The organism is Pseudovibrio sp. W74, assembly GCF_001623085.1.
Taxonomy (GTDB): Bacteria; Pseudomonadota; Alphaproteobacteria; order Rhizobiales; family Stappiaceae; genus Pseudovibrio.
Window position 1 is genome coordinate 1 of sequence record NZ_LMCJ01000006.1, and the last position, 57291, is coordinate 57291.

Genomic DNA, 57291 nt, shown 5'->3' on the forward strand with positions numbered 1-57291 from the left:
TCTCCTGAAAAAGGCTCTGCAATCAGAAGATCGCAGAGCCAGTTGGTGGCCTCGGTTATTCGAGATTATCCGAAGACGAAGTTGCCTTTCACCGTGGCTGCAACACGCTTGATTGCCAGCGCAACCCGTTTAGAACCTCGCATCGTCAACATGCCTTCAATGAAGTTGTCGCCATGCTCAGAAGAAATGAGTACATCGGCTTGCTGACGGTCATAATAAGTTGCTGCCATCGCCAGATCACCAGCCAACCATTCACCAACAGACATGGTATTGGTTTCCACCACATCCTTACCCCAGAGCTTTGGTGTAGACACTGAGTTCACGTTGCCGAAGATGTATCGTTTCTGATCATCTTTCAGGAGGTCAATTGCTGCCCAATCCGTTGGGTTCATGACAAAAGAGGTTGCAACGTAATCCGCTAATGCGACCTGCAAAATAGCAAGCCGCAAACGATCAATCCGGGTGGCATTGGGTAGGCCAGCAGCAGCAACAAACGCCACAGCCTCAGTCAAAAGCCCCTTCAGGTTTTCACCCTGCCCATCTCCAGCAAGGATCTGCTTTTCCTCTTCCAGATCCAGACCATAACGAAGCTCGGAGTCGATTTCCGTTTGCAGGAAATCGGAATCTGCCAGAGCTTCCTCTGTGATGTTGGTATGATGCGCAATCTTCTTGACTTCAGAGGTCGCCTTGTCCCAGCCAAAACTGGACTCTGGCATTGCGGCCCCTTCAGCAACCATCGCCGCTTTATTATCTTGCACTGTCTGCTTACGGTACTTCACCAGATCAGAACTGGTTTTGCCCTTGGTCAGCAGATCCCGGATAAGCAAGCGACGCCGAGGTATGCGGACCGGATCACGTTCTTCTTCATGGTAGATCAAACCACCAGCCGAGCCTGCAGCAGTGGTGATCGCATTGGAGACATCAATGAGAAGGTGTCCTTTAGCTCCGGCGCTTTTGAAGTTCTTAATCTGCTCATCTTCTGCCACAAATGCCTGACCAAGTGTCATCGCCGGAGCTGGTCCACCGCCGCCAATCCCATCAGCCACCTGCTGTGAGATTTCCAGTGTCTGGCTCTTGATGCCTTCCAGCGAGTTTTTCAGCTCAGTGACCGAGTTGTTCAAAGCCGTCTGCTCAGTCAAAAGCTTGTCGGCCTTGTCTTTGGTTTCCTGAGAAACCTCACCAGAGCGCTTCGCTTGCTTCAAAGCCTCTTCCGCCGTGCCCTTAACGTTATCAGTCACCTCATCCAGCTGCTGACTAACTTTTTTCAGCAGGTCTTCTGTCGTCATGTTGTCATTGCGTACCGACCCGACAACAGCATCAGGGCGAGCAAGAGCAAGTGCCGCCAAGCAAATGGCGGGCATGAGTGATTTCGTTCTCATGAATGTTCTCCGATTTACATGGAATCCAATTTATCGAGGAGGCTTTGCACTCCTGCTCGAACGGCAGCGCCAGACTTGCCGGATGGAGCAGCGCCAGACGTGCTCCCTTTCAAAGCCGCACAAAGTGAGCGACGTTTTGATTTTGGTACGTTGAGACGCGCAAGGAGGATATCAAGCTCCTTCTGCGCAGCATTTGGTGAGGGCTTATCGGAAGCTTGGCTTGGAGCCTGCTCAATCTCATCACTGGGAAGAAGCGCATCTGCAAACCCTTGTTCAACAGCACTCTCACCATTGATCCAGGTCTCTTTGTCGAGCTGGTTGCTCAGCTCTTTTTCCGAGATCTTGGTGCGTGCGTGATAGATGCTGACTGCCGCATCATCAAACGGCTTTAGCCAATCGGCGACCTCAAGGAACGCATGGCGATCACCGCATGCACAAACCCATGTGTTATGGATCATCAAGAAAGCCGCTCGCCCGATCTGGATTTCATCTGCCGCCATTGCAATGACAGAAGCTGCCGATGCAGCTAACCCCAACACCTTCACCGTTACCTTGGCCTTGTGCTCGCGCAGCAGATTGTAAATCGCCAACCCTTCGAAGAAATCGCCGCCCGGAGAGTTGATCGAGACGACCACATCCTTCTCACCAATGTTGCGCAGCACCGCTGAAATTCGCTTGGCAGTCACCCCATCATACATCCAGCTCTCGCCAATAGGATCGAGGATGGAAATGGTGTTTTCGCCGTCCTCACCAGCTGCTGCTTTGATATCGGGATTCCAGCGCTGCTGTACACTTTCAGCAATCGCGCTTTGAAGACCTTTCCCAGCCAACACCGGGACATTTGGCAAATTGCGGATGCTCATTTGTCTTCCTTTCCAAGCAAGTCAACCAGTCCCATAGAGGTTTGAACCACCAGTTCATCATTGTTACCGCCGCGCCGTGGCAGATTGAGCTTGTCGCGTCCCTCATCGCCAGACATGAAGCCGCCCATACGCATTTTGAGGAGGAAATCGCCTTTGGCTTTGCTGTCCATTTGCAACATGGCTTCGCGGTTATATTCCACGTACCAACGTCCGCGTTTTTCAACGGGAATGAGGTCTTTCAGGATACGAGCCTCGTTTTTGATAAGTAGCGGATTGATGCCAAGCGAGAGCCAGGACAACATCACCGCCTCAACACCACTGCCCCACATGGTCTGGCCATCAGATGAATGGCCGATCACAATCGGCGGAACCCCAAACCATCTGCAAACATCTTCAACGCCAAAGCGCCGGGTTTCCAAAAGCTGCGCATCCTCAGGGTTCATCTGGAGCTGTTTGTAAGAAAGCCCAGCTTCAAGCGTCAGGATTTTACCTGCCTTGCGAGAACCTGAGAATTTGGTGAGGATCACCTGAAGTTGACCGCGCTGCGTCTCGTTGAGGCTCTGGTCTGAACTCAGAACACCAGCGGCCATCATCGCATTAGAAAATACGCTACCCGCTGTTTCATCAGCAGCCAAAGCCGCCCCAATTGAATTCGCCCCGTACTTGATGGCTGACATGCCCAAACCATCACCAGCCCCAAACCCGCGCAGATGGAACACCTTATCAGCGGGCAACGTGCTGTGTTTGCCCCGGTCATAGACACTGTATTCCAGCTTGCCATCCCGATTGCGTTTGGGTGTGACATTGAGCAGAGGGCGCAGCCCAACCAGTCTTGATCCCACAAAGAGCTTTTCCGCACATGCATTGCCGCGCAAAGTTGCATGCGCTGTCATACCCTCCCAGAACTCAACCCCAGTTTGCTCAGGGTTGGGACTTTTACATAGGATCTCGGACAGATCCTCTTCAATCTTCACCCTGCTGTTTCCATCACCCTTTTCATAAAGAGCAAGAGGCAGTGTTGAGATCACCTGCGAAGTCTTGCGAACACAATCCCAAACAGCAGAAAACGCCAGAGCAGAGGACGCATTCACGGTTTTGCCAGCCGCAGAAGAGTGCCCGCCCCCAGTCCATGCATCTCCCCCATTGAGGTTGATCCATCCAGACTCGCCTGCTCGTAGCTCCTGCTTAATGCCGCGAGCTGCCGCCTTTAAAAATCTGATCATATAACCATCACCGGATTGCTGAGGAAATCATCCAGGCCATTGCCTTCTGCTTCTGGATGGCGGCTCATAAGATCGAACGCGTTGAACGCTGCTGTGAGCGGGTCAATCTTCATGGAACCGGAGGCTTGCTTGGTCACGTAGTCAGCATTGCCGCGTTTCTCGGTTTTGGCGTTAGAAACACACCAAGCCATCAACCGCGAGCCACCATGAACCAGAGATTTGTCTGCTAGCTTTCGCGCCATGCCTTTGGTTACGCCTGAGAGTTTGTAGCCTTGAGGTACACCAACAAGCTGCTCTTGTTTGACCTCCCGCTCCATCAGCTCATCAACAATTGCAGCCACTCCGACTGGGTCTAGTCCAATGGCATGTTCTTTCGGAAACAGACCACGATCCAGAACTTGCTCAATGTAGTCAGCAACAATCGGAATATCGTCTTCGATGTTCTCACAGATGAACAAGTCGCCATCCTTCTCGAAGTCTCTAAGCGCCGTCGCAATCTGCTTGCGTTTGTCTAAGGCACTCTCATGGCAACATGCACAGGTCCAAAGCAGCCATCTGCTTTTCTCGGTCTCGCTCTCTTTTTCGCGCCCGATAAAACAAAGCCCTAGAAGGTCATCCAGACCGCCGCCATCAACGCCAGCAGTCACAACCTCACATCGATCTAAAAACTCATCAAAATCACGGATGACAGTGAACTCAGCAGCCTGCCAATGATCAGCCCCAGCCCACCGATCCCGTCGCAGGTTCATGCCAATCGGCACATTCAAGTGCTTGGCAAGGAAGCTTTGCTTGTCCTCTTCACCCGTTCCATCCATGGCTTCGCGAAGTTTGGATTCCAGCCAGCTCTTACGAACGGAACGCCCGAGATTGGGATTGGTGATGTAATAGTTTTCCGGCTTCAGATAATCCTTGCTTTTGAGCATTGCTTTGGGGAACTCGTAGAGAACTCCAAGCCGCTCAGGATCGTGAATTTTCCCGTCACGTACATCGCGGTAGTATTCAAGCTTACTCTTCCAGACCCCTGCTGGCGGCTCATCAGAATGCGTGGTCAGATAAACAACAAATCCTTCAGGACGAGCAATCAATCCGCCAGTGGCCTCCTGCAGCATGGCCGCTGCCTTTGGCTTCTTGCCAAACAACCACAGCTCATCAACCAGAACGAAACCAGCTTTTTTGCCAGAAAGCGTGTCACTGTCAGCAGCCACAATCTTGAGATTTGAGTTTGTGGTCTCATGCCTGATTGTTCGCTGGTGCGAGATCACCTTGAGGATGCTTTTGAGTTCCGGATCGTAGGAGACCATCGCCGCAGCAGGATCAAAGCAGTTGTTGGCGACCTCAATTGTAGGAGCCAACAGCAACAGCTCATTGAGGTGACGCCAGTTGCGAATGAGCGCCGTCACCATGATCCCGGCTGCAATAGTGGACTTGGCATTTTTCTTTGAGATCAGGAGAAGGAACTCACTGATCAAACGCTGCCCTTCTTCCGCGTCATAAGCTCCAAAGATCGCTCCAACAAAATCAAACACCCATTGGTCACAGCACTCACCAAATGTCGGCATGCCCGGAACATCAACCACCTTGAGCGACTTGAAGACGTTCAAAGCTGCTTCGGCTTCTGCTGAGAACAACGGATCAAAGGGAATGAGAGATTTCCCTTGAACAATCCGTTGTTCCCAATCCACGCAGGCTGTTGACCAGTGCTGAACTTTCAAGACAGTTCTTTCTTAGTTGATCAGCTGGGGAGCTTGGGGAGGTGCAAACTTCCCGTCATAGGTTTCTGCCGTTTTTTTGCGCTCTTCTTTTTTGCCGAGCGCTTTTTCAGATGCAGCAGGAACACTCTTTCCGCGGTTAGCAATCGCATCAGCCAGCTTGTCACGATCAGAGCGCTCTAGGCGTGCGAAGATTTCTTTGATCGCTGACACCTTCCCGGCTTCAGCCATGTCCATGAGCTTGTCCAGCAGCTTGGCTTCCACTCTCGCCCGAGCATCATCCTTGACCTTGAGCTGACGAAAATAATTCTTGCGCAAAGTGGGAGCTGTGATCCCTAAAGCTGCAGCAATTTCATCCTGAGTTTTTCCAAAGGCGAGTAACTGTATGACAAGTCTACGCTTTTCGTCGCTCACCACATGAGGTGGACGCCCTCGTTTTCCAAATCCCTCAGGGATTGGATCGCCTAGCAGGTCAAATTCGAAGTCGGCCAAAAAAAAATCTCTCAGTTATAATGGGGCGGGTAAGGGCCATTCAGCCCCCGGACTTTCACCCCACCCCCTATTTTCCGTTAAAAATCAATGACTTGGCGGATCGCTCGCCAAAACCTTCGCAATCGCCTCAGGAGGATCAGCAGCTCGACCGCCACTCAATCAAGTCGATTTCCCTAGTCTAATCAATGGCTTGGTAACGCATCTGCCGCGCCTTCGCAGTCTTCCGATTGTGGCACCACGTGCAAAGGCACTGGATGTTGCCCGGATCGAGGTCAGCGCCGCCATCCTTGCGCTCGACGATGTGGTCAGCGATGAGCTTGTGTTGCCGCTTCGAGAAGTCCTTGCCGCACATCTCGCAGACATAGCCGCGCAGCTGCTTGATGTACTTGGCGAGAGCCTTCCATTCAGCCGTGAGGTAGAACGGATCGACCGCCTTAGGCGCTTTGCGCAGCGTTGAGCCCAATGTGTTCAAGCGTGGTGTGATGGATTTGAGTGGCAAAGGAAGCAGCCTTCAAACAGAAAAAAGGCCCGCCTCTCAGCGAACCAGTTAACGCACTCCGCATGCGTGTTAAAATTCCATAGAAACACTTCGCGCCAACTCCGCCATCTGGCGTCTTATGTTGGCTGGGCCCCGCGTTCGGATCGCTCTGTTTGGTGTGGCGGCTTTGCCTGCCCAGGCTCCAAAGATGCACGGTAGTCATCCTGACACGCATCATGGTTAACTTAACGACACCTTGTCAACCGGAACTGTTGCTTTTGTGGTCCGGCCAAAGGCTTGTAGGTCCACCCTCAATGCTTCACCGTTCGGTTTAATATCCCGCACAACTCCTTTCAATGTTGCTCCTAATCCAGCAACAAGAAGGATATTGCTCCCGATACTAAAGAGCTGACCACTCACGCTCTTTCGCCCTATTTGCACCTCACAGGCCGTTTCGAGAATGCGGGTCATTTCCTCCAGAGGAACCAGATGAGGAGCCTGCAGCATTGAACTCGAAAGAATCTTTTCCACACCGTCACATGAGTGTATCTGGCCAGCTGACATCCCTGATTCCAAGTCCAACCCGACAAACAGATAACGAGGGAACATTGGTGTACTCACATCAATGCGCTTTTTGCTATTTCGCTGACGTCGAAAAAGAGGAATCTTTGGCAGATAGGCAATCGCACCTGTTGCCGACACGCTTGCCTGTGCTCGATCCTCACAGTTGGGATTGGTCTGCACAACCACCCAATCAAGAGGAGCTTGCTTGATGAGAGCACGAAGCAAGTAGTAATCGTGTTCTAACGCCCTGTTTCCTGCATTTGGAGCTTGCCTCATCCTCTAACCCCGCCAGCCTTTGACGCCACAAACAGCCAATCCCGTGTCTTTGTCCCGACAGGCATTTCAGCGCTGTGGGCGACTGGAGCTGACACAGCAGATCTCCCGGCATCAGGAGAGCTTGCCAAATAGAGCACATCGCGTTCCCTGCGAAATTCCTCATTCAATCTATGCAGTAGCATAGGCTTGCCCTCCATCATCAGCAGCCAGCGTTGCAACATCGCAACCGTAAACTTCTAAAAACACAGCGTCACATAGATCCATTCGCCGCTTGGCAAATGCATTAATCATCATTTGAACAGGATGGCGATCAGGCAGAGCCCGCTCAGTGCTGGCCTTCTCGCCATAGAGCACCTTCAAGGCTTCAACTCGCTGCGCTTTCAAGCGGGTTTCACGTGCCTGCACCTCAACGATCAATCCCTCAATCTCACGATCAGAGGGGTACCTGTGCTTGGCTTTCACGAAATCAAACAGGACAGAGATCCAGTCTCCGTTACAGGCCTCTAACGTCTGCTCCCTGCCATCAGCCAAGAGAATGCGCATCACCGCATCGGTGGGCAGGCTATAGCGTTCACCATCCTGACGTTTGCGTGCAGGCTTCACACCCATCACCGCTTTGCACGCAGCTATAGCAACCGCATAGTCAGGCCATCTGCGCCCGGATACCTCTCGTGCAATCTTCGTGGAAGCAAGCTCAAGCGTATCTGCCTCGAACCCGCCTAACTGTTTGCACAGCATATCAAAGTAGGGTTTCTTCTCATCACCGGGAACCATGGTGAACTTGCCTGAAAGCGGCTTGACAAAGAGCCGCATTACATCCGCATATCGGTCTTCAAGGGATTTTTCGCAAGGCTCTGTCATCTGGCATACTCCGCTTCAAGCTGAGCAATCGCCTCGCGGCAACTCTCCCGCTCAAGCTCCTCCCGCCGCGCCCGTTTCCGCGCTGCTTTATCGCCCAAACGCTGATATTTGCCGTAGATTTGCGAGACTTCCAGCCGCGCCTTATGTGCAGAAAACACCGCTCCGGTGAAGTAATTCAGCGAGTGGATCATACCGGGAGCCCGTCCAGCCACCTCGCGCACGGCAGTGGCCACATCCTGTTCCAGATCACAACCCCGAACAAACCAGCCAATGGCCGGATTAGTGCCGCCCCGCAGCGCTTCAACATCAAGCCCTACCGAGTTCAGCAAGGCAGCAACACCTCGCATAAACCGTCCAGCTGCCTCGCTATTCGGCAAGGTTCCAGCAGCAGGAGGCACAGAATTTGCTTCATCAGACCTACTCGCAGCCACTTCGTCATCAATATCAGAAGTTTTTAAAGACAAGTTATTATAGCTGCCCTTCTGGGCGGGCATCCCCTGCCCGTCTATGCTACGTCCTGCACACACATGCCCATCTTCGATATCAGCAACAAACAAGTCCATCTGCTCCGGTACCGGCATATCTTTATTGATGACCCTGTAGGTATACGAACAGCGCCCGCCGTCAGGACGTTTGCCCTCATTGCGCTGAAGCCAGCCTGATGCCATCAACCTGCTGATTGCCCGATACACCGTAGAGCGCGCCACACCAAGCAGCTCTGCAATCTTCACCTGAGAGCGATAGCAAATACCGTTTTTATCGGTAGAGGAGCAGAGTACGCCCAACACATCACGGTCACGCGGCATCAGGGTTTGATCCGCATAAACAGCCGCAGGCACAAACGAGATACGTGGGCGATCTGCTTGGTTTTCAGAGGCTAAAGTCGCAGTCATAACGTTCCTCCATCTTCAGGCTTGCAACATGGAAAATCACATCTGGCGAAATGAGTTGAAGTGGTCATACCCAGCCCTCCACGTTCATTTCAGGAGACTTGAGCAAGTACTCTTTTTGCATGAGCTTTGATCCCACGCCATCGTAGTGCCGCACTCCGATCCACCCTTCACGCCAAGCTTTCTTAAGATGCTTGATCACACTCGGCTTACTCAGGTTGCAACGCTCACCCAGGTCGTGAATTGTCACGGAAAACGGCTCTTTAATATCCGTCGCAAACAGGCTTATCGTATGCAGTACCAAGCAGGTACCGGAGTCCATGGGGTACACGGAGAACTCTCGCCGCCACTCTTCAATGTTCCGAAATTCACGCACTACAAGCCTCCATTGGCTCTAGGTGAGAAAAGAGCGGCCCTGCATCATCATCTGCCGCTGATTGGTGGGATTTCCGTTCTGCTGGACCCATCCAGTCTTGCTCGATGCGCTCCTGTGCAATCGCTGCATATTCTGGATTGAGCTCAATCAGGATCGCTTGCCGACCAAGCCGCAGCGCGACTAAGCCAGTCGTGCCAGCACCACCAAACGGGTCCAAAACAACACCATCCTTCGGACAACCCGCTTCAATGCACCGCCGCGCTAATTCAGGAGGATACGTCGCAAAATGAGCACCGGGGAATGGGCGCGTTGCCACATTCCAAACTTCAAGCGGAGCAGGCTCATAGTTGCGAAGATTGCGCCCATTCGCCTGCTGTTCCTGCTTGGTCATCTTGTCCCAGCGACCATCAAATCCGGCATGTCGTTGCCTGTGACCGCGCTGCTTATCCGATACAAGCTTGTTTCCTACGCTCTTGCGCTTCCCGGCAGAATTGGCCGTGTAGGAACCACCTCGGAATCCATTGGCATCCTCAACACCGACGCGTCCTTGCCGGACCGCAGCAGCATCGTAGAAGTAGCGTGGGGACTTCGTGACAAGCCAGATCTTCTCATGTGCCCCTGCTGGTCTGTCCCGTACGCTTTCCGGCATAGGATTAGGCTTTGCCCAAATGATCTCACCGCGGACCCACCACCCCGCATCTTGCAAGGCAATTGCGAGCCGGTTTGGCACCATGCAAAGGTCTTTGGGCTTCAAACTGCCTTGAATGGTTGAGAACGGTTTTTGGGTGAATGTCCGGTCGTCTTTTCCTGTTCGGATCCGCCCGTCTGCATCAGATTTGTGCCCTGCCGGACTGGTTGCGTAGCAGTCGCCGTAATTGATCCAGCAAGTACCTTCTGGTTTCAGCACCCGCCGAATTTCCTCGAACACCTCAACCATCTTATCGAGATGTTCTTTCAGCGTTGGCTCAAGCCCCAGCTGACCCTCAACGCCATAATCGCGTAGCCCCCAATAGGGCGGTGACGTGACGACGCAATCAACTGAGTTGTCAGCCATCTCACGCAAACGGTCGAGCACATCACCCAACCGGATTTCGCATGGCAGATCACCAATGCGGAGGGTTTCAGGCACGCTCATGCAGCAACCCTCCCGAAGGATTCCGCAGATCGACGCTTAGGCGAATGCGTGTTGCAATCAGCATCGCAAAAAGATGCAGAGAGCCTTGCCGGATGCGCCAACATAGCAAAGCTCTCTGCGCACACTGGCAACCCGAGGAAAGGAACAGCCAGCATGGATGATGATGAAACAATGGAAACGCCAATTGCCCAGCAGATCATCAAGCTTGTAGAGCCATTCGCAAAAGCAGATGAAAAAGCAATACAGCTGATGTCAAAAATCATTAACCTGAACGAAGAAATAGACGCGTTTAACGCAGTATCTGAAGAAGAGTGTCGGACCGTATTGGCATTCAACCAGATCGTTCGGCTTACAAAGGTTGAAACTGAGTATTTCGGATTATCCGTGTCTAATAGAAAAAATATATTATCGTCACCAAACAAGCATAAATACACAGATAAAGTAAAAGAGTTTTTCGATGTGAAGTTTATAGACCATGTAGAGTTACTAGAACTTAGAGCAAATATTGGGGTCAGCCTGCTCGAATACCTTAAACGAGTACCCCAACTTGATAACTGGAAGTGTCCAGAACCCGAAATCACCATAACAATAAAGCCACATCTGTAGTCTGAGGCTATGCAAAAGTGACAGGGAGGTATTGACAGTCCAAGCAGCTCTGGAGCCAGGTCTTGCCAAGTTCTTTTGGACTGAAAGCTACCCATCACTCCGCCTTCGCGTCATCTGAAATTGACGCTTTGTAGGAGGAGAGGTACTTCGCATATTCTTTCTGTGCGCCTTCAAACATGCCGACGATGCGGCGGTGTTCTGCCGGAGTGATTTCCCAATCAGCCGCCGCCTCTGAGGCAGCTTTAATAGCGTCACAGGCCGCTTGAACCATATCGAGGGCGCAAGCGGCTGGAGTTTTGCTGGTTTTCGCGTCTAATTTGGTGGCGATGTAACCCAGAGTTCGCAAATGTTCCAGCGTAAACACCGGATCACTGCCTATGGAGACCAGCTCTTCTTCCAGCTTCACCAAACTCATCAGAGTGATATTTCCAGCCTCGTTTACATCAGGCCATTTTTTGACAGTCGTCAGGCCCAGATCCAGAAAAGAAGCAGTACATTCCTGACCACCGAAAGCTTTGATGAGCTCTTTGGTTTGGCGGCAAATCCAGACCTTGCGCCCGTTGTCCGTTCTGGAAAAACTCATAGGTACCCAATCCCTTCCAGAAGCCCAATGACCCGATGAAGGTCAGGCAATAGATTGATAGGCGAGAACAAAGATTTGACAGCGATGGCGAGTTGAGCGCACCTGTTCGCAATCATTGAGTTCTCAGCAGCTAAACAAAAAGGAGAGCAGCTGGTCTATGCGTCAGCAAGCAACTACTCTCCATAGGCCGATGCCCAAGACGGTATTCGTGGTGAAAAGCATCAATCAGAAGGGTCATAAAACGACTTCCTCTGATCGGTGGTAGGTTGCGCTCTCTTCCAATTGAAGAGAGAACGAGGAACACGAAGGCCCTTCTCTTTCGCCAACTCATCCAAAACGTCAAACCACGACGCTGGGATGCCGCGAGCACAAGCAGCAAAAAGAGCTTTATCGCTTACACCAAGCTTTGATTTGAGCGTGGTACGACCAACTACATCAAATGTCTGTTTGATCCGCTTATTCATGTATATAAAATTCTACAATTTGTATCTTTTGTCAAGGATACAAATTGAGATTTCTACATCAGGTAGATTTATGCGAGATTACGAACATGGAAAAAGCTGCAAAACAATATGAAAGCATCGGAAATAGACTCAGGCTGATCCGTGACCACACCGGGCTCACACAGCAGGAATTTGCTGAGAAACACGGCTTCAACCGCGCTCGCTATAACCATTGGGAAACTGGCCTTAGGCGGATTTCTCTAGATTGTGCCTACAAGATACGCGAGACCTACGACATCACGTTGGATTATATCTATCTCGGCAGAGAAGCGGGACTACCTCAGTCATTCATTCAGACAATTTCGAAGCCAACGACCAAGAAGTGAGGGGCTACCCCCTCACCCAATACCTCTCACATGAGCTCGGACATGCGGCATAAATTTAAACATACGACCGCAGCTGCCTCATCTGACAAACCAACAGTCAGATCACAAAGATAGTCCAACGGCAGACCAAGCAGCACCGCGGTATTCAGCAACAATTCAAGTCTAACTTCCGAGAACATAACGCCCCCCAATATATTGCTTCAGACTTTGCCCCTTTATCCAGAGACGTATGCAGAGGAGCAATATTGGAGAATTAATCCAATATATTCTGATAGATAAACGATATAGATTTTCAAATTTGACACACCCACTCCCAAATTAAATATGCCCCAACCCTCGGAAAAGTCGTCACTTTCCTAGACACATCCCCATAATCCCCCACCCAAATTCTCATCACCAAAAACCAAAGGGCTCTCATAGAGCTCCCTGAACGGCGATTAGCTATCAATCTACATTTTGTATCTTTTTCAATTGACAATATACATTTTGTATCATTTAATCAATCTCCATCGGCTATTCGTTTTTGGAGATAGAGATGCCCAGTGCACAAGTCATTCAATTCCCTGCAACCAAACAGAGCCCAGCTCAAACGCCCACCAAATCCGTACAGGATGTTGGTGAAGACGCCCTTGCCCGCACAGGTGAAGCGCACGGGGACATTTGCATCTTTCGCTCTGACTTGCGTCTCATGCTGAATCAAGCCCCTAACGACCGCAAACAGATCTCGGCTCGCATCCTCGCCTTACGCGAGACCTTCAAAGAAGCCGAATTACAGCTCGTAAAGCTCCTGCAGGAAATACGGACCGCCACCCCGGCTGACGCCGTCTAAGCACAGATCATCGCCTCACCATCCCTCACCACTACGGAGAAAGAGAATGTCTGTTTCAAAACGCAAACTGGAAAAGCAACTCCGCAAACAGGACAAGCGTATCGCCGAACTGGAACGCATCAATAAAATGAGCCCAGCACAAACCAAACAGTTCGAAAATAAACTCAAGCAAATCTTCGAAGCTTCAAACAAAGAACTCCGCGCCAAATTTGAGAACATGAAACCAGCACAAGATACTAAAGCTGATAATCAGATCGAAAAGCCTTCTTCAGAGCACACTCAGGGGCCAAGCGCCGCCGTACAAGCCGTTCTCGGTAGCATAGAACCTTACCTAAAAGAGGCTCAATCTCCCGCACTTGGTATCGCCTTCGTTCTGACCAACGGCCAGCAAATACAACCCACCCACAACTCGCGGCGATACTAAGCCCCAATCACCCCGCTTGAGTTCGTCCCTTAGCAATCTCGCAAGAGGAACAGACCCATGAATAGCATTGATAATGACGTATTTAGTGATCGCTGCAACGTGCCCCTGTTCCTCTTGAGTGAGGCCGCAAAGCTCGCCGTTCTGGTGGCCTTCGCCATCACTCTACTGCTCCTCGCCCCTGCTCTTGATGAAACAGTGATCGAGGCAAAGCAGAGCATTCCATCTGATTTCATCAGCACCCAGCTTTCCTCATTCGACGCTGACAAGCCGCTCAAATAAGGACGCGCCATGCCTTTTCCGATCATCTTCACTGTGAATTGCTTTCGCATGTGGCAGCTTTACCTATTCGGCTCTGCGCCTGTGCTCTACGGACCATCCCTACAGCAGGAGAACGAGCAATGAAGTGCCCAACCTGCGTTGGTACTGGTCGCGATGACTACTTCCATCTTGCTTTAAGTGAGTGTGAGCGATGCGGCGGAACCGGCTCGCTCCCTATCGAGGACCTTAATCCAGGCGCCCTCAAATCAGCAACGCGAGCCTATTGGGACACGCTACCAGTGAGTAAGCAAAAGCCTTTCAACGAACTCACGCCCAACAACCAAGCAGATCTCGCTTGGCACGCTGCGAAAATCATTTTCGCCTACGACGCCCGCAACGAAGAGACAGGGAGCTAAGCATGCAAAAACTGGCACCTCAGGAAACTCTGTCAGCAGTCGAAACCATCAGAGAAACAGCCAGAACAGCTGGCTACTCCGTACCTGCATTCAAGCGGATTATTGAGGAGTTCATCTACCCAATTCGCTGGTCAGAACCGCAGATCAACTGGTCACAGGATGCGCGCTTCACAACCCATGAGTTCTACTCACAGCCACCATTGATGCTTTGCATGATTGTGAGACGCGACTGGCTCAACGGGAAAACCGATTGGATTGCATACTTCCAACACGCCAACGGAATCTACTCTTCGGATAGCAAAACTTACAAAACCTTTAAAGAAACCGAAGATGCCTGCAACCAATTCCATCGCAAACACATCTTGAAACTCTTCGATCTGGAGGCAGTTTGCAGCGATGCCTATGAGATGGTCGCGAATATGCTGGAAGCCAAGAGCGGTTCCAGTGAGAGCCTCCCACCCGAGGAGAAGGACAAGCTGGCAGCATTCCAGCACATCACCCACGCCCATTAGTATTGCCGAGGTTACTCCTCCCAAGCACGAATGCGTCGCCTCGGCAGTAGCGGCTCAGGAAAGGCGCACCTGAGCCGCTTCCCATCCTCCTCAACACTGGTCGTAACCTAACCTCAAAGAGGCACAGCAATGAGATTGGAAACAGAAGTCAACCCGATCCATATCGGCATCATGCTGACAACCAAGCCGGAAGCTTTAGCAGAGCTACTCACCGCCATTGCTGTTAACGCTCCCTCTGAGCTTGCTGAGCAAGTCAACGAGCATATACCAGAAGCCCTACGCGACCGCACATCCAACCTGCTTGAGAAACTACTCATCGCAATCTCAACCTGAAACCAATGAGGTGATAAATGTTAGATGGCAAAACCAATCCGTTGAACTTCCCGCCTCGCGGTTTAGGTAGAGTGGATGCCGCCAAGTACATTGGCATAAGCGCAAGTCTTTTCGATGAGCTGGTTGCAAAACGTTTGATGCCTGATCCTAAAATGATGAACACCAGAAAAGTCTGGGATATCCGAGAGCTGGACAGAGCTTTCGATGAGCTCCCGCATTCCAACCAATCAGCAACAACAAACAGCAACCTACCAAGCGACTTCGTGTAACCATGAGCACAACAAAGTTCAAAGGCGTTCATACCGAACGAGATCGACACGGAAAAATTCGCAGGTACTTTCGCAAAGATCGACAGTCACGCAGAATCCGCCTTAGAGAGGAGCCCGGAACACAAGCTTTTCTTGATGAGATCGCCCGCGCCCAGCTTGGGTTAACAAAGCCTGCACCGCTGGCAAAAGATAAGCCGAAGAAGACTATTCGAAAGGTAAAAGGAACATTCGGCTGGCTGGCAGAGGAGTATCTCAGTCGAGTAGGACCCACCTTTGCAAAGTCAACAGTAGACCAAAAACGCCGAGTGCTCACCGCTATTGGCGACGAAACGTGCTTGAGCGCCTCTGCGTCTGCTTTGCGAGATATGGACTATCGCGGACTAACCAAAGCACACGTCACTAAACTGCGCGATCAAAAAGCCGGTACTCCTGAAGCAGCAAACCACCGTGTGAAAGCTCTATCAGCCCTTTTCGAGTGGGCTTGCGGAGAAGCTGAACTTGCCGAAACCAACCCCGTCCATGGGGTCAAGAAGTTCAAGTCAAACACGACCGGCCACCATACTTGGACACAAGATGAGATGGACCAGTTTGCTGCTCACCATAACCCAGGTTCAAAAGCCCACCTGTGCTTCACAGTTTTACGCTACACCGGCTTGCGCATATCCGACGTTTCTCGGCTTGGACCAAAACATCTCTACACTGATCGCGAAACAGGCTTGCTTCACTTTAAGATTGCAACCAAAAAAAATGAGAACAACACCTCTAAGGTGATTGATATGCCGGTACTCCCACCACTAGCATTGGCTATCAAAGACCTCGATGAACAGGTAACGTTTGTCCAGACACAGTGGGGAAAACAGTACTCCATAAAAAGTCTTGGCAACCGCTTCAGCACTTGGTGCAATCAAGCAAATCTTCCTCATTGTTCAGCTCACGGAATCAGAAAAGCTGATGCCGTTCTGGCTGCAGAACAAGGCGCAACTGCTCATGAACTACTGAGCATGTTCGGCTGGGAAAAACTAAGCACCGCCGAAATCTATACGCGAAAAGCAAACGCAAAAAGACTGAGCCAAACAGGCTCTTCAAAACTGCTAAAAAAGTGAGGGAAACCAATTTGCTAAGTCTTTGTTTTTTAGTCCTTAGCCTTTCCCTCACCTACCACCTAACAATATGATTATTCAAATATAACCCGCTTCGGCAGAGGCCTCCATTTTTCTCCCTTTACATTGATAGCAAAAACCTTTTCGCCTTTGGGGCGCAGAAGAATTGCGCCTTGCGATCAGCCATGTCTCGCGTTTCAGAGCACTGGCGGCGCGTCTATTTTTACGTGGCCAACCTCCCGGTGATGGCTCGGTTTTCCTGTCAACTTGCTCCTGAAACTCAGATAACCCGTATAGATCTCTGACTGCCGCCCTTTCACACCCGGCAGTGAGCGCAGGTCCAATCCAGACCATGGAAAGTAGGGCGAACGGCGCAAATCTGCGAATAGGCCAACACGAGCACCAGGGCGCGTTGCAATGCCGCGGCGATGGAACCCATGCGTATCAGCAATCACCAGTGAGTTTGCCGGCACATCAAAGCAGACGGGTTCACCATATCTCATCCTCAAAATATCTTCCTCACTGGCTCGAAAAGAACCCGCTGCATGCATGCCATCTGGGTGCTGCACCGCATTCAAGCTCTGTTCAAACTCCCAGGCAGTCCGCTCCGGCGTATAACGATGAGACCCCGGCACGTAATGAAATGGCCCATCAGCGACATCAACATCGCGTAAAAACAACCACGCTTTCGATGTGGCGTGGAACGTATCCATATGAAAATCAGTCTGCGGGTCTTTCCTCGTTTTTTCCAAGTCCCACAAAACGGCATGTAAAAACACGATGGGGTCCGCATTGTAAGACGCCACATAGCGCATCGCATTTTGCAAATAAGGATCGCGAACCGCCCTGCTCAGACCGGGCAAGTCTTTCAGCACCGATGGTGGCAACCCAATGAACCGCGTCACCGTTTTCCCCTGCCGCATTTCACTTGCGGCAAACGCATTCGTGGCAATCTCATCCTGAACTTGCGCAAAAACATCCTTGGAGAGGAAATTCTCTTTCACTACGTATCCATTGCGATGAAAGAACGCCTTATCTTCCTCTGGCAAAAGGCGCACCATCTGACGACGGCGTAGTGCCGCCATTTTTTCCGCCCACGCCACACGCTTCAGATAAAACCCGCGCTCATTTAACCAGCGACTTCCGATAATCGGATTCTTCTTAAATGACTTTTGTCCCATCAAAGCATCAAGAGCCCAGATAGGACTTTTTAAAATTCGCAACACACGAGCCCCCACTCCGCTGACAAAACCGCCAGAACCTGTGCAATAACAAACACACCACGTATTCCTGTGTCCAATTGCCATTTAAACTCATCAAGCAAGCTATTGCAGCACTGATGATTTAAAGGGCAATTTTCGATGAGCGATACACTTGATCAACCGACTAAGCGCTCAGCTCCCAAACGCCGCAAAAAAAGGCGTTGCAAAGCCGAGTTTGCCTCCGAAAGCGACATGTGCACCCATTTCATCAACAAGCTTCCCGAAGAGTGGGTCCCCTACCCGGAATGGGGCAACTGGGATATTCTGCTTGTCAGGAAGAAAGATGGGTTTCAGGTTGGCATCGAGGCCAAGTTGCGCCTCAACGCAAAAGTCATCTCTCAATCTGCAGAAACCGCCTATCACTGCGACAAACCCGGGCCGGATTGCCGAGCAATCCTGATTCCAAAAGGCTCCAATCTCGACTTTCAACCGGTTTGCAACATCCTGTCTCTGCAGATCATTGAGATTGAAAGCGAAACCTCTAAAAGCCCAAGTACCGTCAGTTGGTATCGGCCCAAACTCCCCAATCCAGATCGCGCATCCCCGGCAGGAAACTTCAAAGAGTTTTATCCCTCCGAACGGCTGGAACTCCCTGAAATCATTCCTATTGTTGCAGCTGGCAAGCCCTCTCCTATCAAGCTGACACCGTGGAAAATCAAAGCCATCAAGCTTGATATTCTGCTGCAAAAGCATGGCGTGGTTACGCGCAAACTGTTCAAGGCCCTCAACCTCAGCACAACGCTCTTCCTTCATTCCGGCAATGGCTGGATGCTGAAGGGATCAGAACGGGGTGCATGGACACGTGGCCCCAACTTCCCCGATTTCAGAATAGGGTGCGAAGAGAACTATGACGAGTTGGAAAAGCGTTACAAAACATGGGTTAAGACCTTGCCGATGGAAGGCATCCTCGCACCGGAAACCGAAAAAGAACCTGCCTCATGAGCGAATGAGCAGCCCTTTGTTGTTGCATGCAGAACAAACACCCCGAAACAACAGAGTTTCACTTGACCTAAATAGCTGCTAGATTACCCTTAGGTAAACCAAGCATCTGGGAGGGAGCGATGGTTTTCAAAACGCAAGATGAGACGGGCACACTCAAAACATTCAGGGACGCAAAGCGATATTACTGGCTGATTGCTTATGCCAGCAGCAGCGTCACACTCATCACAGTCGCGCTTTATGCCTACACGCATGTCACAGCAACTCTGTTCATTCCCCTCGTTTACTTCTTCATCGTCATTCCCGGTCTGGACGCACTGATCGGCGAAGACCCGTATAATCCCGCTGATGATGTGTTGATCCAGATGGCGGAAGACCCTTATTACAGCCGGCTCGTGCACTGGCTGGTCCCATATTCATGGATCAACCTTTTTGCAGGCGTATGGCTTGTTGGCACCTATGACCTCCCTCTTTGGCTGATTGCTCTGTTTGCCTTTGGCAAAGGCTTGTTCGGCTCTGGCACCATCATGCTTGCCCATGAACTCGGCCACAAAACCAACAAGACAGATCAATTACTGGCCAAGTTTGCCCTCGCAGTCGTCGGCTACGGTCATTTTTGCATTGAGCACAATCGCGGCCACCACGTGTATGTGGCAACGCCGGAAGATCCCGCCAGCTCCCGCATGGGAGAAAGCATCTACGCCTTTGCTTGGCGCGAGATCCCAGGCGCGTTCGTCAGAGGCTGGCAAAACGAAAAGGAGCGCTTGCACAAGAAAGGCCTCAGCACCTTCTCGGTAAAGAACGATATTTTACAAGGCTATGCCATCACATTGATTGTATTTGCCATTTGCACTGCTCTGTTCGGCTGGAAGGTTCTGTTGTTGCTGGCTATTCAAAGCGTAGTCGCATGGTATGGCCTGACGCAGGCAAACTATGTGGAGCACTATGGACTTCTGCGCCAAAAGGACAAGAATGGCAAATACGAGCGCTGCCAGCCACGCCACTCATGGAACACAAACCACATCTTCTCAAACCTGAGCACATTCCACCTGCAGCGCCATTCAGACCACCACGCCAACCCGCTGCGCCCCTATCAAACCCTGCGAAATTTCCCGGACTTACCCAGCCTTCCAAGTGGATACCCCGGTTGCTTTGCATTGGCGGCCATCCCCTCACTGTGGTTCAAAACAATGGACCCAAAAGTTCTGGAATGGGCTGGCGGAGACATCAACAAGGTCAATCGCGTTGATGGGTATGAGCCTGTTGCATTCTCTGCGCCGAACATCTGTTGAAACACGCAGAATGCCGATGCATTTCATGGCAATCACACAGTCGCCCCGCTAAAACAGGATCAAGTTTTGAAGCGGGGTTAGACCGATGCAACATGGTGGCGATCTTTCAAAGGCAATTGCTGAGTTTGGCGGCGAGATCAGCGACTGGCTGGACCTTTCCACCGGCATCAATCCTGTTGCCTATCCAGCAGCAGAACACATCACGTTCCGCGGTCTGGCAGAGCTGCCAAGCGAAAGAGCCGAAGTCGCGCTGATTGAAGCTGCACGAAAGGCTTATCAGGTCGCACCGCACTCAGGCATCACTGCAACACCCGGCACTCAGGCAATAATCACCGCGCTTCCGCATTTATTGGGTGCCAGCTCTTCAATCGCAATCGTCAGCCCAACTTATGCTTCCCACGATGAAAGCTGGAGAGCTGCTGGTGCGACCGTCCAATGCATTTCCGCTCAAGAAGCCCATACCGCTGCGACTGATCACCTTTTGCTTGTGAACCCGAACAATCCGGATGGCCATCTTTTCTCAAAAACCGAACTTTTGGAACTTGCAGTTAAGAGGAAAGAAAGCGGCGGCTATCTGATCATCGACGAAGCCTACATGGATCTTTATCCAGAAACCTCGATCATTCCTGAGCTTTATGACCTTCCGATTCTGGTCCTGCGCAGCTTCGGCAAGTTCTTCGGCCTCGCAGGTTTGCGCCTAGGGTTTCTTGTTGGTCCCAAAGCAATCACGACGAAACTACAGAACCAGTTGGGCAGTTGGGCGGTGTCGGGCCCCGCATTGGATGTTGGCTGCGCCGCTCTGTCGGATCTGAACTGGCAAGACGAAATGCGGGCGTTTTTGAAAACGGAAATGGCCATTTTCAGGGCAACATTTCAGGAGCTAGGTACATCAGCCATGGGCCACACCAATCTCTATCTGTTGATTGACCACCCTTGTGCTCACCAGCTCCACACAGCACTGGCGAAAGAGAAAATCTGGACACGCGTGTTCGATTACAGCGAAAGCTGGTTGCGCCTTGGATTGCCTGCATCCAAATCCGCCCGGCAGCGGTTCATGCTAGCATTTAAGAGCGCAGTACAGACGGTCGAAAACCATGCTGCTCTTTGAAAACACGCTCTGGATCGTTCTGCTTGCCATTTGTCTTGATGCCGTGATTGGCGACCCGGACTGGCTGTGGTCCAGACTGCCACATCCAGTCACTCTGATTGGTAAGCTGATCTCCTATATGGATCACACCTACAACAAACCGGAATACCAACGCTCAGCTCGCAAAACCAATGGCATTCTAACGCTTGCCTTGTTGATCAGCACCGCTGGCTTTGCTGGACTGGCACTCCAGTATCTGCTCGATTTTTTGCCATTTAGTGGCATTCTGGTCGCGCTGATCAGCATGACCTTGATTGCGCAGAAAAGCCTCTATCAACACGTAGCAAGAGTACGCGATGCCCTGCGAAACTCCGGCCTTACCGAGGCCCGCAAACAAGTCTCCATGATCGTTGGCCGTAATCCTGAGTATTTGGATGAAGCTGGCGTCAGCAGAGCAGCAATTGAATCTTGCTCGGAGAACTTTTCAGATGGTGTGGTCGCACCCATCTTCTGGTTTGCCGTGCTCGGTCTACCAGGGCTGTTCATTTACAAAGCCGTCAACACAGCTGACAGCATGATCGGCCATAAAAACGAAACCTATGAGGACTTTGGCTGGGCCTCAGCACGGTTTGACGACTTGATCAATCTACCAGCCTCTCGCCTGTCCGGTCTGCTGATCGTGCTCGCAGCGCTCATTTCCGGCAGAGCTTATAAAACAGCACTCTCCACCATCCTTAGGGAAGCAAAAAAACACCGTTCACCCAACGCAGGCTGGCCCGAAGCTGCTATGGCAGGGGCGCTCGGAATAGCTCTAGCAGGCCCACGGCAGTATGCTGAATACCGTATTGAAGATCCCTTCATGAACGCAGAAGGACGCAAAATAGCGGATGCAGATGATATTGATTGTGCGCTGAAACTGATGGCAATTTCCAGCGTCCTCCTAGCACTCCTGATCGCAGCAATTTTAGTTATCTAATGCGGCTTTGAGCAATTTCCCAAAGCGCATCCAGATCAAGATGCTGCTCCAGATGATCCGCCAGCGCATCCAGCGCCCGTTCCACGCGGTGCTCGTATCCCAATTGAGAAACAGCCCCAAACCCTTTCAGGAATGCTGCACGAAACGCATCTGAGCCAAAGACGCCATGCATATAACACCCTGAAATCTGGCCGGTTTTCGAGATCGCACCATCCACGTGGTCTCCAAGGTCAACAAAGGGACGTTCACAATCCGGGCCAGACGTCCGCCCCACATGGATCTCATAACCTGTGACACTCTCACCACTCGGGACATGCAACCCGGTCTTCTCCGTGGTTTCCTTATGGGCTGTCAAAACCGTTTCAACATCCAGCAAACCAAGCCCGTCAACGGTGCCAGCATCACCTTCAATGCCTTCAGGATCCGCGATAGTTTTGCCAAGCATCTGGTAGCCGCCACAAATCCCCAGCACTTGCCCACCGCGGCGGACATGACCGTAAAGATCAATGTCCCACCCCTGAGCGCGGAAGAAGGCAATATCACCGATGGTGGACTTGGTCCCCGGCAGCAAAACCACATCCGCATCAGCTGGCAGCACCTCACCCGGGAGCACAAACTCCAGCGAAACATCCGCTTCCATGCGAAGTGGGTCAAGATCATCAAAATTCGCAATTCGGCTGATGACAGGAACCACAACCTTCAACTTACCGCGACTGGTGCTCTCAGACAGGTCCAGCGCATCTTCCGCAGGCAGGTCCATCACTTGCGCAAACCATGGCACCACGCCATTGCAGGGCCATCCGGTTTTGTCCTCAATAGCCGTTACACCTGAATCAAACAGTGAGGGTTCACCCCTAAACTTATTGATTAAAAACGACTTTATGCGTTTTACTTCACCACTTTCCAGCACAGCATGCGTTCCGACCAACGAGGCAATGACGCCGCCGCGATCAATATCTCCACACAGTACAACCGGTACATCTGCTGCCTCGGCAAAGCCCATATTGGCAATGTCACCGGAGCGCAGATTGATCTCAGCCGGCGAGCCGGCTCCCTCAACCAGAACCAGATCAGCCATTGACTCAACTTCAGCAAAACTCTCCATAACGTACTGGATAAGCGTGCCTTTTTGCCGACCAAACTCCGCCCCGCGCAACGTACCAAACCGTTTGCCCTGCACAATCACCTGAGACCCACTGTCGCTTTCAGGTTTCAAAAGCACAGGGTTCATATGCACGCTCAACGCAACATTTGCGCCTCGTGCCTGTAAGGCTTGAGCGCGCCCAATCTCTCCACCGTCAGCCGTGACAGCAGCGTTGTTAGACATGTTCTGCGGTTTGAACGGCTGAACGGAAAGACCACGCCGCGTGAAAGCACGCGCCAGTCCGGCAACAAGCACGCTCTTACCAACGTTAGAGCCAGTGCCCTGTATCATCAGGGCTGGCTTTCTTTTCTGCGAAACGGATGACGTCACAACTTAAAACTCAATGCCTTCCTGCGGCTTCACGCCAGAGCGGAATGGATGCTTGATCTGGCCCATCTCAGTCACAAGATCAGCAATCTCAATCAACTCGTCCTTCGCATTCCGACCTGTGATAACCACATGAACATCCTCAGGTTTTTCATCACGCAGGTACGCAACAACCTCTTCAAGAGGTATGTATTCGTAACGCAATACAATGTTCAGCTCATCCAGCAAAACCATCTTATGTTCACGAGAGCTGATCAGCTCCTTTGCCGCATCCCAGGCAGCGTGTGCAGCTGTGATATCTCGCTGGCGATCCTGAGTTTCCCATGTAAAGCCTTCGCCCATGCGTTTGATGGTGACGAGATCAGAGAAGCGATCCAATGCCATGCGTTCGCCGGTCTCCAGGCGGCCTTTCACGAACTGTACGACAGCCACTTTATGACCATGACCGAGGCTGCGAAAGATCATGCCGAAACCAGCGGTGGATTTGCCTTTCCCCTTGCCGGTATGGACGATCAGCAGTCCCTTCTCGATGGTCTTAGTCGCCATGATCTTATCGCGCGCAGCCTTCTTCTTACGCATCTTTTCAGCGTGGCGCGCGTCCAGATCTTCTTCACTCATGTCAGCCTTGGTAACCATTCTTATTCCCCTCCACCCATGAGCGCGCGTCGCAGCTCCATTAAGTCCTCAAAGGCGCTGTTTCGTTTCGGCACCCACATATCTCTTTGAATGATCTCTAAAAATCGCTCTGTCATTTCCAAAAGCGCTGCAGAATTCTTCTCTGCAATAAAGTCCCGCACCTCATCATCATAAAGATATGCATCATAGAGCTGATCAAAATGATGGTTAGAGACTGCATTGGTCGTCGCCCCAAAAGCAAAGAGATAGTCGACCGTGGCCGCCATCTCAAAAGCACCTTTATACCCGTGGCGCATCACACCTGCGATCCATTTTGGATTGGCAGCTCTTCCTCTGACAACCCGCCCGATTTCCTCAGAAAGCGTGCGAATGACAGGGCGTTCAGGGCGCGAATGGTCGTTGTGGTAGACGTGCGGAGCATCGCCTTTGAGCGTTTCAACAGTTGCGGCCAAACCGCCCTCAAACTGATAATAGTCATCAGAATCAAGGAGATCGTGCTCTCTGTTGTCCTGATTGTGAACCACTGCATCAGCATGGGTGAGCCGGGTGACCAGATCGTCTCTGGCTTGCTCGCCTTCTTGCGAACGGCCATAGGCATAGCCGCCCCATTCCAGGAAACTCTCCGCAAAATCCGCGCGTTTATCCCACAGCTTCTCGTCAATCAGCGCCTGCAGGCCAGCGCCGTAAGCCCCTGGTTTACTACCAAAAATCCGGGTGGAAGACCGCTTGCGCGCTTGTCCTTCTTCAACACCTTTCGCAAGTAATCCCCCAAGCTCAGTTTGGTACCGAGCCGCCAGAGGATTGGCATCATCAGGCTCATCAAGATCGCAAATCGCAGCAACGGCAGCGTCAAACAAATGTATGAGTTGTGGGAACGCATCGCGAAAAAAGCCGGAAATTCTGAGGGTTACGTCAACGCGAGGGCGTTGAAGCTCGGAAAGCGGAACAATTTCAAAACCTGTCACGCGGCCAGAGGTGTCTTCCCAGACCGGACGAGCCCCAATCAAGGCCAGCGCCTGTGCGATATCATCCCCGCCGGTGCGCATATTTGCGGTTCCCCAGCAGCTCATGGCGATGCTTTGCAGCCACTCGCCGTGCTCCTGAAAGTGCCGCATAATCAACGCGCTAGCGCTTCTCTCACCAAGCTTCCAGGCGACCTTTGTAGGAACGGAGCGAACGTCAACAGAATAAAAGTTACGCCCGGTCGGCAGCACATCAGGGCGACCACGCGACGGCGCACCCGATGGTCCGGGGGGGACAAACCGTCCGGCCAAGGAGGATAACACCCCGTCCACCTCAGCAGCGCCAGAGGCATCAACTGAGCGCGCGATGTCTTGCTCCAGCGCCTCCAACACGGCGCAAGTCGCTGTAAATCCAGCCGGAACCACCCGCTCACCAGAAACATACGCCAGCGCCAGCGCTTCCAGCCGCTCAACTGTATCCCCGCAGCTGCGCCACGGCGCGTCAACAAGCTCCTGCAAAAACACAGGCCGTTCACCAGTCCACGCCTGCTCAAAGGCACAATCCAGTGGATCAAACTCCACCAGATTCAAATCCTCAGCAAGTGCGCGTAACAGACTGTTCTCGTGAGGCTTTTCACCACGCGGCACGCGCAGCAAAGCCACCAGCAATTCGGCCCGTTGCTCTCCTGTTGGCGACTGCCCAAGAATGTGCAACCCATCGCGGATTTGTACCTCTTTCAGGTCACACAAGTAGGCATCGAGCCGTGCCAAACGCGTGTCCTCATCCATCTGCGATGTGAGGCCGATGTCTTTGTCCATACCTTCACGCGCAGCAACGCCAAGTATCTCTTTTCCAAGCGCTTTCAGGCGGCGATGGTCCACCCCTGCGGCGATGTAATACTCATCCAGCAACGCCTCCAGCTCCAGCGCAGAGCCGTGGCTCTCAGCGCGGGCCAGCGGAGGGGTAAGATGATCAATGATCACCGAGGATAACCGCCGTTTCGCCTGCGATCCCTCTCCGGGGTCGTTGACGATGAAAGGATAGATATTAGGCACAGGTCCAATCACGGCTTCCGGATAGCAAGCCTCTGATAAGGCGAGTGCTTTTCCGGGGAGCCATTCCAGATTGCCGTGCTTGCCAAGGTGGATAAGTGCGTCCGCCTCAAAGCTGTCGCGCAGCCACATGTACCAGGCAAGGTAATGATGCGGCGGAACAAGTGCCGGATCGTGATAAGTCTCTTTAGGATCAATGTTATAGCCGCGTGCGGGCTGAATGCCGACAGTGATATTGCCGTAAGTCTTAAGCGCCAGCTGGAAAGAGCCGTCCACAATATGCGGATCGTCCTCCGGCGCACCCCAGCGTTCCTCAATCCCCTCACGCACAGCCAAAGGCAGCTGAGAAAACAACTGCTTATAGCGAGCAAGCGCAAACACTTCCCCGCCTTTGCGTTGGTTTGCGTTGCTAAGTGCGTTGGTGGGGCCTGCCAGCAGGTCCTCTATCAACGCCTCAGAAGATTTCGGCGCATTCTCTACAACTCCATAACCTTCTGTTTTCATGGCGCAAAGAAGGTGCGCGCAAGAGGCAGGTGTATCCAGCCCAACCCCGTTTGCTATACGCCCATCCTTGTTGGGATAGTTTGCGAGCACTATGCCAATTTTGCGTTGATTTGCGTTTTTGTGTCTCAAACCCGCCCAATTGGCCGCCAGCGCTGCCACAAACTCAATCCGGTCCGGTTTTGGTACAAAGCGAACAAGCGAACATTGGGTCCTGACATCACGCCCACCTTCCTCCTTAAACGAGATCGCCCGCGTCAAAAGACGACCATCAATTTCAGGAAGCACCACATGCATGGCAAGGTCGCGCGGGGATAAGCCCTGATCGCTCTCCGCCCACCCTTCTTCCGAGGAAGATGACAAAACGATCTGCAGAACACATGCACCTGAGTTGTCCAACACCGTGCCGGAATGAACAGCACCTGCACTCGACAAAGCAAAGGCTGTGGCATTCAAAATCACGTCTGGCGGGCACTGCTCAAACACGCTGGAAACAACACCAGCGCATTCCGCAGTTTTCAGGCTCGCCACATAAAGCACCAGCGGGTTTATCCCCTGTGCCTCAAGCGCATGGCATAATGCCTGCACTGGCTCAATCGCACCGCTCTGGTACAATGCCCGATAAAACACAATGGCCGCGACCGGACGGCTTGGGTCTTTCCAGCTCGCCCGCACATCATCTAAGGAAGGAAGCGAATGCCCTTGCAGCACCAGCCCGGCCCGCGGCAACGCCATTGGCTCCGATGGTGTCTCAACAGGCAACTCAGTAATCTGCGCGGCATATAGCAAAGCGTTAGAAAAGTTCTCCGCCCCGCCCTCAATCAGATAGCGCCACAACATCTGCGCAACTGACAAAGGCACGGTGGAGCGCATCGCCAGCTCTTCGTCCCACTTGTCATCACCGGGCAGCAGAACCAGCTTCACCCCGTCAGCGCGGGCAGCTGCTTCCAGCCGCTCAACGCCGTAACGCCAGTATTCAACACCGCCCAAAAGGCGCACCACAACAAGCTTGGAGTCCTGAATGGTCTGCTCAACATAAAGATCAACAGAGTACGGATGCGACAGCGCCAGAAAACTGGCAAGACGAAGAGAGTAGCCCTCATGCTGGGCATGCGCCGCCGCAAGCCCGGCAAGCTCTGTGTCTGCTGCGCTTAAAAACACAACATCCGCAGGCGCCTGCTCAAGGTCGACGGCCTCTTCTCCATCATCCAATCGGCGTGATTGCCCGACAAGTACGTGCATCAGGCCTGAACCAACTCAAATTCACTCAGCGCAGCCTGCACACTGTGCTTGTCCAGCCCCGCAAGGCCGATCACAACAAGTTTGGAGTGGCTTTCACTGCCAGCCGCAAACCAGGCCTCCACACGCGGCCCAACCGCCTGCACTAGCACCGGCGCGGTTTTGCCCTCAACCACCACACTGCCCTTAATGCGCAACACACCAGAAACCTTCATGGCCGCTCCCACCTGAGCCTTCACCTCATCAATTGAGACGAACCGGCGGGTTGGCAGTACAAAACTCTCAAAATCATCATGAGAATGATCGTGATGATGGTGGTCGTGGTCGTGGTCGTGGTCCTGGTCCTGGTCCTGGTCCTGGTCCTGGTCCTGAGCATGCTGCGCTTCATGGTGAGAAAGGCGCAAGTCCATATCATCTTCTGCACCAGCATCCCGCCCAAGCAAAACATCCAGCGCCAGCTCGCCATGAGAGGCAGAAACAATCTCAACCCCATCGCGAACACGGCCACGGATCGTCTGCTTCACCGCCGCCAGCTCTGCCTCGCTCAAAAGGTCCGCTTTGGAAAGCACAACAAGGTCAGCACAGGTCAGCTGATCCGCAAACAGCTCTTCCACCGGGCTTTCATGGTCCAGCGCATCATCCGCCGCCCGCTGCGCAGCAACAGCCTCTTCATCGCAGGCTACTTTGCCAGCGGCAACAGCCGGTGCGTCTACCACGGTCACCACACTGTCAACGGTCACACGTGGCTTGACAGAAGGCCAGTTGAACGCACGCACCAACGGCTGTGGCAAGGCAAGGCCAGAGGTTTCAATCACAACCACATCCGGCACCTGCTCGCGCTCCAGAAGCATCTCCATGGTCGGCAGAAAATCATCAGCTACCGTGCAGCAAATGCAGCCGTTGGCCAGCTCCACCACTTCATCAGCAGAACAGTCCGGGTCAGCACAGCCATTCACCAGTGAGCCATCAAAACCCATCTCGCCGAATTCATTGACGATCAGCGCAATGCGCTTGTTCTGTGCCTTCATCAGCAGGTTGCGTACCAGCGTGGTTTTTCCGGCACCCAGAAAACCAGTGATAATGACAGCAGGGATTTTTTTAGAAGGTGCAGCAAAAGAAACAGTCATAGGGAAATCTCCGGTAAAACAGCAGGCTTCAGCTGCAAAGGCTGCCCAGCAGCCACAAACATCACAAAATGGCAGAGGTCGGCGATACGCTGGTTCAGGCGGCCAGCTTCATCTCGAAAGGCGCGGGCCATGGCGTTTTCAGGCACAATGCCCATGCCCACTTCATTGCCAACAAACACGACAGGGCACGGCAAAGAGCTAAGAACCGCCTCAAGCCGTTCAAGCTCCACGGTCCAGTCCCGCGACCCGTGCATAAGGTTGGAAAGCCAAAGTGTCAGGCAATCAACGAGGATCGCACGATCGTTGCTGGCATGCGTTTCCAGCACGCGCACAAGCTCCAGCGGCTCCTCAACAGTGTCCCAAAGGTCGCCCCGCTGCATCTTATGATGCGCGATACGCTCCTCCATTTCACCGTCAAAGGCCTGGCCTGTCGCGATATAAGTCGGGCGTCGCCCGCTGCTTATAACCAGCTTTTCCGCATATGCGCTTTTCCCGGAACGAGCTCCACCCGTAACCAAGCAATGGCGAACACGAAGGTCGCCTCTCTGTTCAGCCATCTGGGTTAGCTGGTCAGTAAGCGCAAAGAAGCCGGGGCTTCAATCAAAGAATATGAAAGTACAGCAACTGTCTCGCACGGAGACAGGAAAATATGCGTCATGAGCACCTCTCGCCGTCCACCCGACAGCAGTCCTATGTCAAATCATATCTCCAGCCGGTCTCCTGGCTTGCGGCTCAACCGACCATAGCCCCTTCCCAGCCCTTAAAAGGCCAGTGGGATTTTCGCTAAGGTCTCACCGCTCACAGTTGCGGGGGCAGCTGCGGCTTGTCTCCATAATATATGGAACCGCATTCCCGTTTAATCTTGTCATTCCAAAGCCTGAGCCGGAACAAAAAGAAACTGGAGTTCTGGCCTTAAGTGTGGGGCGCAATCAGCTCTCCTGTCAATTGTCTTTGTGAGGATTCCAACATCACCGGAAAATCAAACCCGCAAAATCCGCGGTTTTTGGAGATTTCTGGCTAACCCCCTTGGATATCTCAATAAAAAAATAGAGAAACTGTCCACAAATCGAAAAATACGCAAAAAACGACTTGGCAAACACAACATGCCTCTGTAAAAGCCTCCTCACGCAAACGGCGAGGCAAACTCGCAAGGGTGTCATGATCCCCGGTAGCTCAGTGGTAGAGCAAGCGGCTGTTAACCGCTTGGTCGCTGGTTCGAATCCGGCCCGGGGAGCCATCCTTTTTCGTTTGCAGCCATACGGCAAGATCATCGTGATCCCCGGTAGCTCAGTGGTAGAGCAAGCGGCTGTTAACCGCTTGGTCGCTGGTTCGAATCCGGCCCGGGGAGCCACTTCTTTTATCGATCAAAGCCAATGGCAACATAGTATGATCCCCGGTAGCTCAGTGGTAGAGCAAGCGGCTGTTAACCGCTTGGTCGCTGGTTCGAATCCGGCCCGGGGAGCCATACTTTTCTCTTTATCCTCCCCTTCCTCTTAAACAGCTCTTCTCTTCACAAAACACGTGCGTGTGCGTCTATCCAGAAAACAAGAAAAATGATGGGTAGAAAACCATGTTCACGCGAAGCGAAGGCGCAGCACTATCAAGTGCCGCTGGCCGAAGACATAAAGTCCATTTGGGTAGAACTCTCTTCCGCACAAAAGCGGAGGCGTTCCATTTTGCGCTAAAACTCACCCTGATCCTGCATATGGCCACCCACTGACCCAGCTCTGGCTCCTTCAATTTTTAGGGAGTTCATAAGTCTGGAGAGCTGTGCATATCAGCAACGAGCTCAAATACCGCCCGACAGCCCTTGGCACCCACAAAAAATTGGCCGAAATGAAGCGCTGTTCTTTCAAAAGCTTAGCTCATGCGGAAAAATACTAGATTTTTTTGCCATATGTACAAACTGCGATCTACATCACAGTTCTATCCAAATCATATAGCAAATCAACACAATGAAAATTTTACATAATAGCATTTAAATAACCTGAAAGTATAAATACGCGAAACATAATTTATATACAATTATTATGGCATAGATACTCTAAGTAAATGCGTATACCTCTAATATATCTAGTGCATATTATCATAATCACTACTAAGTGATGACTAGTGAAGTGCACATAATAAGGCGCCCCCTCTGGGAAAGTTGCTGCGTAAAAGTCAGGGAGCCATAAATGAGTAGTCTGTTGCCATCCTGCGGTCTGCCGCAAACCTTCAAGTTGCATCTCACAAGATCAGGGTTTCTTGCCGCCTGCATCGCTGCGCCACTCGCTTTGGCTGCGCCTTCGCACGCAGAAACGCCACCTGCCTCCTCGCCTGCCACAACATCCGGCCCTCAGCTCATCGAAAAATCCGATAATGGCAACACCTACGCCATGCCAGAGGACTATCTGGCCGTCACCGTTGCTCCGCCCTCCAAAACACCCTACGCCGATCCATTAGAGAGCGATTTGTCCATCTGGGTTGGTGAGGTGGAAATTGAGGGCCGCAAGACCCTGTGGGTCGAGCTGATCGATACCCACGGCGAAGTCATCTACAATTCTGAGGTCCAACAAAACGAGACGCATTTGCTTCCAGATGGCAGAGCCATCGCCGTCACCGTGATGCAGCCTGCCACTCACAACAAAGCACTGCAGTCTGCCAGCCTGAAGAAAGACCAGTCCCGCGTGCCAACTGATGAGCGCTTTATCATCACCCGCAAGGAAGCTTTTGCTCCGGCATTGGATACGCAGGTGAACCTGCTGGAAGTGCAGCCCGTCCCAAAGGAAGTCCATAACTCCTTCATGCTGCGCGCGGGTGAGAACGGCGAGATCCTCTGGAAAGCCACCAAGGATGCCATCACCTGGCTGGAAAGCAGATCCTGACGAAGGCTGGACTGCGCGCAAATCGATACTCTCTCAAATCGCATTTAGCGCACTCATTCGAAAGCCACGCACCCCGTGAGCAATTTTGTTCTCATGCGCAATCGCCAAGAGAATAATATCCTAGTCTGACGCACCCTTTGGCAGCCCATTTCTTGTTCTCGTGAGGTCAGCGCAGTAGCGTGGTCTCAAAAGGGGTAAACACCCGCATTCTGATTTTTGGTCATACGAATTATTTGAGAGAAACTATGGATACGCGCGCCTCTGCCATCGAAGCCATCGGCAACACTCCACTTATTCGCCTCAAAGGCCCCTCCGAGCGAACCGGCTGTGAGATTCTCGGCAAAGCCGAGTTCATGAACCCGGGCCAGTCCGTCAAGGACCGCGCCGCGCTCTTCATCATCAATGACGCAGTCAAACGCGGCACGCTCAAGCCGGGCGGCATCATCGTGGAAGGCACGGCTGGCAACACCGGCATCGGCCTCGCACTGGTCGGCAACGCTCTGGGCTACCGCTCTGTCATCGTCATTCCGCAGACCCAGTCTCAGGAAAAGAAAGACATGCTGCGCATCGCTGGCGCTGAGCTGATCGAAGTTCCCGCTGTCCCCTATAAGAACCCGAACAACTACATCAAAGTCTCGCAGCGGGTCGCAGAAGAGCTGAACAGAACCCACCCGCAAAGCGCCATCTGGGCCAACCAGTTTGATAACACCGCCAACCGTCAGGGCCACATTGAAACCACTGCTCAGGAAATCTGGCAGCAGACCGACGGCAAAGTGGACGGCTTTATCTGTGCGGTCGGCACCGGCGGCACGCTTGCCGGCACCGGCATCGGCCTGAAGGAAAAGAACCCGAACATCAAGATCGGCCTTGCAGACCCACACGGTGCAGCGCTTTACAACTACTACGCCCACGGCGAACTGAAGTCCGAAGGCTCCTCCATCTCGGAGGGCATCGGTCAGGGCCGTATCACCGCCAATCTGGAAGATGCACCGATCGACATCCCTTACCGCATTTCTGATGAAGAAGGCCTGCTGATCAACTTCGAACTTCTGGAACACGAAGGCCTCTGCCTTGGCGGTTCTTCCGGCATCAACGTCGCTGGCGCAATCCGCCTCGCAAAAGAACTCGGCCCCGGCCACACCATCGTGACCATACTGTGCGACTACGGCACCCGTTATCAGGGCAAGATGTTCAACCCGACCTTCCTGCGCGAAAAAGGCCTGCCAGTGCCAGAATGGATGGAACGCAAGTCCGAAATCGCCATTCCATTTGAATCTGCCTGACCTTAACGGAAAGCACTGCACAATACGCCAAGAGGTTTTGACCATTCCTCTTGGCACAGCTATAAGTAGGTCCTCGCATTACAGGAGTTGTAGCGCTTGGAATCCTCATTTAGCCTTCTTCCCCTGATCGCAATTTTCAGTGTTCTTTTCTATGCTTTGGCAGTCATTTGCGCCATTCGCGAGATCATGTATTCGCGCACCTCGCAAGGCAGCATTGCCTGGCTGCTCTCCCTGTTTTTCATCCCCATGCCAACAGTCCCGCTCTACTTCGTCTTCGCATGGAAGCGGCTGGATGATTACATCGAGGTCCGCGATGACATCTCCCAGATTGAAGCGGACGTCCTCAATCGCCACACACCGTATGTAGACAGCGCAGCCAACAGCCAGTGGCCGGTGCACACCCGTGTAGCCTCGGTGCCTTTTCTCGCCAACAACCAGTGTGACCTGCTCATCGATGGTCCAGCTATGTTTGCCTCCATCATTGAAGGCATCCGCACCGCCGAAAGGCATGTTCTTGTCCAGTTCTTCATCATCCGCGAAGACAGCGCAGGACTGGAGCTGGCAGATGCCTTGATTGAACGCGCCAAAGCGGGCCTACACGTTTGCCTGCTTTACGACGACATCGGCTCCCGCTCTCTTTCCACGCAGTACCTCACGCGCCTGCAGGACGCTGGTGTCCGCGTCAGCGCGTTCAACAGACGCCACCGCCTCATGCGTATGCTCGGCCCCATGCGCCTCAACTACCGCAACCACCGCAAAGTCGTGGTCACAGACAGCAAACACTGCTGGATCGGCGGCCACAACATCGGTGAGGAATATCTGGGGCTGTCAAAAGAGTTTGGTCACTGGCGCGACACTCATGTCAAAGTCACGGGCCCGGCAGCACTCGCAGCCACACTCTCCTTCAGCGAAGACTGGCAATTTGCAACAGGCAAGACACTGCAACTGGAGCTGCCCTCCTCCTTCTCCCAAACGGGTGGGGAAAGCGTCATGGTCATGCCGACAGGTCCGGCAGACATTCAGGAAGACTGCGCCATCACGTTTGTGGAGAGCATTTCAAGAGCCAAGAAACGCATCTGGATCGTCAGCCCCTACTTTGTACCGGGCATTGAGGTCCTCACAGCCCTCTACGCAGCCGCTTTGCGCGGCGTGGACGTCCGCATCCTCCTGCCGGAAAAAGCCGACCACTGGCTCGTCTGGCTCGCCAGCTATGCCCATGCAGATAACCTCGCCAGCCATGGCATCAAGGTCTATCGCTATCTGGAAGGCTTCCTGCACGAAAAGGTCATCCTCATCGATGAGGAGCTGGCTGGCATCGGCACAGTCAATTTTGACAACCGCTCCTTCAACATCAACTTCGAAATCACGCTCTGGTTCACGGGTCAGAACATGATCGAGAAGACAGAAGAGATGCTACAGCAGGATTTCAAAGGCGCCCGTCAGACAGACCGATTGGAACTCAACAACCGCCGCTACGCCTTCCGCGTCCTCGCCCAGGCCGCCCGCCTGTTCTCACCTATTTTGTAGGTCCTTATTTCTTGGCTACCGATTACCTTTGCAAAAGCGATTGCTCGCCCTGAACATTAGAATATTAATTGAATGACCCACGCACAGAAAAAAGTTGTTTTGATTACCGGAGCAGGACGCGGACTAGGTTACGCGACAGCAGTTGCGTTCAAGGCCGCAGGCTATGAAGTTATTGCAACAGCACGTGACACCTCTGAGAAGCAGGATAAAGCGGGCCTCAATTGGAGACCGCTGGACGTGAAAGATGCCGCAGCCTGCAATGAAATCATCGCCGACGCGTTTGCTGACTATGGCCGACTGGATATCTTAATAAACAACGCCTCAGGTTACACCGGCGGCATGCCATTCGATAAGCTATCTGATGATGAGATCATCGCAGAAACAGATATCACACTTAAAGCCCCAATGCTCCTCTCCAAAGCTTTCATGAAACACGGAAAACACCAAGGATTTGGGAAAATCATTTTCATTGGCTCAACAGCAGGTCTCAACAACCGAGGCGCGACCAGTAAGTGGGCAGCCTATTCAGCAACCAAAGCAGCAATACTTCGATTTTCTGAAAGTCTGCAAGGCGATCTCTATGCCTACGGGATGCAAAGCCATGTCATCATCCCAGACAATCTTCGGGAAACAGAAGACATGACAGAACTGTCTCAGGAAGCCGCCACATCATACGAAGCGGTATCTGAAGCACTTTTGTTTCTGGCGCAGCTTAAAGGCAACCTCTCAATTTCTCGCATGGACATACGCCCGGCTATCATTGCAAGCAATGATGTACCCAATAAGTCCTAAACACTTTAGAGCACCCTCCGAAATAGTGAGTACGCTTCAGTAGACTTGCGTTGGGGCACTGAAATACGTTAGGGGCCAACTGAGAATAATAACCCAGAGGGCTTTTCGCATGTATTTTGTGCCTGAACTAAGCGTGATGGCGGGCTTTACCCTTGCTACCTTCATCCTGTCCATTACACCTGGACCGGACATGACCTTCTTCATGAGCAAAACGCTCACACAGGGCCGAAAAGCCGGACTGGTTGCGATCATCGGCGCAACCAACGGCATCATGATCCATGCGTTTCTGGCAGCCGTTGGCATTTCCGCCCTGCTGGCCGCATCTGAATTTGCCTTCCAGATCCTCAAAACGGTAGGCGCGCTCTATCTGGTTTACCTGGCCTTCCAGATCCTGCGCAACGGGTCCGCCCTCTCATTGGAAGAAGGCGAAGCATCCCGCGAAACTCCCAGAGCCATTTGGGCAAAGGCTGTCACGATCAACCTGCTCAACCCGAAAGTTGTGTTGTTCTTCGTAACCTTCCTGCCGCAGTTCGTGTCCGCCTCTGATCCATACGCAACCTCAAAACTGTTGTTCCTTGGCTTCTTCTTCATTCTGCTGAACGTGCCAAGTAGTCTCGTAATGGTGTTTGGGGCCTCTGCAGTCTCCAAGTTCCTGCGCAGCTCACCGCGGGTGATGCGCATTCTCGACTATTCTTTCGCTGGCATCATGGCAGCGTTCGCTGTGAAGCTGCTCAGCGCACGCACCACCGCTTAAGATCACCAGTTAAAAGGTGCGCCAATTCATTTCATGGTGCACCTGTCCAATCCATTTGAGATTATTCCATGACCGAACATTTGTACCGTGAAGATGCTTACTTGCGCAGCAGCGAAGCCGCTGTAAACGAAATCACTCCGGAAGGTGGCATCATTCTGGACCGGACCTGCTTCTACCCCAATGGCGGCGGCCAGCCGGGTGACTGCGGCTCGCTTGAGCTGGAGGATGGCACTCGCATTCCAATTGCAACAGCTGTTTATTCCAAAGACCGCAGCCAGATTGTGCATGTGCCAGTTGATGGCACCGAGCTTCCCGCAGGGCTGATCAGCGGCGCAAAGATTACTGCGCACATTGACTGGGAAACCCGCTACAAGCGCATGCGCGTTCACACAGCTTTGCATCTGCTCTCCGTCGTGCTGCCCTTCCCCGTCACTGGTGGCCAGATCAGCGATGGCACAGGCCGTCTGGACTTTGATATTCCGGAAGCTGCACTGGACAAAGACGAGCTGACAGGCAAGCTGCAAGACCTCATTGCAGGCGATAATGCCATCACTCAGGAATGGATCACCGACGAAGAGCTGGAAGCAAACCCGGGTCTTGTTAAAACCATGAGTGTAAAACCACCTATGGGCAGCGGACGGGTAAGGCTGATAAGAATTGGGGAAGAAGTTGATTTGCAGCCATGCGGCGGAACGCACGTGTCGCAAACCGCACAGATTGGCAAAGCTGTCATCACTAAGATAGAGAAAAAAGGCCGTCAGAACAGACGCGTCCGTATCCAGTTGGAGGACTAAAACATGGCACAGGACCCGATTGTTTCGACAAGCTGGCTCAAAGACCACCTTGATGCCCCTGATGTAGTTATCATTGACGCTTCCTGGTATCTGCCTGCCATGGAGCGCGACGCCAAAAAGGAATACGAACAAGAGCATATTCCCGGCGCACTGTTCATGGACATTGATGACGTGTCCGACCAGAATTCTCCACTCCCGCACATGATGCCGGAACCACATGTATTCTCATCCAAAATGCGCAAGATGGGAATTGGCGATGGCCAGACCATCGTTCTCTATGATGGCATGGGCATTTTCTCCGCAGCCCGCGTCTGGTGGATGTTCCGCGCCTTTGGTGTAAAGAGCGTCTTCGTGCTGGACGGTGGCTTGCCTGCGTGGAAGGAAGAAGGCTATCCGGTCTCCGACGAAGTGCCAGCCCGCATGGAACGCCACTTCACAGCCATGCTGAACAACGACATGGTGCGCAACCTCAACGAGGTGCAGGATGCCTTGGAAACCAGCAGCCACCTTGTGCTTGACGCACGCGCTCCAGAGCGCTTCAAAGGACTGGCACCGGAACCACGCGAAGGCGTGCGCGCTGGCCACATGCCGGGTGCTCTGAACCTGCCGTTTGGCCTGCTGCTGAACGATGGCAAGCTGCGCTCTAAGGAAGACCTGCAGAACATCTTTGCGCAAGCGGGCGTCGATGCCACCACTCCGGTAATCACCTCTTGCGGTTCAGGCGTAACAGCTGCTGTCATCACCCTTGCTTTGGAGCAAGTAGGCTTCACTAAGAATGCGCTTTACGATGGCTCATGGACTGAATGGGGCTCAAGCTCAAAGACCGAAGTCATCAGCGAACCGGCCTGAGTTAAACCAGATTCACATTCGCAACAAAGCCCTGCAAGTCATTGACCTGCAGGGCTTTTCTTTAGGCTACAGCCAACACGTCCTGCACTGCAAGCGCATCTTGTTTGCCAAGTTCAGCGGTTTCCGCAATCCATGCAGCGCGCTCGTCCTCACCCGCCAGATAAGTTGGCGAGAACATCTTGAAGCTGTGCTCCTCAAACCCAATGAAGTCCAGAATCTGACGTCCCATCACCTTGTCATGCGCACACTCATAAAGCTCTTCATAGTAATGCGCGGCTGTATCACTGGTGATGATCACACGGGCGCTGCGACCTTTTAACAGTTTGGCAGGCAGCTCTTCCCCTTCCACAATCTGGAAGGCAACACCCGGCAGAAGGGCCCGGTCCAGCAGCCCCTTCATAGGCCCCGGCATACCGCCCCACCACAGCGGATAAATTGGCGTCCAATGACTGCACCATTTCAGGTTCTCCTGAAAAGCAGCCACATCCGGTTCCAACGCCTGATCTCCTTTGAAATCACCTGAGAACAGCGCACTCTCAAAGCTCATAGTGCTCAGGTTCATCACACGAACCTCCGCCCCCGATTGACGTGCAGCTTCGGCATATGTTTCAGCCAGCGCATGCCCAAGACGGTCCTCTCCGAGATGACCGCTAAACACAAAAATTCTGTTTGTCATGGAAACTCCATTTATTTGACTGCGGTCAATTTATTTTCAAAATATGACTGGAGTCAATTTATTTTTTTGACCATAGTCATATTATTCAGATTGAGGGAACCATGCTTCAGGGCAAACAAAAACGAGCACAGGAAACCCGCCAGCGCATTTTGGTGGCGGCAACGAGCCTGTTCAATGAAGGCAATTTCAATGCGGTCAGCACAGAGAGCATTGCCGAGCAAGCCAACGTTTCCAAAGGCACGCTCTTCGCTCACTTCGGCGACAAGCTGGGACTGTTTGCTGAGATCGGCCTGAAGGAGCTGAAAGCCTGCGTGGATAGTCTTCACAAGGCAGCAGAAAGCAGCCCCCTCAACGGGCGGGATGTATTGAATCAATCTCTCATGGGAATCCTGGAATACTTTGAAAAACAACCAGAATTCCTGCGCATCTTCATCGACGTTGCTGGTTGGGAAAAAGGCACCAGAGCAGAAAACTTCATAAATGTCGCGATCAGCATTGATGCGCTCTTTCAAGCAAGTGTTGAGAAGGGGCAGCAGGACAAATCTATTCGAGCAATTGATCCAAAACTCGGTGCAGTCTCCGTCCGCGCTTTCATGATCCACGTCGCAATTGGCCGTGTCTGCGGCGAATACAAAGACACGCAACAGCAGCACACCGAAGTTCAAAAGCTGCTCTCACTGGTGCTTTAGGCGGCGCTATACTCCATAGATATCAAACGCAGTCTTCGGCGCTTTGCCACCTGTCAGCTTGGTCAACACATAAGGCCGCGTGCCTTTCAGGTGGCGTGCCGTTTCAAACTCCAACGCTTCAATCACACCCTCTCGCGGGTGCTTGTGCATGATTTCATCCACGCTGGACTTGGCAAGACGGCGATGCCCTGCCCCAAACAGATCACACATTGCCCCTCGGTTCACCAGATACGCCTCACCCCCATGCGCCCGCGCTGACACATAGGCATTCAGATGCAGCGCAATCGCGTCGCCCACCCTATGCACCGTATCAGCATCATGCCCACAACTGGAGAGATGATTGCACGCCACCTCCGCCCCGGAGATAGCAAAGCAGCACTCATGCACATGGGTCTCACGATTGTTGATCAGCCCACTGTCGTGCAAAATGGCCGCTGAGAACAAGAGCTCCCGATCAAACGGCACACCTGCATACTCCCCCAGCAGCACGCCAAACAGATAGGTCCGCCAGCTGTGATGCAGCAATCTCGCATCATGCGTCTCAACAGCAAAATCAAGGCTATCGCGCACCAATCCCGTCTCAACAGGCAGCAGTGCTTCCAGCTCAGAAGAAACCGGCGCTAACAAGCCCAACCGGTCTTTCACGCTGTCACCCAGCTCAACCAACTGCGTGCGCACCAGATTGCCAACCAGTGTAAGATGTTCCAGAGGCGTCAACCGCCCCTTGCTGTACGCCCCGTCGCGATGCCCCCAATTCAGGCTACCCATCACGCGCTCAGAGGCTCTGCAATCCTTTGCTGTCACAGACATAACTCGCTCTTCCAAAAACAAAAATAATTATGTACCGTATCGCATCAATATTTAGAGCTCAATATTTTTATGCGAAGCAGTACATAAATGAGTCCATCACGCCCACGCGGACGCCCGCGCCTTTTTGACAAAGACGAAGCGCTGACCACAATTCAGCGGATTTTCTGGAAAAACGGCTACTCAGCAACCAGTCTGGATCAGATCTCCGCAGAGACCAAAATCAACCGCCCAAGCCTTTACGCCACCTTCGGCTCAAAGAAGGACATCTACATCAAGTGCCTGGAGCACTTTGCCGAAATGATGGGCAAACGCACCGAAGCGGCCATCCTGTCCGAGACAGAGATCTCACGCGGGCTGGAAAAAGTTTTCATGCAGGCCATGGAGATCTACCGGCCCAAAGCAAAGAGTGACGGTGGCCCGATGGGCTGCTTCGTCACCTGCACAGCCCCATCCGAAGCAGGTGCAGATGAAGAGATCAAAGAAGTCCTGAAAATGGTCCTCGACCGGATCGACCAGACCATGTGCGAAACCGTTGAGGCGGCGATCAAAGACCGGAAAATCCAGCCAAAACAAACCGTTGAAATCACCGGCCACCTGCTCGGCTGCCTGCTGAACGGTCTCTCCCTGCGCGCCCGGTCCGGCACCTCGCGAGACGAACTGGAACGCACGGCAAAGGCAGGCATCGAGCAAATTCTTGCATGACATCTGCATGCAAATACAGCAGATCACGCCGCCCCATAAGCAAATGAAAAGTGCACCGGCTTTCAAGACCGGTGCACTTACAGTCACTCACTCACCCAACCAAATCAGGTCATGGCACCTTGCGCCACGAGTGCCTGATCAATAGCAGCCTTAAATCGGCTCGCCACCTTCGCAAATCCATCAGACGTGCCGTGGATCTCGTCCACCCAATCTGTCAGATTTGGCATAGCCCCCCGGCAGTCAACCACGATGACATTGGCATCACTCGCCGCCAGACCATCAAGCATAGCATAGAGCTCATCCAGCATTACACTGATGATCTTACGTCCAAGCACGCTCGGAATATTGCGATCTGACAGTGGCTCACCCAGCCACTCATCCTGAGCCGCATGCAGCGGATCACGCGTATCTCCCTCCCATCTGAATGGGAACACGTAATCGTATCCATGCACGAAGACGGGCATCTCCTGCAGCTCGGCAACACCGCGAATATCGCTGATCACCCGCTCATAAGCCCCTTTGAGGAAAGCAAGTTTCTCATCAAACACCACACGGTCGATGTGCCCTTCCACATCAGTGATATCGCCGTTAAAGTCTCGCAAAACGTCGAAAAGCACTGCAACGCCGGTATTCGGATCTTCGCCGATCACGTCATTCCCGGCAGCCGAGAACAGGAACCCGGACACCTGATCCTTGTATTCAAGCAGCGCGGAGAGATACTCACGCCGCCGCGCCCGGTTCGCGCCATACACCATGTTCTGCGCCGTATCCCCGGCAGCGTCTAGCGAGTAAATGTTGAAGTGTGCACTGAGATGGTCAATGACGTCATCAATCAGGATTGGAAACTGGAACCAGCTGTCCCCTTCCGAAATCAGCATTGGCCGCTCTGGATGATCCCTGAGCGCATCTTTGAACCGCCAGTACCGCCGGATACGAGATGCCCAATTGCCGATCTGAAGAGCATTCTCAAACTCCTGATCAGCCTCAGTCATCTGCACCATGTCAGGCTTTATCCTGAACTGTATGTCAAATGCACCTGAATGCTCAACCACATCACAGTATTCTAGCAGTTGTTCCTCTGGGACATTTGGGTCCCGAGCAATTTTCAAAAACTCATCATATGTAATTTTCATAGTATTCCCCCTCCTAGATTTACAGATAAACTTTACACAAGAGGTGAGTTTATGATTAAGCTTGCCATATGCAGATAACAATTTAAAGGTAATTTTCATGACCCTTAAATTACAAAACTTAAACAATGTATTACTTGAAAAAGCGACTCATAGATTGCAAAGCCGTCTGGGGGATTTAAACAAGACGCGCAGTGCAATTCTTGCAGGCACACAAGCGGAGACAGATAGCCGGGAACGCTTGAATCTCTACCAGAAACGGCAGGCCACACTCGCCTTATCAGAAAGCTCTGCCATCTCTGCGCAACCCTCAATCTTTGAGGATGACGTGCAGGATCTCTCAAGACTGGGCAAGGAAGCTTTGACCGGCACGCACAACGACCTCCTCCCAATCGAGTTCTTTGAATACGGCCTTTATGCCGCACGCTCAGTTGGCAGAATTGAGCATGTTGAAGGACTTAGGCTCGGCACCGGCTTTCTGGTTGGGCACGGTCTCATCATGACGAACCACCATGTTTTGCCCAATGAGCACGAAGCACGCCAACACTTTTTCGAGCTCGGCGCAGAAGCTAACCGCATCGGCAATCAGACACCCTCGAAAATCTGCTCCATCGAACCAGACCGCTTTTTCTGGGCCAACGAAGAACTGGACATAGCCATCGCGGCCGTCGTGGACGAAGACCCGAGCTTCATTCCACTGGACCATTATGGCTGGCACGCCCTCATCCGCCAGCAAGGCAAAATCAAGAAGGGAGATCCGATTAATATCATTCAGCATCCCCTTGGACGCAACAAAGCCGTGGTCGTCCATAACAACCACCTTCTTCATATTGAAAATGGAACTGATGCACACATGTTTTGCTGGTATTCCGGCGATACGCAAAAAGGAAGCTCCGGCTCCCCTGTCTTTAACAGTCGCTGGGAGGTCGTCGCCGTACACCACATGGCAATCCCGCAAACCAACACACAAGGTGACATTCTGGGCAAGAACGGCCAGCCCATCAGCCGGGCAACCGCACGTAGACACCCGGACCAGATCGCCTACGCCGCCAACGAGGGCATCCGCACCTCTCGTATCGTAGATGCACTGGAAACCGCTCAATTCACCAAAGCCCACCACGCCGACATCCGCGACTTCCTCTTAAAATCATGGAGCAGCCCCGGCGCTCAACGCAGAGGCCTGCACGCCGCAGTAAGAAGCGCACAGGCTTTGTAACTCTGCAACATCATATTATAGCAGGCAGATACATTAAGCACCCAACCGTATCCAGATGCCTGGAAACTCGTAGGAGTTCGGGCCGATCTGTGTCGCTGGCTTTGCGGAAGAGTTGGTCTGCGGTTTGAAGTTACCGGTGGTCGCAATCTCCAGAACATCACCTGTTGCCGGATCATAAATCATGGCCTTATCCGTATCCGTCAGATGACGCGTACCAGCAACCCAGTGCATCGTATTGGTGCCCGCATACTGCACCAGAATAAGGTTCACCTGATTGGTCTGGAACGGAATACTGGTCACGTTGGACAGGCTCACAGTCTTGCCGAGCTTGTTCTGAATCAGGTCTTCCTCACGATTGAAGAGATAACCACCAGCCGCATTCAGAACTTTGAAGTTGTTGAACAAGCCTTTGCCGAATGCAGTGTAATAAGTAATGTTCTTTGCCAGACCCGGGGCAAGAGTTTTCGCAACAGCAACCATACCCGAAGGGCTGTTCTCCAAATCAACTGTTCCGTCATTTTCTTTATAAAGTGCAGTTGGATCTGGAGAAGCTGTAAGATCAAGTTCCAGATTTCCTGAAACTTTGTAAGTCTGCGTCGTCACCACCTCAGCAATCTGCAAGCGATGATAGATCAAGTGACTCAGCCGCCATAAATTGATGCGCCCTGGATCGGTTGTGACATCATAACCTTTGGTGAGATCGGCTGCGTTGAGCGTGTCGACATCAGTCGCTTTGGGCATGAAGCCCAGTTGAGCAAGAGCTGCGTTCACACAGTAAGCACCACAGGATTTAGGGGAATGTTGGACGATACCTTCATAGAGGTCAAATTCTGCCATTTTTGCTTTTCCTTGTTGAGAGCTATTGCTCTGCAAGGAAAGACGTGGCAGCGGGCAAACTGTGAAAACGGTAGACTGCAAACAAGAAAAAAGCCCCGCTGAAACAGCGAGGCTTTGAATTGGGAACTCTGTCCAGATCAGTGATTGAGGATCTGGGAGAGGAACAGCTGAGTACGTTCATGCTGCGGATTGGTGAAGAACGGCTCAGGCTCATTCTGCTCAACAATCTGCCCCTGATCCATAAAGATCACGCGGTTTGCCACTTTACGGGCAAAGCCCATTTCGTGGGTCACGCAGAGCATGGTCATCCCCTCTTCCGCCAGACCGATCATCACGTCCAGCACTTCCTTGATCATCTCAGGGTCAAGCGCGGATGTCGGCTCATCAAACAGCATAACCTTCGGGTTCATGCACAGCGAACGGGCAATTGCCACACGCTGCTGCTGACCACCGGAAAGCTGACCTGGGTACTTGTTGGCCTGCTCAGGGATCTTCACGCGCTCAAGGTAATGCATCGCAACTTCTTCAGCCTGCTTCTTAGGCATCTTGCGAACCCAGATTGGAGCCAGCGTACAGTTCTCCAAAATGGTCAGATGCGGAAACAGGTTGAAGTGCTGGAAGCACATACCAACTTCACGGCGGATCTCATCAATCTTCTTGAGGTCAGAGGTCAGCTCAATACCGTCGACAACGATCTGGCCCTTCTGATGCTCTTCAAGACGGTTGATACAGCGGATCATCGTGGACTTACCAGAACCCGATGGACCACAGATCACGATACGCTCGCCGCGCATAACCTTCAGGTTAATGTCGCGCAGAACATGAAAGTCACCATACCATTTATTCATGCCGTTGATTTCGATAGCCACATCGGTATCCGAAATCTGCATTTTTGAGCGGTCCGCCTGAACATCAGCGAGATTTGCGTCACTCATTTTTATTTCTCCGAGTTTCTCTTGGCTTGCGCCAGGCGACTAGCGATGGCCGGTATGCAGTTTGCGTTCCAAATACATCGAATATCGGGACATTGCAAAGCAGAAGATAAAGAACATGAACGCGATAAACGCATAAAGTTCCACAAAAATACCATTCCAACGTTGGTCAGCGAGCGTTGGCGCAACCAATCCGAGAGGATCCATAAGGCCAATAATCAAAACCAGTGTGGTGTCTTTGAACAAGCCAATGAAGGTGTTCACGATACCTGGGATGGAAATTTTGAGCGCTTGCGGCAGAATAATCAGACGCATGCTCTGCCAATAACTCAGCCCCAATGCATCCGCAGCTTCATACTGCCCTTTCGGCAATGCAGCCAGACCACCGCGAATGACCTCAGCCATGTAAGCACTGGCAAAGAAGGTCACCATGATGACAACACGCAGCACGATATCGAAGTTCACGCCCTTTGGCAGGAAGTAGTTGAGCAGAACGTGCGCAACAAACAGCAAGGTGATCAATGGCACACCGCGAATGAACTCGATGAAGATAATCGCCAGAGACTTCACAATAGGCAGATTGGAACTGCGAGACAGCGCAAGAACGATACCGATCGGAAGCGAGAACGAGATACCGGAGACACCGATAATCATGGTCAGCAGCAAACCGCCCAGCTTAGTGGAGGAAACCGGCTCAAGACCAAAACCACCCCAAATCAGCCAGAACGCCACAAATGGGTATGCCATAGAAGCCATCAACGCTGTACTGCGCTTTGGCATACCATCCCAAAGGGCGGGTACAAGAGCTAGGAACAGCAGCACGAAAGCCAGAATCGGACGCCAGTACAGCTCAGTTGGGTAAAAACCAAACAGGAACTGATGATAACGCTCACGAATAACGGCCCAACAAGCACCATTTTCTGTCAGTGCCCGGCATTCATCCAGAGAGTTCGCATTCCAGACTGAATCCACAAACGCCCAATTGACCACACCCGGCACGGTTGAATACACCACAAAAATTGAGAGCAGCGTCAAAATAGTGTTCAGCGGCGACGAGAACAGGTTTTCACGGATCCAGCCGACAGCACCAGTTGTACCCTGGGGAGGTGGCAACTGAGGCTTTTCAGAGGTCGAGACAAAGGCGAAATTATTTTCACTCATGTTAGCGCCCCTTCAGCTTTACGGATTCATTGTAAAAGTTCATGACTGCTGAAATAGACAGTGAAATCAGCAGATATGTTGCCATCAGAAGCAACATGCACTCCATCTCACGGCCTGTCTGGTTCAGTGTAATACCGCCCAGAGTGCCAGTCAGATCCATGTAACCAACCGCAATCGCCAAGGATGAGTTCTTGGTGATGTTCAGGTAGTTGGAGATCATTGGTGGAATGATAATGCGCAAGGACTGCGGCAGAACAACAAGGCTCATGGTCCGTTTAGGACGAAGGCCAAGAGCATACGCAGCTTCCGTCTGCCCTTTACTGATCGCCATGATGCCTGCGCGAACAATTTCCGCAACAAAAGCTGCAGAGTAGATGGAAAGCGCAAACCACAGAGCGATAAGCGGGGTACCAACTTTAAGGCCGCCCTTCAGGTTGAAGCGTCCGGCAACAGGGTAATCAAGGCCAATCGGCATACCAGAAGCGAAGTAAGTCAAAACGGCTGGTACAATCAAAATACCAAGCGTGATGTAGCCTACAGGCAGGATCTGACCAGTCGCTTCCTGACGCTGACGCGCCCAACGACGGAATACAAAAATGCCACCGATAGAAGCGAGCAAAACTGCAACAACAATCTGGTAGCCACCATCGAAGGTCAGTCCAGGAACATAGAAACCACGGTTTGTTGCATAAACCGCCCCTTCAATAACTGGTGCTTTAAGAGCCTGCTTAGGGGTTGGAAACACATGAATGAAGACAGCGTACCATGCCAGAATCTGCAGCAGCAGCGGCACGTTACGAACGCCTTCAATGTAAACCGCCATTAAGCGAGAGACGACCCAGTTATTGGAGAGACGCAGAACACCGACAAAAACGCCGATGAGTGTTGCAGTCACGCAAGCCAGGAAGGCAACCAGCAGTGTGTTGAGCAAGCCAACAAGTGCCGCTTTCCAGTGTCCTGAAGCGGATGTATATTCTACCAGCATCTGACCAATGTCATAGCCTGCTGGCTCAAATAAGAAACCGAAATTGAAATCTTTGCCAAGTGCTTCGAGGTTCTCGACAGCATTGCCGATGAGCATCATCACAACAGACAGAGCAACGATAAGCGCGATAATCTGGATCGTATAAGACCTGTATCGAGCATCTCGCCACAGTTGCGAAAACTGGAAGCTATTATCGGCTGGTACGGTTGAAGTGCTCATAAGTAGCCCGCCTTATTTATTATGCTTAGAAAAAAGGGCGCTGTCATCTTACAACAGCGCCCCTTTTGTCAGATCTCAATCAGATCAACGGAATGGAGGTGCGTACTGCAGACCACCTTCGGTCCATGTCGCATTCAAACCACGAGCCAGATTAACTTTGGTCTGTGTGCCCAGGTGACGCTCGAACATTTCGCCGTAGTTACCAACGGATTTGATAGCTACGAGAGCGAAGTCGTTACCCAGACCAAGGGATGCACCCATTTCACCGGAAGCACCAAGCAGACGCTTAACTTCTGGATCTTTGGTGTTAGCGGCCATGTCGTCTGCATTTGCAGCGGTGATGCCTTTTTCTTCCGCAATCTTCATTGCATTCAGAACCCAGCGGCCAATGTCTGCCCACTGATCGTCTCCATGACGGACGAGCGGACCGAGAGGCTCTTTGGAGATGATTTCAGGAAGAACGATATGGTCGTCCGCATTCTCGAAAGTCGCACGGGAAGCAGCCAGACCGGAAGCATCGGTGGTGTACACGTCACAAGCGTCTGCAAGGTAGTTCTGACGACCTTCAGTGTTTGTCTCAATGGACAGCGGCTCGTAAGACATGCCTTCAGCTGAGAAGTAGTCAGACAGGTTCAGCTCTGTTGTTGTACCAGTCTGGATACAAACAGTTGCACCGTCTAGTTCTTTAGCAGAAGCAACACCAAGAGACTTCTTCACCATGAAGCCCTGACCATCGTAGTAGCTCACACCAAGGAAGGTGAACTTCAGGTCTGCATCACGGGAGAACGTCCAGGTGGTGTTACGGGACAGGATGTCCACTTCACCGGAAGCCAGCGCAGTAAAGCGGGTCTTACCAGTGGTTGGTGAGAAATCAACTGCATCCGGATCACCAAGAACAGCAGCAGCTACTGCACGGCAATAGTCAACGTCAAAGCCCTGCCATTTGCCGTTTTCGTCGGTGTAAGAAAAGCCTGCAAGACCAGTAGAAACCGCGCAGCGCAGCTTACCGCGCTCTTTCACGTCTTCGAGAGTGCCGGCAGATGCTGCAGACAGAGCAGTCGCTGCGAACGCTGCACCCAGCGCAACTGGAAGGATCATTTTTTTCATAGAATTGGAGCCTCTTTTTCTTGTCCAATTTTAAAATTCATCACCGGAAGTAGCAGGCTGTTCTCCTCCTCTAAGAAAAACACCCAGGACAGACATGTCAGCGCATGTCCTTAAAGCCCCCCTATTGGCTTCAACCACTCCTCGCTAAGCATTCGATGATATTTCTCTAAAAACGTCAAGAGGTTTTTATTAATAAGTTAGTCTACGAGGTGCTATTCATCAACCACTGCAAAGTTTCTATGCAATTTATATCTCAGCTGCACGCGCTTTAACCATTAATCAAAATTGCAAAATATAGTTCTTTATACACCAGCAAACAAATTAATCCAAACAATACTGAAATAGAGAGGAAATATTACTTAGACTACAAGCGCAATGAAAAAACTAACCTTAAAAACTGACCGCAAAATCTGAGCAATTTTCTTCAAAAATACGTATTTCACACTAACCTTTACAATCCCACTGCACAAATAATACGCAATTTTACGAAAATCCCACAAGGAAGTCTATCTTCCCTATGGGCAAATAGCGTTCAGCTATACTGGTGTATTCAGAGTGCATTTATTGCGGATAAATCGCCTAGAAATTCGGGTCCTTGCGTTTTTCCTTGTAGATAAGCCATAGATTTCGGAAATAAATGATCAATCCGAGCCCCTGTCCCGCAATAAAAACCGGATCCTTCTTGACGATAGCGTAAGTCAAAAGGAGCGATCCACCCCCTATTGAGAAGAACCAAAAAGCCACCGGGACAATCGATCGCCCCACCCGCTCAGAGGCAATCCATTGGATCATAAAGCGCATCATGAACATGAATTGCGCGACAAATCCCCATAGAACCCAAAAATCCCACTGAGCGACGAAAACATCATAAAGCCAGTCATACAAACCCGAGAACATCAATGGTCCTCCTTAGCAGGGGACACATCCGAATCTGTCACCATCACCACCTCGGGAATGACTTTTCGACGTCGACGCAACCACCACACACCAAACAGATCAAGGACCCCAACAAGCGCCCGGTCAAAGATCCCATATTTGGAGACCCCGTGCTCGCGCTCACGGTCGACCACATCCACATGAACCACCTCGTATCCTTCACGGATAACAAGGGCCGGCAAAAACCGGTGCCAGCTGTCAAAATACGGCAGTTTCAAAAACACATCACGACGCAACAACTTGAGACCGCATCCGCTGTCTCGCGTGTTATCTTTCAGGATTGCGCCACGCAGCTTATTAGCCGCTTTGGAAGCGTAACGTTTGAAGAGGCTGGCTTTTCGCCCCAGTCGCTGCCCGGCAGCAAGACCAACACGCGCACCGCCCTTCTCCATCGCCTCAAGCATTTCACGATAATAGATCGGATTATTCTGCCCATCGCCGTCAATCGTGGCGATATATATGCCCCGAGCGTGCAATAAGCCCGTTCGTACAGAACAACTCTGCCCACCAGACCGCTTATGATGGATCAACCGCAAAAAGCTGTGCTCCAACGCATAGCGGCGCAAAACCTCAAGACTATCGTCAGTAGAGCCATCATCAACCACAATGGCTTCAAACCTGTAGTCCTTCAAAGCTTCCGCAATTTCATCCAGCAATGGAGGAAGATTATCTCTCTCATTCTTGGCAGGGATAACGACGCTAACGTCAATCTCATTCACACCAGCATTCTTGGTCATTCCAGTTACCCCTACCCTGAGACGGAACTCCGCTCAGGCTAAGGACAACGACCTCAATCAGCCCGGAGTGTCTCCGATTGTTTTTGTGCGGGAGAAAAACTGTCAGATCGCGCTGCTCGCCAGGACCTCAAACATAAAGCCGCAGAGATACTGCTCATGATCGGTTGCACACCGCCTTTATCATCAAATGAAAACCCGATCCGCCGACGAGCCATCCAACGGGCACAGCAATAAGAAAATGCTCCACCTATGATAATGCCAGCGACAACATCACTAGGATAATGAGCTCCCACAATCACTCTACTGGCAGCAATCCAAAGCCCCACAACAGCAAGCAGCCACCGAAGTCTGGGAGCAATCAATGCCAAAGCAACGATCAGAGCACCAGCCGTTGTCGAATGCCCGCTTGGAAGGCTCGAAAGCTTTGCCTCCCACGCGAAGAAGTCGAAATACATTGGCCCCATTTCATCAAAAAGGGTTGGTCGGGCACGCCCGATATTCCATTTCAGAGCAATGGCCAGCAGCCCACTAACAGCGACAACAAAGAACAGATAACTCCCGTATATCGTCAGATACGACACTGCCATCTTTCTACGAAACGGGAGACGCTGCCAGCCGCCAAAAATCATTGCTAGAATCCATAGTCCCGTTGGGAACAGGATCCAGTCAGACTTGCCGACATCTGTAATGACCTCGAAAATATCGTGATAGGCAACGGGCAGTTTCCGAGCCCAAATCGGGCTGCTGTGGTCCAGAAAGACCATCGCCAGACCGCACAGCCCAATCAATAAGGCCGCAATATTTTGTGGCTTCAAAAGTGGAGGAAGAGCAGCAGCGGCAACAGAGCTCCGCGCTCTTCGGTTTTTCAAAATTGCAGAGGTATGCCCAACATGCCGTCTCGCATTATTGCCAGCAACACGTAAGGCTTCAATCAGACGCTCACCAATTGATGGAGTGGAATCTTCTTCCCGCGGAGCATCTTCCTTGTAGCTTTGCTCATAAGACGCAGCACTCTCGGCGTCCTTTTTGAAAGGCTGCGCTTCGCGTGATTTATCTTTTGTTTGATCCACGTCCTGAACTGGACGCTCTAAGGTATCTATGGAGCCGTCATCATTCATCACGTCGCCCCACCCGCAGAAAAAATGTGTATCAGCAATGCTTTACCGCCATTAATATTCAGGCCAGATACAGTTGATACGTCTGAAGCCTTCATCCCCAACCGAAGAGCTTCCGCATCAAACCGATCCAGTTGCCGTCCTTCCACCAGCACGACTCTGCAGGTCCCCTTAGGCACTCCGGCTTTCTGGCTTCCGTCCGCCAAAAAACGCGCTGCAGCTTCTGCGCCAAGTAATTTTGCTTGCGTGCCCTGCAAAAATACAAAGCTGGGCTCATAAAAACCTGCTGTTGCAACGTCTTTCCGCTCACATCCCGGGAGCTGCTCAACAGCTTCCACGAGGCGACTGGAAATCCAGATGGTCGACAATGCCGGACCAGAAAATGCCCAGAAGCCGATAAACATCAGCAAAGCAGAAGCCCCCACCGTCGGCAATGCTCCAACAAGCTCTCCGCCAATCAGTTTACGAGTGGCTGATAACGCTGCCATGACAGCCAACCCGCACAGCACAACACCGGGAGGGGACGGCCACAGATCAAGCAGCAAAGGCCCAACAACAACAGCAATCAAAATGCCCAGCGGCACCAGCAGGAATAAAAACGCCGAGGCATATCGCCAATAAACGCTGGCCTGCTTTGCTCTGCCAGTCGTCAACACAGCTGCTGCCAACAGCGCCAGTACTGGCATCATCGGCAGTGTGTAGTGAGGCAGTTTAGTTGAAACCAATTCAAATATGACCCACGACGGGATCAGCCAACACAACAAGAATCTATAACAATATTTATTCAATTCCTGCCCAATTCCCTTAATAGCCACAAGGAGAAAAGAGGGGATTGGCCAGAAAATAACGAAACTGATTAACAGGTGCATGAGTGGTGGAGCACCGTGAGCCTCTCGCCCGGTTCCCACTTTCCCCCAAAGGTCACCGCCCAGCGCATCCCAGAAGAAAGCACCCTTCGTTTCGATGTAAATGGCAATAAGCCATGGGGAGACCAATGCAAGAAACAGCAGAAAACCGGCGATTGGAGCGAGTCCTTTCAACCACGAGATCCGTCTTTCCCAAAGAACCAACGACAGGATGGATAGGCCGCATACCATAAGAATGATCGGCCCCTTGATAAGGGTGCCCAGCGCCAACCCAACCCAAAAGAGCACGGCAGGATTCCACAGCGCTTTGCTTTGTTGCGCCATCCACACTCGAGCCAGCGCCCCTTGAGACAACATCACACATGCCAGAAGCGCTGCATCCGTTTTAGCCAAATGTGCTTCAACATTTAAAATGAGAGCTAATGCAACAAGCAGCGCACCTAAAAAGGCCTCCTGCTCCCGAAAAAATGCTCGCCCAGTCCAGTACGTCAGCAACACAGCTGCAATTGCGCCAATCACAGAAGGGAGACGATAAACCCAAATGGGCGCATGCTCTCCATATCCCAACAGTTTGGCAGCACCTACTTGTGCCCAGTAAATTCCGATCGGTTTTTTGTTTCGTGCCAGCTCTTGATAGTGAATGGAAACGTAGTTGCCTGTCTCCATCATCTGTTTGGAAGCCTGAGCAAACCTCGGCTCATCACGATCAAGCGGGGGAACGGACATCAACCCCGGCAGGTACAAGCACAGACACAAAAGCAAAAGAATGATCGGGGCCAGCCGGTCGTGCGCCACCAGACGAAGCCAAATAGCCTGTTGATCAGACCTCTCAACCTCATCCTCACTCAGAGACATTGCAAGATTCATTTGCGCAGACATAACCGCCTTGAGGCCCTCCACACTCCCAAAAAAACATGGTCTGAGAGACTGCCGCTCCCTGAGAACAATACGCAGCCGATCATCTGGAACACATTCCCCAAAACTCCCCACTCAAATGCACGGTGGGCCTGAATCCATAAGCAACACCCTCCCCTGGAAAGCTGAAGAGCACCTGAGTTGCCCCTTCCAATTGTGTCTTCAGCATTTGACACTCTGTGAGGTTTCTAAAACTCATGGCTTGTCTTCACTCTTCTTTGAATTCACCTGAAAATCCGAAGGAGAGAAGTATGAGGGAAATGTACTTTTGTCAACTTTATTGACAATAAATACTTTTAAATGATGTATTTCAATATGTTACAATTAAACAACCAACTCTATATCGCTCTATACTGGTATTCACATGATTGCTCATTGCTCCGCACGACCAGCAATCGAAGAGCCAAAGCCACTCCTTTTAAGGACAATCAAAATAAAGAAACAGCTTGGGAATTACGTGGATTACTCGCGATCAGTACAGTTTCGGCCAAATTTCATGCCTAAGATGAAATGAACTAATCGGGCATTTCGGGATTAAACACGTGCGTTTGGAATTAAGGGCAACTGCTGCCTTGCTGCTGGCAGGAACACTTGCTGGCTGCGCTGGCTTGGGCATAGAGACATCAAAGAATGTTGAGCTGTCTCAGATCGCAATCAACAAGAATGAAGCATTGCGCCAGACCAATGCGTGGCGTGCGACGCATTCCCTGCCGCCAATCAAGCTGGACCCACACCTCAGCGAAGTCTCACAGGATATGGCCGATCACATAGCCCGCCTGGATTCGCTCAAAACCAGACGCCACTCGTCCTCCAGCCTCATCAGTCGCACCCAGACTAACGGATATAAATCCTTTGCAGGCGCAGAAAATCTGGGTGCAGGTTACGCGAACATTTCGGCTGCAATGACGGGCTGGAAAACCTCTCCCGATCACAACAAAAACCTGCTCAACAAGAACGTCACACATATGGGCATTGCTCGCACCAATCGAGCAGACGGCACCTACCGGAATTTCTGGGTCATGACACTCGCTGCCCCTCAAAAGCCAGTGACGGCAACAGGTTTCACCACAGTCTCACTACCCTTCCCAATCCAGTAACTTCCCTTGCGCCGAGAATTGATTAGGGGAATTTTCACTCCGCTTCCTTTACGCAGTTGCAAATAGCACCCATATTCACATCTCCAGCGCGCATTCCCATGATGAGGCATTGCCTCCTTGAGGGAATACGCGTCCATCAATTGATTGAAAACAGTCTGGCTCTCCCCTCAAGCAGACCTGAGCCCAGTCTGAATTTTGAATTTCATCGGAGATTTAATATGAGCGAGACCGCAAAGGTTCTTCTGCAAGATTGGAAAACCCCGTTCGGACTTCCACCGTTTGCACAGATCAAGCCGGAAGACTTCGAGGGTGCATTTGAAGAGGCCTTTAAGGCAGGCGAAGACAACATCACTCGCATTGCTCAAAATCCTGAAGAACCAACCTTTAAAAACACCATTGCAGCATTGGAACTGGCCGAAGATGCTCTTGAGCAGGTTGCAAGCGTGTTCTTCAACCTTTCCTCGGCAGATACCAACGAAACCTTACAACAAGTCGAGCGCAATGTTTCACCAAAACTGGCGGCCTACAGCACTAAGAAGTACCTGAACCCTGCCCTCTTTAAGCGTATAGAAACACTGATGGCGAAAAAGGACACGCTGGACCTGACATCTGAACAAGACCGTGTGTTGGAGCGCTATTACGCCATCTTCCATCGCGCTGGTGCTGGTCTGGACTCCAGTGGCAAAACCCGTATCGCGGAAATCAACGAGCGTCTTGCAACTCTGGGCACCAGCTTTGCGCAAAATGTTCTGGCTGATGAAGCCTCCTACAAACTCGTTTTGGAAAACGAGAGCGATCTGGAAGGCTTGCCGGAGTTCCTTGTAAAAGCCGCTAGTGCTGCAGCTGAAGAACGTGGGGAACCGGGCAAATACGCCATCACCCTCTCCCGCTCTTCCATTGAGCCGTTCCTGCAGTTCTCCAAACGTCGCGACCTGCGTGAAGAAGCCTTCAATGCCTGGGCAAGCCGTGGTGACAATCCGGGAGAAACCAACAACTCAGTAATCGTCCGCGAGACTGTGCAGCTCCGCAATGAGAAAGCCAAACTCCTCGGCTTCGAAAACTTTGCGGCATTCAAGCTGGATGATGTCATGGCAAAAAACACAGGTGCAGTGGATGATCTGCTCTCCAATGTCTGGGGACCAGCCAAGGCTCGTGCACTGGAAGAAGCCGCTGACCTCCAAGACATGGCCCAATCTGAGGGCGACAACATTGAGATCGCTCCGTGGGACTGGCGTTACTATTCAGAGAAGGTCCGCAGCGCTAAGCATGATCTGGATGAAGCTGAGATCAAGCCGTATTTCCAACTGGATCAGATGATCGAAGCGGCCTTTTACACCGCAACCCGTTTGTTTGGCCTCTCCTTCAAAGAGCTGAAGGGACAAGACGTCTACCATCCAGATGTGCGTGTTTTTGAAGTCTTTGACAAAAACGGCGACCATCTCGGTATCTTCATCGGCGACTACTTCGCCCGCGCTTCAAAGCGTTCCGGCGCATGGATGAGCGCCTTCCGCTCACAGCAGAAGCTGAAAGATGATGTCCCCCCAATCATCGTCAATGTGATGAACTTCTCAAAAGCACCAGAGGGTGAGCCAACCCTGCTGACCTTTGATGATGCACGCACACTGTTCCACGAATTTGGTCACGGCCTCCATGGCCTCATGTCCAACGTGACACACCCACTTGTTTCCGGCACCAGCGTGGCACGGGACTTTGTGGAACTGCCATCCCAGCTCTTTGAGCATTGGCTGGATCAACCGGAAATCTTGAAAAAGTATGCCCGCCACTACCAGAGCGGCGAAGTCATTCCAGAAGAGCTTTTGGAGCGTCTGCTCGCAGCAGCCAACTTCAACCAAGGCTTTGCAACGGTTGAGTATCTCGCAACTGCTCTGGTCGATATGGCAATCCATAAAGAAGATAAACTCGACGATCTCGATCCGGCTCAGATGGAAAAGAAGATCCTTAACGGCATCGGAATGCCGAAAGAGATCATCATGCGTCACCGCATTCCACACCTCCTGCACGCCTTTGCGGGAGACGGATATTCTGCAGGTTACTACAGCTATCTCTGGTCAGAAGTGATGGATGCTGACGCATTTGAAGCTTTTGAAGAAACTGGCGATACGTTTGACGCCGACACAGCAGCCAAACTGGAAAAGTTCATTTACGCAGCAGGCGGATCTCAGGATCCGACAAAAGCTTATATGGACTTCCGCGGCAAACTGCCATCCATTGAGCCGCTTCTCAAAGGTCGCGGGCTGGTCAACTAAACATCAGACACCTAAGTCAGATAGCAAAAAGGGCGGACCATACAGTTCGCCCTTTATCATGAGAACTTAAAAGGAGAAGGCTAGCCTCTCATCATCCGGTTGAGACCACTTAAGAAAACAAACAGCCAGCCCAGGATCATCAGCATGCCACCCGTCGGGGCAGCAAAATCAAAGAGCTTCTCACCAACGAACAAGCGCTGAGCCAGATCACCACAGAACAAACCAACACCGGCAAACAGCAAGAGCATGGCAAATGCAATGCCTTTGGAGCCCGTAATCCCGTGTGCAACACCCAGTCCGACAAAAGCGGCGGCATGCATCATCGTGATTTGAGAGATAATACCCAGATACTGGTTATCGACCGCGTGCGAACTGGCCGCCGAAGTCAAAATGGCAATAACACCGCAAAACCCGCCTAGCGCCAATCCAAGACCAAGGCCCTGACCAAGTCTGATCCGTGGCTGGTCAACAGGCACCGCTTCACTTGCACTATCCGGCATGGCTGCTCCTTAAATCCCTATTCCAAATAACATACTGCGTGAAACACAGACACGCATCAACTGCATATAGGATAGCCAGCAAAAATTACAAAACCCTCAGCAACGCACCACCATGATTGATAGCTGATAAGAACATGCACCCCGCTGCAGTCCCTCAACACCTGGTCCTGCGACAAACAATAGGCTCTCTCCTCGACTAGAGAGAAGGCTGCAAAGATTGACTCTTTACAGCCTGCATCACTTATTTCGCAGCATCCGCTAGATTGCTAAACGGATCAGCCACCAGCGGCTTCAAGATTGTTAGCGTAGACCCGTCCGGGTCAAAGTCCTTAAAGCTCACAGAGTTGAAGTTCATCGCATTGAGCTTACGCACATAATAAACAGCACCATTCAGGTCTGCCATAACAGACCATTGCGTATAGTCTGGGTTGTCGTCTTGCTGAGAGTTCGCAGACTGGGCCGCATCCGGCGCTTCCGGTTGTGCAAAGCCTTTCGGAATGTCGAAGTTGTTCAGAATATGCCCAGCAACATTGAGGTTCTCTTTTGCAGTTTCATGTTCCTCAGCTGTCGTCACAAAC

At 52.0% G+C, this 57291-nt stretch carries 59 protein-coding genes, 3 tRNA genes and 1 riboswitch (1 of these 63 only partly in view); of the genes, 29 read left to right on the forward strand and 33 right to left on the reverse strand.

The window, feature by feature from the left end; all coding sequences use genetic code 11:
* Positions 1–65 precede the first annotated feature (65 nt).
* The 11 genes from PsW74_RS04870 to PsW74_RS04925 form a co-directional block, all read right to left on the reverse strand.
* Positions 66–1379: a phage major capsid protein gene (locus PsW74_RS04870; RefSeq protein WP_063289122.1), complete on the reverse strand. Its 1314-nt coding sequence runs from the start codon at positions 1377–1379 to the stop codon at positions 66–68.
* A gap of 14 nt (positions 1380–1393) precedes the next feature.
* Complete coding sequence (locus PsW74_RS04875) at positions 1394–2242, reverse strand: head maturation protease, ClpP-related (protein ID WP_063289123.1); 849 nt, start codon at positions 2240–2242, stop codon at positions 1394–1396.
* The gene (locus PsW74_RS04880) at positions 2239–3465 is read right to left on the reverse strand and encodes a phage portal protein (protein WP_063289124.1); all 1227 of its coding nucleotides are present in this window, start codon (positions 3463–3465) and stop codon (positions 2239–2241) included. The genes PsW74_RS04875 and PsW74_RS04880 overlap by 4 nt, the downstream gene beginning before the upstream one ends.
* Positions 3462–5177, reverse strand: coding sequence for a terminase large subunit (locus PsW74_RS04885; RefSeq protein ID WP_063289125.1), 1716 nt, complete (start codon positions 5175–5177; stop codon positions 3462–3464). The genes PsW74_RS04880 and PsW74_RS04885 overlap by 4 nt, the downstream gene beginning before the upstream one ends.
* 12 nt (positions 5178–5189) lie before the next feature.
* Positions 5190–5666: a hypothetical protein gene (locus PsW74_RS04890; RefSeq protein WP_063289126.1), complete on the reverse strand. Its 477-nt coding sequence runs from the start codon at positions 5664–5666 to the stop codon at positions 5190–5192.
* Positions 5667–5844: 178 nt separating this feature from the next.
* Positions 5845–6165: an HNH endonuclease signature motif containing protein gene (locus PsW74_RS29600; protein ID WP_063289127.1), complete on the reverse strand. Its 321-nt coding sequence runs from the start codon at positions 6163–6165 to the stop codon at positions 5845–5847.
* A 219-nt stretch (positions 6166–6384) separates the two neighbouring features.
* On the reverse strand, positions 6385–6984 hold the full coding sequence (locus PsW74_RS04900; protein WP_063289128.1) for a transcription termination/antitermination NusG family protein: 600 nt from the start codon (positions 6982–6984) through the stop codon (positions 6385–6387).
* A gap of 168 nt (positions 6985–7152) precedes the next feature.
* Positions 7153–7845, reverse strand: a complete 693-nt coding sequence (locus PsW74_RS04910) for a hypothetical protein (RefSeq protein ID WP_063289130.1) — start codon at positions 7843–7845, stop codon at positions 7153–7155.
* Positions 7842–8738, reverse strand: coding sequence for a helix-turn-helix domain-containing protein (locus PsW74_RS04915; protein ID WP_063289131.1), 897 nt, complete (start codon positions 8736–8738; stop codon positions 7842–7844). The genes PsW74_RS04910 and PsW74_RS04915 overlap by 4 nt, the downstream gene beginning before the upstream one ends.
* 64 nt (positions 8739–8802) lie before the next feature.
* Positions 8803–9111 carry a winged helix-turn-helix domain-containing protein gene (locus PsW74_RS04920; protein ID WP_153041724.1) on the reverse strand — a complete coding sequence of 103 codons (309 nt, stop codon included), beginning with the start codon at positions 9109–9111 and terminating at the stop codon, positions 8803–8805.
* On the reverse strand, positions 9104–10246 hold the full coding sequence (locus PsW74_RS04925) for a site-specific DNA-methyltransferase (RefSeq protein ID WP_063289133.1): 1143 nt from the start codon (positions 10244–10246) through the stop codon (positions 9104–9106). Before PsW74_RS04925 ends, PsW74_RS04920 begins: the two co-directional genes overlap by 8 nt.
* Before the next feature lie 48 nt (positions 10247–10294).
* On the opposite strand from PsW74_RS04925, the gene PsW74_RS04930 reads away from it, so the two are divergent.
* The gene (locus PsW74_RS04930; RefSeq protein ID WP_153041725.1) at positions 10295–10852 is read left to right on the forward strand and encodes a hypothetical protein; all 558 of its coding nucleotides are present in this window, start codon (positions 10295–10297) and stop codon (positions 10850–10852) included.
* 94 nt (positions 10853–10946) lie between these two features.
* Here the strand turns inward: PsW74_RS04930 and PsW74_RS04935 are convergent, their stop codons facing one another.
* Positions 10947–11435 carry a hypothetical protein gene (locus PsW74_RS04935; RefSeq protein WP_063289135.1) on the reverse strand — a complete coding sequence of 163 codons (489 nt, stop codon included), beginning with the start codon at positions 11433–11435 and terminating at the stop codon, positions 10947–10949.
* A 221-nt stretch (positions 11436–11656) separates the two neighbouring features.
* A complete protein-coding gene (locus tag PsW74_RS04940; RefSeq protein WP_063289136.1) occupies positions 11657–11899 on the reverse strand; it encodes a hypothetical protein in 243 nt (80 codons plus the stop codon).
* Positions 11900–11985: 86 nt separating this feature from the next.
* Here PsW74_RS04940 and PsW74_RS04945 point away from each other — a divergent pair, with 86 nt between their 5' ends.
* The 9 genes from PsW74_RS04945 (at position 11986) to PsW74_RS04985 (ending at position 16408) form a co-directional block, all read left to right on the forward strand.
* Entirely contained in the window at positions 11986–12264 is a 279-nt protein-coding gene (locus PsW74_RS04945) for a helix-turn-helix transcriptional regulator (RefSeq protein WP_063290965.1), read from the forward strand.
* Between the two features lie 535 nt (positions 12265–12799).
* Complete coding sequence (locus PsW74_RS04950; protein ID WP_063289138.1) at positions 12800–13093, forward strand: hypothetical protein; 294 nt, start codon at positions 12800–12802, stop codon at positions 13091–13093.
* Positions 13094–13139: 46 nt separating this feature from the next.
* Complete coding sequence (locus tag PsW74_RS04955) at positions 13140–13517, forward strand: hypothetical protein (RefSeq protein ID WP_063289139.1); 378 nt, start codon at positions 13140–13142, stop codon at positions 13515–13517.
* A 57-nt stretch (positions 13518–13574) separates the two neighbouring features.
* On the forward strand, positions 13575–13796 hold the full coding sequence (locus tag PsW74_RS04960) for a hypothetical protein (protein WP_063289140.1): 222 nt from the start codon (positions 13575–13577) through the stop codon (positions 13794–13796).
* Positions 13797–13915: 119 nt separating this feature from the next.
* Positions 13916–14191, forward strand: a complete 276-nt coding sequence (locus tag PsW74_RS04965) for a hypothetical protein (protein WP_063289141.1) — start codon at positions 13916–13918, stop codon at positions 14189–14191.
* A gap of 2 nt (positions 14192–14193) precedes the next feature.
* Positions 14194–14703 (forward strand): hypothetical protein, encoded by a 510-nt coding sequence (locus tag PsW74_RS04970; RefSeq protein ID WP_063289142.1) that lies wholly within the window; start codon positions 14194–14196, stop codon positions 14701–14703.
* Between the two features lie 129 nt (positions 14704–14832).
* Entirely contained in the window at positions 14833–15036 is a 204-nt protein-coding gene (locus tag PsW74_RS04975) for a hypothetical protein (protein ID WP_063289143.1), read from the forward strand.
* Between the two features lie 17 nt (positions 15037–15053).
* A complete protein-coding gene (locus PsW74_RS04980; protein WP_063289144.1) occupies positions 15054–15305 on the forward strand; it encodes a hypothetical protein in 252 nt (83 codons plus the stop codon).
* A gap of 2 nt (positions 15306–15307) precedes the next feature.
* Positions 15308–16408: a tyrosine-type recombinase/integrase gene (locus PsW74_RS04985; RefSeq protein ID WP_063289145.1), complete on the forward strand. Its 1101-nt coding sequence runs from the start codon at positions 15308–15310 to the stop codon at positions 16406–16408.
* A gap of 194 nt (positions 16409–16602) precedes the next feature.
* On the opposite strand, the gene PsW74_RS04990 is transcribed toward PsW74_RS04985, so the two are convergent.
* On the reverse strand, positions 16603–17586 hold the full coding sequence (locus tag PsW74_RS04990) for a phytanoyl-CoA dioxygenase family protein (protein WP_208987846.1): 984 nt from the start codon (positions 17584–17586) through the stop codon (positions 16603–16605).
* Between the two features lie 180 nt (positions 17587–17766).
* Between PsW74_RS04990 and PsW74_RS04995 the strand changes: the two genes are divergently transcribed.
* From PsW74_RS04995 to cbiB, 4 genes are all read left to right on the forward strand, one after another.
* Positions 17767–18609, forward strand: coding sequence for a hypothetical protein (locus PsW74_RS04995; RefSeq protein ID WP_063289147.1), 843 nt, complete (start codon positions 17767–17769; stop codon positions 18607–18609).
* Positions 18610–18728: 119 nt separating this feature from the next.
* Positions 18729–19898 carry an alkane 1-monooxygenase gene (locus PsW74_RS05000; RefSeq protein WP_063289148.1) on the forward strand — a complete coding sequence of 390 codons (1170 nt, stop codon included), beginning with the start codon at positions 18729–18731 and terminating at the stop codon, positions 19896–19898.
* 85 nt (positions 19899–19983) lie between these two features.
* The gene (cobD, locus tag PsW74_RS05005; protein WP_063289149.1) at positions 19984–21006 is read left to right on the forward strand and encodes a threonine-phosphate decarboxylase CobD; all 1023 of its coding nucleotides are present in this window, start codon (positions 19984–19986) and stop codon (positions 21004–21006) included.
* The gene (gene cbiB / locus PsW74_RS05010) at positions 20993–21961 is read left to right on the forward strand and encodes an adenosylcobinamide-phosphate synthase CbiB (protein WP_063289150.1); all 969 of its coding nucleotides are present in this window, start codon (positions 20993–20995) and stop codon (positions 21959–21961) included. Before cobD ends, cbiB begins: the two co-directional genes overlap by 14 nt.
* On the opposite strand, the gene PsW74_RS05015 is transcribed toward cbiB, so the two are convergent.
* Genes PsW74_RS05015 through cobU form a run of 5 tightly spaced genes read right to left on the reverse strand, consistent with a single transcriptional unit; the run spans position 21954 to position 29507 of the window.
* Positions 21954–23396 carry a cobyric acid synthase gene (locus PsW74_RS05015; protein WP_063289151.1) on the reverse strand — a complete coding sequence of 481 codons (1443 nt, stop codon included), beginning with the start codon at positions 23394–23396 and terminating at the stop codon, positions 21954–21956. The genes cbiB and PsW74_RS05015 overlap by 8 nt on opposite strands.
* Before the next feature lie 42 nt (positions 23397–23438).
* Positions 23439–24068: a cob(I)yrinic acid a,c-diamide adenosyltransferase gene (cobO, locus tag PsW74_RS05020; protein WP_063289152.1), complete on the reverse strand. Its 630-nt coding sequence runs from the start codon at positions 24066–24068 to the stop codon at positions 23439–23441.
* Between the two features lie 2 nt (positions 24069–24070).
* The gene (gene cobN, locus PsW74_RS05025; protein ID WP_063289153.1) at positions 24071–27826 is read right to left on the reverse strand and encodes a cobaltochelatase subunit CobN; all 3756 of its coding nucleotides are present in this window, start codon (positions 27824–27826) and stop codon (positions 24071–24073) included.
* Positions 27826–28950 carry a cobalamin biosynthesis protein CobW gene (cobW, locus tag PsW74_RS05030; RefSeq protein ID WP_063289154.1) on the reverse strand — a complete coding sequence of 375 codons (1125 nt, stop codon included), beginning with the start codon at positions 28948–28950 and terminating at the stop codon, positions 27826–27828. The genes cobN and cobW overlap by 1 nt, the downstream gene beginning before the upstream one ends.
* Positions 28947–29507: a bifunctional adenosylcobinamide kinase/adenosylcobinamide-phosphate guanylyltransferase gene (cobU, locus tag PsW74_RS05035; protein ID WP_082830483.1), complete on the reverse strand. Its 561-nt coding sequence runs from the start codon at positions 29505–29507 to the stop codon at positions 28947–28949. Before cobU ends, cobW begins: the two co-directional genes overlap by 4 nt.
* A gap of 135 nt (positions 29508–29642) precedes the next feature.
* Positions 29643–29852: riboswitch (cobalamin riboswitch) on the reverse strand.
* A 260-nt stretch (positions 29853–30112) separates the two neighbouring features.
* On the opposite strand from cobU, the gene PsW74_RS05040 reads away from it, so the two are divergent.
* From PsW74_RS05040 to sseA, 10 genes are all read left to right on the forward strand, one after another.
* Positions 30113–30187 (forward strand) — tRNA-Asn (locus PsW74_RS05040).
* 39 nt (positions 30188–30226) lie between these two features.
* Positions 30227–30301: transfer RNA gene (locus tag PsW74_RS05045), tRNA-Asn, on the forward strand.
* A 39-nt stretch (positions 30302–30340) separates the two neighbouring features.
* A tRNA-Asn gene (locus tag PsW74_RS05050) sits at positions 30341–30415 on the forward strand.
* 712 nt (positions 30416–31127) lie between these two features.
* Positions 31128–31817 (forward strand): hypothetical protein, encoded by a 690-nt coding sequence (locus tag PsW74_RS05055; protein WP_063289155.1) that lies wholly within the window; start codon positions 31128–31130, stop codon positions 31815–31817.
* A 245-nt stretch (positions 31818–32062) separates the two neighbouring features.
* Positions 32063–33100: a cysteine synthase A gene (locus PsW74_RS05060; protein ID WP_063289156.1), complete on the forward strand. Its 1038-nt coding sequence runs from the start codon at positions 32063–32065 to the stop codon at positions 33098–33100.
* Positions 33101–33196: 96 nt separating this feature from the next.
* Positions 33197–34627 (forward strand): cardiolipin synthase, encoded by a 1431-nt coding sequence (cls, locus tag PsW74_RS05065; RefSeq protein ID WP_063289157.1) that lies wholly within the window; start codon positions 33197–33199, stop codon positions 34625–34627.
* A gap of 72 nt (positions 34628–34699) precedes the next feature.
* The gene (locus tag PsW74_RS05070; protein WP_063289158.1) at positions 34700–35419 is read left to right on the forward strand and encodes an SDR family NAD(P)-dependent oxidoreductase; all 720 of its coding nucleotides are present in this window, start codon (positions 34700–34702) and stop codon (positions 35417–35419) included.
* Positions 35420–35528: 109 nt separating this feature from the next.
* Positions 35529–36173, forward strand: a complete 645-nt coding sequence (locus tag PsW74_RS05075) for a LysE family translocator (protein WP_063289159.1) — start codon at positions 35529–35531, stop codon at positions 36171–36173.
* Between the two features lie 68 nt (positions 36174–36241).
* Positions 36242–36967: an alanyl-tRNA editing protein gene (locus tag PsW74_RS05080; protein ID WP_063289160.1), complete on the forward strand. Its 726-nt coding sequence runs from the start codon at positions 36242–36244 to the stop codon at positions 36965–36967.
* Positions 36968–36970: 3 nt separating this feature from the next.
* Positions 36971–37816, forward strand: a complete 846-nt coding sequence (gene sseA, locus PsW74_RS05085) for a 3-mercaptopyruvate sulfurtransferase (RefSeq protein WP_063289161.1) — start codon at positions 36971–36973, stop codon at positions 37814–37816.
* 61 nt (positions 37817–37877) lie between these two features.
* Here sseA and PsW74_RS05090 read toward each other — a convergent pair whose 3' ends face one another.
* Positions 37878–38492 carry an NAD(P)H-dependent oxidoreductase gene (locus PsW74_RS05090; RefSeq protein ID WP_063289162.1) on the reverse strand — a complete coding sequence of 205 codons (615 nt, stop codon included), beginning with the start codon at positions 38490–38492 and terminating at the stop codon, positions 37878–37880.
* Between the two features lie 101 nt (positions 38493–38593).
* Between PsW74_RS05090 and PsW74_RS05095 the strand changes: the two genes are divergently transcribed.
* Positions 38594–39181, forward strand: coding sequence for a TetR/AcrR family transcriptional regulator (locus PsW74_RS05095; RefSeq protein ID WP_057464415.1), 588 nt, complete (start codon positions 38594–38596; stop codon positions 39179–39181).
* 6 nt (positions 39182–39187) lie between these two features.
* Here the strand turns inward: PsW74_RS05095 and PsW74_RS05100 are convergent, their stop codons facing one another.
* Positions 39188–39991, reverse strand: a complete 804-nt coding sequence (locus tag PsW74_RS05100; protein ID WP_063289163.1) for an HD domain-containing protein — start codon at positions 39989–39991, stop codon at positions 39188–39190.
* An 87-nt stretch (positions 39992–40078) separates the two neighbouring features.
* Between PsW74_RS05100 and PsW74_RS05105 the strand changes: the two genes are divergently transcribed.
* A complete protein-coding gene (locus PsW74_RS05105; protein WP_082830484.1) occupies positions 40079–40693 on the forward strand; it encodes a TetR/AcrR family transcriptional regulator in 615 nt (204 codons plus the stop codon).
* A 104-nt stretch (positions 40694–40797) separates the two neighbouring features.
* On the opposite strand, the gene PsW74_RS05110 is transcribed toward PsW74_RS05105, so the two are convergent.
* The gene (locus PsW74_RS05110; RefSeq protein WP_063289164.1) at positions 40798–41826 is read right to left on the reverse strand and encodes a hypothetical protein; all 1029 of its coding nucleotides are present in this window, start codon (positions 41824–41826) and stop codon (positions 40798–40800) included.
* A 97-nt stretch (positions 41827–41923) separates the two neighbouring features.
* Between PsW74_RS05110 and PsW74_RS05115 the strand changes: the two genes are divergently transcribed.
* Entirely contained in the window at positions 41924–43039 is a 1116-nt protein-coding gene (locus tag PsW74_RS05115) for a serine protease (protein WP_082830485.1), read from the forward strand.
* A gap of 33 nt (positions 43040–43072) precedes the next feature.
* Here PsW74_RS05115 and PsW74_RS05120 read toward each other — a convergent pair whose 3' ends face one another.
* The 9 genes from PsW74_RS05120 to PsW74_RS05160 form a co-directional block, all read right to left on the reverse strand.
* Complete coding sequence (locus tag PsW74_RS05120; RefSeq protein ID WP_063289165.1) at positions 43073–43876, reverse strand: hypothetical protein; 804 nt, start codon at positions 43874–43876, stop codon at positions 43073–43075.
* A 137-nt stretch (positions 43877–44013) separates the two neighbouring features.
* Positions 44014–44811, reverse strand: a complete 798-nt coding sequence (locus PsW74_RS05125) for an amino acid ABC transporter ATP-binding protein (RefSeq protein ID WP_063289166.1) — start codon at positions 44809–44811, stop codon at positions 44014–44016.
* Positions 44812–44850: 39 nt separating this feature from the next.
* The gene (locus PsW74_RS05130) at positions 44851–45969 is read right to left on the reverse strand and encodes an amino acid ABC transporter permease (RefSeq protein ID WP_063289167.1); all 1119 of its coding nucleotides are present in this window, start codon (positions 45967–45969) and stop codon (positions 44851–44853) included.
* Between the two features lies 1 nt (position 45970).
* Positions 45971–47173: an ABC transporter permease subunit gene (locus PsW74_RS05135; protein WP_063289168.1), complete on the reverse strand. Its 1203-nt coding sequence runs from the start codon at positions 47171–47173 to the stop codon at positions 45971–45973.
* Between the two features lie 84 nt (positions 47174–47257).
* On the reverse strand, positions 47258–48280 hold the full coding sequence (locus PsW74_RS05140) for an amino acid ABC transporter substrate-binding protein (protein ID WP_063289169.1): 1023 nt from the start codon (positions 48278–48280) through the stop codon (positions 47258–47260).
* Between the two features lie 579 nt (positions 48281–48859).
* Positions 48860–49177, reverse strand: a complete 318-nt coding sequence (locus PsW74_RS05145) for a lipid-A-disaccharide synthase N-terminal domain-containing protein (protein WP_057464408.1) — start codon at positions 49175–49177, stop codon at positions 48860–48862.
* Positions 49177–49953 carry a glycosyltransferase family 2 protein gene (locus PsW74_RS05150; protein ID WP_082830486.1) on the reverse strand — a complete coding sequence of 259 codons (777 nt, stop codon included), beginning with the start codon at positions 49951–49953 and terminating at the stop codon, positions 49177–49179. Before PsW74_RS05150 ends, PsW74_RS05145 begins: the two co-directional genes overlap by 1 nt.
* 53 nt (positions 49954–50006) lie before the next feature.
* Positions 50007–51071, reverse strand: coding sequence for a phosphatase PAP2 family protein (locus tag PsW74_RS05155; protein ID WP_063289170.1), 1065 nt, complete (start codon positions 51069–51071; stop codon positions 50007–50009).
* The gene (locus PsW74_RS05160; protein ID WP_208987847.1) at positions 51071–52813 is read right to left on the reverse strand and encodes a glycosyltransferase family 39 protein; all 1743 of its coding nucleotides are present in this window, start codon (positions 52811–52813) and stop codon (positions 51071–51073) included. The genes PsW74_RS05155 and PsW74_RS05160 overlap by 1 nt, the downstream gene beginning before the upstream one ends.
* A gap of 578 nt (positions 52814–53391) precedes the next feature.
* Here PsW74_RS05160 and PsW74_RS05165 point away from each other — a divergent pair.
* Together PsW74_RS05165 and PsW74_RS05170 are read left to right on the forward strand one after the other, a co-directional pair.
* Positions 53392–53946, forward strand: a complete 555-nt coding sequence (locus tag PsW74_RS05165; RefSeq protein WP_208987848.1) for a CAP domain-containing protein — start codon at positions 53392–53394, stop codon at positions 53944–53946.
* A 218-nt stretch (positions 53947–54164) separates the two neighbouring features.
* Entirely contained in the window at positions 54165–56213 is a 2049-nt protein-coding gene (locus PsW74_RS05170) for a M3 family metallopeptidase (RefSeq protein ID WP_063289171.1), read from the forward strand.
* Positions 56214–56293: 80 nt separating this feature from the next.
* On the opposite strand, the gene PsW74_RS05175 is transcribed toward PsW74_RS05170, so the two are convergent.
* Together PsW74_RS05175 and PsW74_RS30090 are read right to left on the reverse strand one after the other, a co-directional pair.
* The gene (locus PsW74_RS05175; protein ID WP_057464405.1) at positions 56294–56713 is read right to left on the reverse strand and encodes a DUF423 domain-containing protein; all 420 of its coding nucleotides are present in this window, start codon (positions 56711–56713) and stop codon (positions 56294–56296) included.
* 241 nt (positions 56714–56954) lie between these two features.
* Positions 56955–57291, reverse strand: the 3' portion of a protein-coding gene (locus tag PsW74_RS30090) for a linear amide C-N hydrolase (protein WP_275484639.1). Its footprint extends 83 nt past the window's final position; 337 of the gene's 420 nt are visible here — the last part of the coding sequence; its start codon lies beyond the right edge, outside the window; the stop codon is at positions 56955–56957.

Coding starts and splice junctions, on each gene's coding strand:
- PsW74_RS04870 (WP_063289122.1), bottom strand. CDS start 1,379: ATGAGAACGAAATCACTCATGCCCGCCATTTGCTTGGCGGCACTTGCT.
- PsW74_RS04875 (WP_063289123.1), bottom strand. CDS start 2,242: ATGAGCATCCGCAATTTGCCAAATGTCCCGGTGTTGGCTGGGAAAGGT.
- PsW74_RS04880 (WP_063289124.1), bottom strand. CDS start 3,465: ATGATCAGATTTTTAAAGGCGGCAGCTCGCGGCATTAAGCAGGAGCTA.
- PsW74_RS04900 (WP_063289128.1), bottom strand. CDS start 6,984: ATGAGGCAAGCTCCAAATGCAGGAAACAGGGCGTTAGAACACGATTAC.
- PsW74_RS04910 (WP_063289130.1), bottom strand. CDS start 7,845: ATGACAGAGCCTTGCGAAAAATCCCTTGAAGACCGATATGCGGATGTA.
- PsW74_RS04915 (WP_063289131.1), bottom strand. CDS start 8,738: ATGACTGCGACTTTAGCCTCTGAAAACCAAGCAGATCGCCCACGTATC.
- PsW74_RS04925 (WP_063289133.1), bottom strand. CDS start 10,246: ATGAGCGTGCCTGAAACCCTCCGCATTGGTGATCTGCCATGCGAAATC.
- PsW74_RS04935 (WP_063289135.1), bottom strand. CDS start 11,435: ATGAGTTTTTCCAGAACGGACAACGGGCGCAAGGTCTGGATTTGCCGC.
- PsW74_RS04940 (WP_063289136.1), bottom strand. CDS start 11,899: ATGAATAAGCGGATCAAACAGACATTTGATGTAGTTGGTCGTACCACG.
- PsW74_RS04945 (WP_063290965.1), top strand. CDS start 11,986: ATGGAAAAAGCTGCAAAACAATATGAAAGCATCGGAAATAGACTCAGG.
- PsW74_RS04950 (WP_063289138.1), top strand. CDS start 12,800: ATGCCCAGTGCACAAGTCATTCAATTCCCTGCAACCAAACAGAGCCCA.
- PsW74_RS04955 (WP_063289139.1), top strand. CDS start 13,140: ATGTCTGTTTCAAAACGCAAACTGGAAAAGCAACTCCGCAAACAGGAC.
- PsW74_RS04960 (WP_063289140.1), top strand. CDS start 13,575: ATGAATAGCATTGATAATGACGTATTTAGTGATCGCTGCAACGTGCCC.
- PsW74_RS04965 (WP_063289141.1), top strand. CDS start 13,916: ATGAAGTGCCCAACCTGCGTTGGTACTGGTCGCGATGACTACTTCCAT.
- PsW74_RS04970 (WP_063289142.1), top strand. CDS start 14,194: ATGCAAAAACTGGCACCTCAGGAAACTCTGTCAGCAGTCGAAACCATC.
- PsW74_RS04975 (WP_063289143.1), top strand. CDS start 14,833: ATGAGATTGGAAACAGAAGTCAACCCGATCCATATCGGCATCATGCTG.
- PsW74_RS04980 (WP_063289144.1), top strand. CDS start 15,054: ATGTTAGATGGCAAAACCAATCCGTTGAACTTCCCGCCTCGCGGTTTA.
- PsW74_RS04985 (WP_063289145.1), top strand. CDS start 15,308: ATGAGCACAACAAAGTTCAAAGGCGTTCATACCGAACGAGATCGACAC.
- PsW74_RS04990 (WP_208987846.1), bottom strand. CDS start 17,586: ATGGGACAAAAGTCATTTAAGAAGAATCCGATTATCGGAAGTCGCTGG.
- PsW74_RS04995 (WP_063289147.1), top strand. CDS start 17,767: ATGAGCGATACACTTGATCAACCGACTAAGCGCTCAGCTCCCAAACGC.
- PsW74_RS05000 (WP_063289148.1), top strand. CDS start 18,729: ATGGTTTTCAAAACGCAAGATGAGACGGGCACACTCAAAACATTCAGG.
- cobD (WP_063289149.1), top strand. CDS start 19,984: ATGCAACATGGTGGCGATCTTTCAAAGGCAATTGCTGAGTTTGGCGGC.
- cbiB (WP_063289150.1), top strand. CDS start 20,993: ATGCTGCTCTTTGAAAACACGCTCTGGATCGTTCTGCTTGCCATTTGT.
- PsW74_RS05015 (WP_063289151.1), bottom strand. CDS start 23,396: ATGATACAGGGCACTGGCTCTAACGTTGGTAAGAGCGTGCTTGTTGCC.
- cobO (WP_063289152.1), bottom strand. CDS start 24,068: ATGGTTACCAAGGCTGACATGAGTGAAGAAGATCTGGACGCGCGCCAC.
- cobN (WP_063289153.1), bottom strand. CDS start 27,826: ATGCACGTACTTGTCGGGCAATCACGCCGATTGGATGATGGAGAAGAG.
- cobW (WP_063289154.1), bottom strand. CDS start 28,950: ATGACTGTTTCTTTTGCTGCACCTTCTAAAAAAATCCCTGCTGTCATT.
- cobU (WP_082830483.1), bottom strand. CDS start 29,507: ATGGCTGAACAGAGAGGCGACCTTCGTGTTCGCCATTGCTTGGTTACG.
- PsW74_RS05055 (WP_063289155.1), top strand. CDS start 31,128: ATGAGTAGTCTGTTGCCATCCTGCGGTCTGCCGCAAACCTTCAAGTTG.
- PsW74_RS05060 (WP_063289156.1), top strand. CDS start 32,063: ATGGATACGCGCGCCTCTGCCATCGAAGCCATCGGCAACACTCCACTT.
- PsW74_RS05070 (WP_063289158.1), top strand. CDS start 34,700: ATGACCCACGCACAGAAAAAAGTTGTTTTGATTACCGGAGCAGGACGC.
- PsW74_RS05075 (WP_063289159.1), top strand. CDS start 35,529: ATGTATTTTGTGCCTGAACTAAGCGTGATGGCGGGCTTTACCCTTGCT.
- PsW74_RS05080 (WP_063289160.1), top strand. CDS start 36,242: ATGACCGAACATTTGTACCGTGAAGATGCTTACTTGCGCAGCAGCGAA.
- sseA (WP_063289161.1), top strand. CDS start 36,971: ATGGCACAGGACCCGATTGTTTCGACAAGCTGGCTCAAAGACCACCTT.
- PsW74_RS05090 (WP_063289162.1), bottom strand. CDS start 38,492: ATGACAAACAGAATTTTTGTGTTTAGCGGTCATCTCGGAGAGGACCGT.
- PsW74_RS05095 (WP_057464415.1), top strand. CDS start 38,594: ATGCTTCAGGGCAAACAAAAACGAGCACAGGAAACCCGCCAGCGCATT.
- PsW74_RS05100 (WP_063289163.1), bottom strand. CDS start 39,991: ATGTCTGTGACAGCAAAGGATTGCAGAGCCTCTGAGCGCGTGATGGGT.
- PsW74_RS05105 (WP_082830484.1), top strand. CDS start 40,079: ATGAGTCCATCACGCCCACGCGGACGCCCGCGCCTTTTTGACAAAGAC.
- PsW74_RS05110 (WP_063289164.1), bottom strand. CDS start 41,826: ATGAAAATTACATATGATGAGTTTTTGAAAATTGCTCGGGACCCAAAT.
- PsW74_RS05115 (WP_082830485.1), top strand. CDS start 41,924: ATGACCCTTAAATTACAAAACTTAAACAATGTATTACTTGAAAAAGCG.
- PsW74_RS05120 (WP_063289165.1), bottom strand. CDS start 43,876: ATGGCAGAATTTGACCTCTATGAAGGTATCGTCCAACATTCCCCTAAA.
- PsW74_RS05125 (WP_063289166.1), bottom strand. CDS start 44,811: ATGAGTGACGCAAATCTCGCTGATGTTCAGGCGGACCGCTCAAAAATG.
- PsW74_RS05130 (WP_063289167.1), bottom strand. CDS start 45,969: ATGAGTGAAAATAATTTCGCCTTTGTCTCGACCTCTGAAAAGCCTCAG.
- PsW74_RS05135 (WP_063289168.1), bottom strand. CDS start 47,173: ATGAGCACTTCAACCGTACCAGCCGATAATAGCTTCCAGTTTTCGCAA.
- PsW74_RS05140 (WP_063289169.1), bottom strand. CDS start 48,280: ATGAAAAAAATGATCCTTCCAGTTGCGCTGGGTGCAGCGTTCGCAGCG.
- PsW74_RS05145 (WP_057464408.1), bottom strand. CDS start 49,177: ATGTTCTCGGGTTTGTATGACTGGCTTTATGATGTTTTCGTCGCTCAG.
- PsW74_RS05150 (WP_082830486.1), bottom strand. CDS start 49,953: ATGACCAAGAATGCTGGTGTGAATGAGATTGACGTTAGCGTCGTTATC.
- PsW74_RS05155 (WP_063289170.1), bottom strand. CDS start 51,071: ATGAATGATGACGGCTCCATAGATACCTTAGAGCGTCCAGTTCAGGAC.
- PsW74_RS05160 (WP_208987847.1), bottom strand. CDS start 52,813: ATGTCTGCGCAAATGAATCTTGCAATGTCTCTGAGTGAGGATGAGGTT.
- PsW74_RS05170 (WP_063289171.1), top strand. CDS start 54,165: ATGAGCGAGACCGCAAAGGTTCTTCTGCAAGATTGGAAAACCCCGTTC.
- PsW74_RS05175 (WP_057464405.1), bottom strand. CDS start 56,713: ATGCCGGATAGTGCAAGTGAAGCGGTGCCTGTTGACCAGCCACGGATC.